Below are 51,466 nucleotides of genomic sequence, written 5' to 3'. Positions count from 1 at the left end.
TTGCCAGACCGCAAGGTGTTTTAACAAATCAAAAGGGGTTTTTATAGCGGATTTATAGCTGAAAGCTCTACAGAACCCCCTGCCTAGCAGGGGGTTTTCTATATACAATAATAGATGAAACGTTAGTTGCGTTTCATCTTTGGTTATCACTTACGTGATTATTTACGTAACAGCGTGATTCCAAGCTGAGCCAACCACTTTGATTGCGTTCATTGTGATGTTCTCTTGGATCTGAATGGAAAAAACCCGTTATTTTAAACAGGATTTATCAGCAATTAAATATTATAAAGAAAAACCCGCCGAAGCGGGTTATTGAATGTTGTATATTACAGCTTGTGTATTCTGACGTTAGCAATTCTTGTTACATTAATACCGTTAGGCAAGCCTTCAACATGACTTAAAGCGTTATTCTCCAAGGTAGTTAAGAATCCATTCGCCGAGTTTAACGTACTTACATCAATATCTAGTGGAATCTGTGTACTAACTAAAACTGCATTGCTATCATCAACACCATCATAACTAACAATGTAAAGACCCATAAAATTGCTCCTCTAGCCATGAGTTCTTGTACACGCTACCTTGAGTATTTTCTTTTTGCCATTTGATTAATTAATAGCCTTTTATAAGATTTGTATTCAAACAAACCACAAACCCACCGGAAACCCTCTCGCTTGACAAGCTGGTGCCCAAAAATCATCTGGTGCATAAAGTCGATAAAGCCATTGATTTAGAATTCATCCACGAATTAGTATCCCCAGTGAACGCCGTCTGGTACAAAAAATTCAGGTCAATGCTGCTTATTGCTGGTTTCTGTACCTTGGAGTGACAGAGAAAGTACCTGATGCTTCCACCTTGAACCAGAATCACGCCGCCGTTTCAATCACACTGAGATTTAAGTGATTTCAGCCAGCTTGTGAACAACATTATTGTCTTCATTTTGATGTTCTGGCGTGACCTGACAGGAAAAACTGAGCTGATGAAAGCGGTAATATGCAGCAAAACTGTTCAAATACTGTTAAAGGCAAGCTAATAGTAAAAAGAATTAAAAGGCGAAGGCATTTACATATTTCGAATTATTGTTTTCAACGAGGCAGAGCGATAAATCCCTCTTCCAGTCCATGAACCTCCATACCTTCCGGCATAGCCTCCCCAACAGTTACCTGACGAGGCACGGCCTGACGTTTTAAATCCGGACGCCAATTTATTATTAATTGTCCATTGCTATCATGAGATAGTGCTGCTTCTGGTACAACTATTCCCTGTTCATTGCGATAAATAATAATATTAACTCTGGCACTCATACCGGGTCTGATGGGATAACTCTGGCTCATGGATGAAGTCACTTTAATCACAACATCATAATAAATCGCCGATCCTGGTTTATCCGTACTCACGCTTTGCATGGCAATGGTTTCAATTTCTCCATCCAGAGGGTGATCAGAAAATCCCTCCCCACTGATTTTTACTGTCAGCCCTTCTTTGAGTTTGGCGAGATCAGCTTCTTCAACCTGCGCCAATACCTGATATTGGGCTGTATCCATAATTTCCAGTAAGGGCATTCCTTCGGTAACGCGAACTCCTGTCTGAATCGTCAAGAGTTTTCCACTTTCTCCCTGTTTGGCACTAAGCGCAACCCCCGAAAATGGTGCCTTGATTTCTTTATGTAAGTATTGTTCCTGTAATGCCTGATAGCGGCTCGTTGCATTCTGAAGCTCCATCTTGGCGACATTTAAATTATTAAGACTTCCTTTTTGTCTAATGGACTTAAGATCGTCCTGTGCTGAAGCGAGTTCCATTAGTTGTCGGCGATGCTGCTGCTGGAGGGCTTCCACTTCTATTCGTGGAATGATGCCCCGTGAAAAAAGAGCCTGTGTTTTTGCGAGAGTATTTTTTAATTCCATAACCATATGGTTCGCATTTTCGACGTTTCTTCTGGCCCGGATGACTTCCTGACTATTTTCCCAGTCATGCAATTGGTCAACGACAGATGAGGACTTGATCATCTCAACTTGCGCCTGCCGAAGCTCAATATCAAGCTTTCGGGTATCAAGTGTGACTAATGTCTGGCCAGCTTTCACCCGCTGTCCTTCTTTGACCAAGACTTGTTTGATAATTGCATTAAATGGAGCGGGTATGGTTTCAAGACGCCCTGATTGCAGCTTGCCTACCAGTCCTAGTTGTTTTTCTATAAGGCCGTGTTTTACTTCAATCCACTGCACTGATCCCTGAGCTGGCGCTGGTTCTGAAAACAAATGCTCTGAGGACAAAAAGACAAAAAAACAAGCCACCACTACAAGTATGCCAGCTATGGCCCATCGATAACGTTTAATCATTGAGCGTTATCTCCCAGCTTTCCAGTGTGGTTCCAAGAGCTTGATCCAGTTCAGCCTGAGAATTGAGGTACTGGATAAGTGTATTCAGACGTGCATTTTCAGCATTTCTTAGATCGGTTTCAAAACTCAGGACCTGAAAGTTGCTGGATCGTCCGGCCTGTAATTTTTCCTGTTCAATTTCGAGTTTCTTTTGAGAAAGTGAACTGGCTTTTATCGCTAATTGATATTCCTGCCAGCGTGATTCTGTATCACGGATGACTTTGGTTACTGCTTGTTCCAGATTTATTTTTGCCTCCTCCAAGTGTAATTCCTGCTTCTGAACGTTTACTCTGGCCTGAACTTCCGTTTGTTTCTGTGCCATATCACCTATTGGAATATCCAGTTGTATCCCCACAAAATTTTCCCAATTTCGGGTTTCAGAAGATGATGAACGATTCTGGGACACGCCTCCGACCAGAGATAAATCCCAGAGTCGGTTATTTCGGGCCTGCAATAATTGAATATCTGCAGCTCTTGCAGCCAGTAACTGGATAAGATAGCCCGGTTGCTGAGCCTGTGCCTTTTTAATTGATTGTTCAATATTCAGGCTTACGTGAGTTCCTTTTAGCGTATCTGTAGCATAGATGGGAGTTTTGAGGTTTAGAGCAAGTAACTTAAGTAATGCCAGCTTCGTAGCATGCACATTGTTTTCAGCCTCTTTTGCCGAAAGCTCCTGCATGGCTAGATCAGCCTGCATTTGTATTATATCTGTCTGGGCCATTCTGCCTGCATTAATCAACTCTTTGTTGATCTCCACTAATTTCTGCATACGCTTAAGGGAAGCGACAGATAACGATTGTTGCTCCTGAGCACGGAGTAACGCATGGTAGGTCAGAATAATTTGCGTGATTGAATCGGAAATAGTCGCTTTTAAATTCAGCCGATTGGTTTGTTCACGGAGTTTAGCCAGTAAGATCGGGGCATTATTAACATCGAATCCTGCTCCTCGTAAAAGAGGCTGTATCACAGTAATACTTGCACCGTCATTGTGAAAGTTGTTTACCCCCAATTTAGTGTTATCACGAACCCAGGAAAGCGTGAAACGCGTTCCCAGAGGAGTAAGTAGTGTGGCATTAGGAGAAAGGTTAGTTTTCCTAAAATTTGCATCCTGATTTTTACCAGTAATGTAACGCCCACTCAGCTGTAGCTTTGGTGTGAACCGATCTTCTGCCACCCGTAAATCAAATTTCTGAGCGATACGATCCAGATAAACACTGCGGATCGCATAGTTATTCCTTAAGCCAAGCCATATTGCATCGCTCAACGACAGGCCTATAACCTCTCTTGAGGTCTCCCCCCGCAGACTATAATCAAGTTCTGATAAAGTTAATCGTTCCTGTTCAGATGCAGGGCTTCCTGTTCGAGGAAAAAGGAAAAACAAGGTCAAAGAGCCATAAAGAAAATATTTTTTAATCATCACGTAATGCCTGTACGGGTTCCATCTGTGAGGCTTTATGTGCGGGATAAAAGCCAGAGATAAGTCCCGCCACAATTGAACTACCTATCCCTAAAGGAATAGATAAAGGGGCTAAAGAAAATGACCAGCCAGAATAAAGTACGAAAAGAAAGGAGACGATGACACCTGCCAGTGCACCAAGGATTGCGCCGGCAAAAGTCAATGCTGCCGCTTCATACAAAAAAAGGCGCCGGATATCATGGGGTCTTGCGCCTAAAGCCATACGTAACCCAATCTCTTTTCGTCGGGCTGAAACGTTCATAAGCATCACATTTGAAATTGCAATACCGCCGGTGAGTAGCGAAATGCCTGCCAACCCGATCAGCATGAAAGAAAAGGTTTTGCTTTGATCTGCCATTCCTTCCAGTAATTTCTTAAGTATCTGGACATCAATTTCAACCTCTGGAAACTTACGCTTGAGCAACGCCAATAAATCCTTTGCATCGGTTTCTGTGGTCGCGGTTGTTATAGTACGAGCGATAATGCCGTTCAGATCAGTATTGGCTGATATTTTACGCATGGCGTTTATAGGAACAATCACCACCGAATCCAAAGAAAAAGGAAAGATGGGATTTCGCCCTTTTGTATTAAAAATGCCAATCACAGTGTATAAATAATTGCCAAGCTGAATCTGCTTGCCAAGGATACGGGATGGCTCCCCTTGAGTCAGAGTAACAGCCACTTCATTGCCAATGACCAGATGAGAAGAGTGCTGGTCATAATCAGAGATGAACCGGCCATAGCGAAGTTGCAATTGCATGACTTCCTCAAGCTCCGCAGAGGAGCCTATCACGGTAAATGTTTCTGTTTTCCCGCTATAGCGCCCGAGAGAAGGAAAATAGATCCACGGTGCTGCTGAAGATAAACCAGGAATAGCCGTTGTCAGGTCGGTCATTTTAATTGACGCACTACCAACCCCATGATTATAGGAGTTCAGATTTGCTGTAATGACATTGATATCAAGCCCACTGAACATTTTCAATGCAGCCAGTGTGGCGTTATGCCCAGTATTAATAAATGCCACAACAGACGCGCAACCAATAGCAATACCCGATAAAGCAAGCAAGGTACTTCTCCCTGTTGCCATTAAGTTACGCCAGGCTTCTCTCCATATCATTAATACCGACATGCCATAGTTGCCGGACCGGCTATTATCATGCATGAATTGCCATACCTCTGGTTTCATGCAATTGACCGTCAATGATACGTAATTCACGCTGCATATGGTTCGCAACCACAGGGTCATGCGTTATTACGACCAGCGTCATCGCTTTGTCTGTGTGAAGAGAAGCAAGTAACAATAAAATTTCTTCTGCTGTTTGTTGATCCAAGTTACCGGTAGGTTCATCAGCCAGCAGTAACGAGGGTTCTCCCACCAGTGCTCTGGCGAGCGCCACTCGCTGTCGCTGTCCGCCGGATAAGTCTGCCGGATAATGAACGGCACGATGTGAAAGACCAACCAAATGCAGTTTTTCTCTGGCTATTTTATAGGCCTGTGAGGCTGAGACACCACGGTAAAGAAGCGGCAGAGCGACGTTCTCTGTGGCTGTCATTCCGGCTAATAAGTGAAAGCTTTGAAAAACAAAGCCAATTTCTTTATTGCGCATCCTGGCACGAAGGTCAGAGTTTGCTGTTGACATGTCAATGCCACAAAGAAAATACTCCCCGGAGGTTGGTTTATCCAACAGACCAAGAATATTCAGTAATGTGCTTTTACCTGACCCCGATGTTCCGACAATAGCGCAACTCTGACCGACAAAAATTTGTGCAGTGATATTTTTCAGGACCGGTGTTTGGTCTTCTCTACCATGTTGATAAACACGGGTTAACCGTTGCATATTGATAACAGGTGATATCGGTACTGTAGACTGAATATAATTTATAAGATCCATTATTTTTTATAATTTCTCCACTTTTTTAATATCTATATTTATATTTATCAGAAGAAATAGCCTTTTTATTAAAATAACTAATTTTTGATAACATAATAAATAAAATAATATCATCACGATGACCTATCATAAATTATGATAATATAAGTTAGGTTTCCAATCCAGAATGAAATATATAGGTGGTTTATAAATCTTAAAATTGTAACATCACTTATGATGATTTAGATTTAGTATGCATTAACAAATATTATTTGATAAATCATGCAATTAATCTGCAAATTCTAAAATTATTAAAGGAGAATTGTTATGTTCAGGAAATTATTAACCGTTGGGGCATTAGCAGCAGCATTAATCGGAGGAATTGGGACTGCATCGGCATTTAGCGGATATGAATACTGTATAAATTCGCAAGGATACGATAGTGGAAAGGGGGTAGAAGTTAGATCTGTTGTTCATGCTGAGAACCGTTTTGCTAATGTATTTACAGAAGGTGGGTTTAAATGGTATTTTAAAACCTCTAAATCTTGTAATAATGGACAATATGTTGCTCTCTATGAAGGTAGAAGGATTTAATTTTCTACCGAAAAACCTCTTATTATAGGTTTTTTAGGACACTGACAAACCTCATTAAAAATAACGGGGTTTTTACGTAATTATATCCTCTATTTTTTCTTATCAACCTGTTGTAACAGTCTTTTCATAATGCTACAACAGGTTAATAAGTAATAAATTCAAACCGCAAGCTGCAACATTGTTAAAGGAATGTTTTATGTTTAAGAAATTATTAATAGGCGGAGCATTAGCAGCAGGTATTACCTTAACTGGTGGCATTGGAACTGCATCGGCAAGCATAGATATTCCCTGGATCAATTGTTACTCCTCTCCTGAAAAATACGATAATGGCATATATACTAAATATCTTGTTAAAGAGGGTATTGTTTTTCTTGATGTACGTCATGAAAATGGAATCAAATGGTATTTAAAAGGATTTAAAAAATTATATGTCTGTGGAATGAATGTTTATGTTGGTAAATATGAAGGTGTAAAGCAATAGAAAAATCTCCTTATCACAGCCCCCCTAATAAGCCTCATTGAAATAATGGGGTTTTGATTTCATTATGGATAATAATATCCCGTTATTTTATTTGTTAACTACCAATATAAAATAAAAAACATATATAGTTTCTAAAATTTCAGCAATGATCAGACAGAAAACAACGAACCGGCGTTGACTGGCCGGTGCAGTCCTTATAGTGAATTACCGTTCCATTGCCCCTGAAACCCCACGCTCTGCTACTCAGAACGAAACCAGCTCTGCCGGATTAAGTGTGCTTATCACTCCGAGAACGCCCTTAACCAACGGAATGGCTACCGGAGAGAGATAGGAACCCAGCGGGATATTCATGTGGTCAATGCTGGTAAGCATGGTAAAGTCGTTGTTGCGTCCGGTAAAATCGTCGCTGATAGCTTTGCCAATGCGTACCGTCTGCGCCACTCCATGACCGCTCCAGCCATGTACCATATACACGGGTACGCTATTGCCGCTCTTGCGGGCGTCGGTGGCACCGTTCAGGGTCAGATCGCTGATCCCACCCCAGGAATATTCCAGTTCGGGCTTTTCCAGCTGCGGGAACACGGTTCTGATACGCTCAAGCAGATAGTTGTTCACATCACGCTGTGACCAGGAGTTGCCAGTACCCTGTCCACCAAACAATAGGCGGTTGTTGCGCACCGCACGATAGTAGTCGATCTGTAACTGTGTATCGTAAACCGGCAGATCTGACGGGATCAGCTCTTTGACATCCACTGGCAACGGCGGCGTTACCGCCACGTAGGTGAAAAAAGGCATCGTGGTGGAAGGGCCGGAGATAAACTTACCGGTGGAGCCATGCACACCCAGCACCACGGCTTTACTCGCCCTGATAACCCCACGCTCAGTTTCTACGACTGTGCCACCAGCATCCTGCCTGATGCCCTTCACTTTCGTGCTGTCGTAGATTTGCCCACCCAGTCTGGCAAAACCATAAATTAGGCCACGTAATAGTGCCAGAGGCTGGACCTGTCCGCCGATACTGTCGATATTTGCTCCATGGTAGATGCCAGAACGCACATACTCTTCCTGCAGTTCGTGCGGCCCGATAACCTTCACCGCCGTATCTCCCAGCTGGCGCCGGGCATCGACATTAGCCACCAATGGCCCCATGTGACCTGCGTGTACCGCAGCAGTGATATGACCATACTTGCGATCACATTCGAAACTGTAACGATCACAGAGTTCATCCACGAGATTCATCGCTTCAACCGATGCAAAACGCCATAAGCGTTTAGCCTCATCGGATGAAAGTTTTTCCAGCATAGTTTCAGCTTCCCAGCGTGCGATCCCGGGGGTCATTTGTCCCCCGTTGCGACCAGAAGCGCCCGAACCAATGTTATCCTTTTCAACCAGAATCACATCCACGCCCGCTTCAGCAAGATGCAATGCCGTGGAAGCACCCAATAACCCACCACCAATAACCACAACCTCACAGCTCTGGTCCCTGGGCAGGCTTCCAAAAGCTGACCAGTCAGCTAGAGAGGCTTCATAATAGTTGGCTGGCATGGCGTCAGCAGCAGCGTCTTTATGCCAGTTCCAGATGCGCGGATCCAACCCCAGCCGGCTGGTTCTATGCTGCGCATCTTCCAACAGTGTTAGCCGGAGCTTATCAACATTGATGGAAGGAGCATCGACTCCGGTTAAGGTCCGAGCGAGCAGGGAGAAGGTGGGAAATACGGATGAAAGCACTCCTGCCCCCGCGAGCATCGCGGTGGTAGAGATAAAGTTTCTTCTGTTAATTGTCATTTCAGCATTCCTGTTATGATCCTGAAATCACCCGTTGGCCTGATCCGGGGCGTTTCCCAGTGAGTGAATCCGGCTCTCTGAGCTGTATTTATTGCTGCCAGTGCTCCCTTTCAGACCGGCGAGAATCAGCAGAATAACAATGCCGATAAACGGTATGAGATGCAGCAGTAACCACCAAGCGCTGCAATTGATGTCGTGCAGGCGACGGGCATTCACTGCTAGTGCGGGCAAAAACGTGAGCAGCAGATAGACGGCACTGAACCAGCCCATATAAATTTCAGGATTGGCAACGGCAAAATAGCTTTCAAGGAAAGAGATAATAAATACAGCCAAGCTCTGGAACAGAACGAAATACCAGAACTCTTTACGCCGGGCTCGCCCCCTGAAGCATGCATAGTTCTTTAATACATTTAAATACCAGTGCATTTTTGTCCTCTCTTATGAAGCAGCAGGTTCCACCCTGCCGCCCCGCTCATTTTTTGGTTAATCCCGCCTGTTGCCGCCTATTAAGCGACAGAAAAACCATCTGTGGGAAAATGCTGAGTGAATCAGGCATTGGATTACTCAGCATCAGCCTTAAGCCAGTGCACAATCATTACGCCCCTTCTTTACGCTTTAGTCAGATCGAGCAGCACAGATTCCAGAATGTTAAGCGCTTCGTCAAAAACGTTATTTTGTATGGTCAGCGGCGGAAGGAAGCGGATCACGTTGCCGTGTACACCGCACGTTAACAAGATCAGGCCACGCTCCAGTGCTTTCTGACGTACCGCGTTGGTAAAGCTGGCATCGGGTTCCTGACTATCCGCTCGGTTAAACTCCACCGCAATCATCAGCCCGAGCCCACGCACATCAGCGATCTGCGGAACACGTGGTCGCAGTTCATGCAGGCACTGTTTTAGTTGTTCACCCAGCTGCGTCGCCCGCGCATTCAGCCCCTCTTCTTCGATCACATCCAACACCGCATGGGCGGCCGCAATCGCCACCGGGTTACCACCATAGGTTCCTCCCAGACCACCAGGCACTACAGCGTCCATCAATTCTGCACGTCCCGTCACAGCAGCCAGCGGCAAACCACCCGCCAGACCTTTCGCCATCGTGGTCAGATCGGCAACAACCTCATGATGCTCCATAGCAAACAGTTTGCCCGTACGTGCGAAACCAGTCTGGATCTCATCGGCGATAAGTACAATGCCGTGGCAATCGGCAATCTCACGCAGGGCTTTGAGCAGCCCGGGAGGAGCAGGATAGAAACCGCCTTCGCCCTGTACCGGTTCGATGATGATGGCCGCGACACGCGTGGGCTCAATGTCGGATTTAAAGAGATTCTCCAGCGCATTCAGCGTCTGTTCCACGCTAACGCCATGCAGCTCGACCGGAAACGGAACATGGTAAATGTCGCTAACCAATGGGCCGAACCCCATTTTGTACGGTGCAACTTTGCCGGTTAATGACATACCGAGGAAGGTACGACCATGGAAAGCACCACTGAAAGCTATCACGCCACTGCGCCCGGTAGCGGCACGCGCGATCTTCACGGCATTTTCCACCGCCTCGGCTCCGGTAGTGACAAAGACGGTCTTCTTTGCAAAATCACCCGGCACCAGGTGGTTCAGACGTTCAGCCAGCACCACATAATTTTCGTAGGGCACTACCTGATGACAGGTGTGGGTAAACTGTTCCAGTTGTTCTCTGGCTGCCGCGATGACGCGCGGATGGCGGTGGCCGGTATTCACCACGGCGATACCGGCGGCAAAATCGATATAACGTTGCCCCTGAGCGTCCCAAATTTCAGCGTTTTCCGCACGCTCCGCATAGACTTGTGTGGTCACGCCCACGCCTTTAGCGATAGCTGCGTTGCGTCTTTTGGCTAACATAGATTCAGTCATAAATGAAAATTCCTCAGCAATCTGATAAGTGGGCTTCAGCAGGCAAACGCCCGATGTGATTCGGTGTGTGATAACGGTAGGATCACCAGACGCAGTGAAGGTACTTCACCATCGGCTGACTGATTAACGTCCTGACTCTTCCATAGTGAACCGGAGCGCACTCCCGGCACTGTCGAGGTCAGGATATCGTCCAAGATGTTTCTGACCCGTTCTACATGTATGTTGTTGTACATATGCCGCTTCCTTTTCTGGGATGAATGCAGCCGCGTTACTCGCGGGCGGGTCTTTACAAGAACGGCGCATCGGTATCCATGCGCAATTTGCATTCAAGCAAATGGTCGGTGATTCGGGCAATCATCCCCTGCGCCAGCCGATAACAGGCTAAGTCATCAGCTTTATGTAGAGCGTTCAGGAGTGAACGCCAGGCGGTGACAACCTCGCGGTGTACCACTGTTTCCCGGTACAGAAACGCCACCAGAGGTGTCCATTCGGCCTGAATCTCCAGCTCCTGATTGGCAAGTCTGGCCGAGTGCGCCTGAGATGCCAGAGTTAACAGGCAGCGCATATCTGCCTGTATACGGGTATCCGGTTGTGTCGTGGCCGCAAAGCTGTCGATCAACTGCCCAAGCTTCTGCTGTTCACCCGGCGTTGAACGTTGAGCCGCAAGCCTCGCACTGTGGCCGATCACGGCACAGTGAAATTCGCTGAGATCCGCGAGTTCACCTGAAGCCATCAACCGCAACGGATGATATTTTCGCATTGTCTCAACAGGAACCTGACACACGAAACTACCACCATGACGTCCGCGCCGGGTATCGAGCAACTGTCTGGTGCGCAGCGTATTCAGGGCATCGCGTACAGTTACCGGCGACACCCCCAACAAACGTGACAGCTCGTTTTCATTAGGCAACTGCTCATCGGCTTGTAATACCCCGGATATGATCGCGTTACTTAAACGTTCCACAACCTGTTCGGCCCGGGTGGCCTGATCGAGCGGTGCGTAGACGACGGAATATGCCATCATTCTTTAATTCCTGATTGAAAAAAGACGGGTTCCGGCATGTCTGCAAACGACACTAAAAAATACCGTGGCGATGCAGCGCTTTCGTATCCTCCGGTACTGGGGTGATAGCATCCCAAAGCTCAGCCACTTTGCTGTTCTCAATGCGCCATAGCTCGAAGTAGCTGTGACGCGCCCCAGCGATACTCCCCTCCGAATGGGTCAGAACAAACTGTCCATCGGCTACTGTACGGTGAATTTTAGTGTAATACAGGCCTTGCCCTTCATCCCTGAGTTGCTTAAGAAACGAAATGAGCGCAGCCGTACCATCGGGAATATCGGGGCTGTGCTGGCGAAACAATTCACCATTGGTGTAATTGCCGAACTCTTCGTAGTGACCCTCGATCAAGGTACGTGTGAAAAAATTGACCACCAGTTCGCGATTCTTCTCCCGGTCATGACCATGGCCTGCTTCCGTCGGGCCGTCTAACTGAGTACGGCCACTGGCATTGGGTGCAGCCTGTGGCACCAGACCGTCCCAGTGTTCCACAATTAAGCCGTCGGCAACCCGGTACAGATCGAAACCGACCAACGGCTGGTCGTCTAACCCCGTAAAACGACCGTGGATGGCGACCAGATCACCATCCTGGAGTACACGATACGTTTCGTGATGCAGTTCAGGATGTGTCCAAACCAGCTCACGCAATCCGGCAAGACCATCTTTAACCAACGGGGAGTGTTCGATGAAATGCGGCGAAAAACAACGCTCAAGCGCCCCTACATCACGGTCAGTAAACAGCTCGTGGTGAGCGCGCGACACTAAGTCGCGTGGAGATCTATTCTGAATCATTACGGATGCCCTGTATTAGTCGTTGGAACTCATCACGTGTTTGATACGCGTATATTCATCGAAGCCATAAGCCGACAGATCTTTACCATATCCGGAGTCCTTGAAGCCGCCATGCGGCGCTTCTGCCGTAAGAGGAATATGGGTGTTAATCCAGACAGTACCGAAATCGAGCTCACGTGACAGGCGCAACGCACGACCATGGTCGCGGGTCCAGACACTGGAGGCCAGTCCGTATTTCACGTCGTTAGCTTTTTCTATGGCATCCTGTTCATCGCGGAACTTCTGCACCGTAATAACCGGGCCGAAAATCTCGGTCTGGATTGCTTCGTCGTGCTGTTCCAGACCGGTAATTACTGTAGGTTCAAAATAATAACCCGAACGTTCAGCCTGACGGCCTCCTGTTTCGATACGGGCATGAGCAGGCAGGCGCGCAATGAACCCTTTGACCTGCTCCAACTGACAGGCATTATTTAGTGGCCCATACAGCGCCTCTTTATCTTCCGGATAGCCAAAGCGGGTGGCTTTAGCTGCTGCTACCAGTTTGGCGACGAAGGTATCGTAAACAGATTCATGCACCAGCACACGCGAGGCTGCTGTACAATCCTGACCAGCGTTGAAGTACCCCGCGATAGCAATGGTCTCCGCCGCTTTGTCCATATCTGCATCGGCGAAAACAACCACCGGCGCTTTACCACCTAGTTCCAAATGTGCTCTGGTGAGATTAGCTGCCGCCGAAGAGGCAACCTGCAAACCTGCGCGTACGGAACCCGTGATGGAAACCATCGCTGGCATTTTGTGTGAAACGACCAGAGCGCCGGCGCTGGCATTACCCAGCACCACGTTGAATGTACCGACAGGGAAGAACGGAGCGGCCAGTTCAGCCAGCAACAGAGTACTTTCCGGCGTGGTATCGCTCGGTTTGAGTACCACAGTATTGCCCGCTGCCAGAGCAGGCGCTATCTTCCATACTGCCATCATCAGCGGATAGTTCCACGGCGTCACTTGCCCCACCACGCCCACTGGTTCGCGCCGGATGCTGGTCGTCATATCAGGAATATATTCAGCAGTAGCCTTGCCTTCCAGAAAACGGGCGGCACCGGCGAAGAAACGAATATGATCCACTGATGCTGCAACTTCTTCAGAGGCAATCAGATGCTTGAGCTGCCCCGTATTGCGGCTTTGTACTTCGATCAGACGGTCAGCGTTTTTTTCCACCGCATCGGCTAATGCCAGCAACGCTTGCTGACGTGCTGACGGTGTGCTGCGACCCCAGATTTTGAACGCCTCTTTAGCCGATACATAAGCTTCATCAACATCCGCCGCAGTCGCGTTAGGAGAACACGCATAGGCTTCACCAGTGACCGGGCTTACCAAGTCAAAATATTCGGAACCTTTAGATTCAACATACTGACCATTAATGAAATGCCTGAACATCGGTATCGCCATGGTTACCTCCTAATGGATTGAATAGCATAAAATATAACCTATGATTTAATATATTCAATGGTTGCATTAATGTCAATTTTGTAAAAAAAAGGTAAAAATAAACGAATAATTAGATACATAGATGTAACTTTCAGCACTTCTGTTCAGGAAAAATATGCCGATATGTGAGCAGGATCGAGGATTTCAGATTTTACGAATCGGGTAATATGGGCAAACCTACGGGTTCAGTCTGGCTATCAGTCTGGCTATAGTGGTATAACAATTACGGACACCTCATAAGCCTGCTAATCTTATTCACATGAAAATGAGATATCAAAATGAAAAGCAATCAGACAAGACGTCAATATTCGGCTGGATTTAAGCTCGACATTGGGGAAAATGGGGCCGCCAATATAAAGCAGAAATGAAGAACCCCGCCGCAAGCGGCGAGGAATTCGACCCTGAGAGATTAAAATAACGTTAAATTGACTTATTCAATATTTTATCAGCCTCGATCAATTGTTGTTTTCTCGGTGTTATTGCAGCAGAAGAGTGGTTTCTTGCCAAGAACGTATATACCGTCGGCAGTACGAATAACGTGAAAAATGTTCCCACCAGCATCCCAGATACAATCACCAGCCCAATACCAAAACGGCTATTTGCACCCGCACCACTAGCAAACAACAGTGGAATCAAGCCAATCACCATTGCTGCTGTCGTCATCAATACCGGGCGAAGACGAATTTTTGCCGCCTTCAAGATCGCTGAACGCTTATCTATCCCTTCAACTTCCTGTAACTTATTGGCAAATTCCACCATTAAGATACCATGCTTGCTAATAAGTCCTATTAGCGTTACCAGTCCAATCTGAGTATAAATATTAAGTGTGATATATCCCATAGCTAATGGTATCAGAGCACCACAAATAGAAAGTGGTACAGTGATCAAGATAATCAAGGGATCAACAAGGCTTTCATATTGAGCAGCCAATACCAAATAAATGATGATCAACGCAGCCAAAAAAGCAAAAACCAGAGCATGACCCTCTTGTTTATATTGACGGGAATCAGATTGCCAATCATAGCTGAATCCTGCTGGCAAATTATCCAGTATTCCCTCAAGGAGAGTTACAGCTTGCCCTAAAGTCACCCCTGGCGCAGGAATGGCCTGAAAAATTGCTGCATTCTGCTGATTGAACTGAGTCAGTTTATTGGGTTCAATTTTCGTCGAGATTGAGACCACTGTAGAAAGCGGGATCATCTTTTGATTTTCGGTCCGCACAAAATGATGTGCCAATGCTTCTGGCGTTAATCGCTGACTGCGTATACTTTGTGGAATGACATCATATGAACGACCATTCATCCCAAATCTGTTGATATAGTTTTCGCCTACCAGCAACGCCAGTGATTCACCAATATCTTGCATTCTAATCCCCAAGCTATTGGCTTTAGCACGATCAACCCGCACTTGTACTACTGGATTGTTATAATCCAGATCACTGTCTACAACAGCAAATATTCCGCTCTCACGTGCTTGCTGTTTAATTTCTTCCATTGTTTGGTATAGGATGGGGTAATCCTGCAAACTACGCAGTACCATCTGAATGGGCAGTCCCCCAGTGGAGCCAGGTAATGGTGGAAGCTGGAATATAAAAATACTACTCCCTTCTACTTCTCCCACTGCCGCTTGTAATTGTGCTTGAATATCCGAGGCCGTGCGCTTGCGTTCACTCCATTCTGTCAAGTTCACCCCACTAAAACTTGAAGAAAGCCCGTCAGTTCCATTAATAATCCATGTACCAACCATCTCTGGAACTTCATTAAATACTCGGTCAAGTTTGTGGGCAAATCGCTCTATATAATCCAAATTAGCATGTTGTGGTGACTTGATTGCTGCCAATACACCGGCCTGATCTTCTACTGGAGCTAATTCCTGACGCGCTTGCTTATAGAGTAAAGGCAAACTTATAACGACTAATAAAGCAAATACGCCTGTTACCCATCGATAACGCAAAGAAATATTGAGCAAACGAGAATAATAGTGAGCTAATTTCTCAAAAAATGCCTCAGCCGCCAGTGCCATTCTTCCTTCTTGCTGTTTCGGCTGTAATAAAAAAGAACTCATTACTGGCGATAAAGTCAGAGCCACTATACCTGATACGATAACAGCCCCTGCCAACGTTAAAGCAAATTCCTTAAACAGGGCACCTGTCAGCCCTGACATCAAACCAATCGGTGCATAAACTGCAGCAAGAGTAATCGTCATTGCAATCACAGGACCTGCTACTTCTCGCGCGCCAATTAAGGCTGCCGCAATAGGTGACTTTCCTTCTTCAATATGACGATGTACGTTTTCAACTACTACGATAGCATCATCGACCACAAGGCCAATTGCCAGCACCATTGCCAATAGAGTCAGTAAATTAATACTGAAACCAAATAACAGCATTAATCCCGCAGCGCCTAGCATCGACAAAGGGATAGCAACAATTGGAATCAATACACTGCGCAACGATCCCAGACAGAGATAGATCACTATCATAACAATAATCAATGCTTCTAACAGAGTATTGGCAACTTCATCAATCGAAGCTTTAATAAAGCGAGAAGTCTCAAATGCCAACTCAACCTTAACTCCCGGAGGAAGTGTTTTTTGGATATCAGGTAATAGGCGCTTGATACCATCGACAATGACAAGTGGGTTACCTGTTGGAGTTGAAAATAATCCCAAATGCACAGCGGTCTTACCATTCAACATCGCGCTGGTTTCAGTTGCTGCAGAGCCCAGTTCCACTGTGCCAACATCTTTAAGACGAACTAACCCATTACCATCATTGCGGATAATCAGATCACGAAACTCCTCAACATTGGTGAGATCGGTATTAACATGCACATTTGAAACAACATATTCTCCTTTCACTTTCCCTGGGGCGGCTTGATAATTATTTTGCCTGACCGCTGCTGCAACATCCGCTGCTGTCAATCCACGTCCAGCAAGGCGATCTGCATCCAGCCATAAGCGCATAGAAAGCTGTTGTCCTCCCATTACTTGTACTTTCGAGACATCTTCAATGGAGGAAAACATTGGCTCAACTACTCTTGAAAGATAATCTGTCACAGCGGGTACTAGCAAAGTATCACTGGAAAATGCAACATAAGCGACAGCCGTTGATTCCCCAGATGACAGTTCAATCACAGGATCATAAGCCTGTTTTGGCAACTTGTACCTGACTTGGTTTACCTTTGCCATCACCTGTGCCAAGGCTTGGGTGGAATCACGATTAAGCTCCATACGTATAGTAACGATACTTCTACCTTGCACCGAAGAAGAAGATAAATAATCCACCCCTTCTACAGAAGAAACTGCCTGTGAAATAGGTTGAGTGACAAATCCTTGCATCAAGTCGGATGATGCACCTGGATATTCCGTCCTGACGGTGATTGTTGAACTTTCTAATTGTGGATATTGCCGAATGGAAAGTTTACTCAGGGCAAACATACCCAACAACAGGATCAATGTACTGACTACCAGAGCAAGCACTGGCCGGCGAACAAAAAGATCGGTAAATGTCATTTTTCCGTCTCCATTAAGAACCTGTTGCAGGTGATTTCGCTGTATTCAATGTATCATCAGCAACCGCGACCACTTGTGTGCCATCATTTAATTTCAGTTGGCCTGATGTCACAACTAACTCTCCCTGAGACACCCCTTTCTTGATTTCCACCATGCTGTTCCAACGTTGCCCCACTTCAACGGAAACACGTTTTACCGTCATAGGCTGTTGTTCAGTTGTTTTTCCATGCTTTTCTATGTCTTGTCCTGTACCTTGTGCCACAAATACAGTATCCCCATAGGCGGTATAGGTCACAGCCGTTTCTGGTATAGTCAAAACTGGAATATTATCTTGACGCACAACTTGGATACTAGCGTACATTCCTGCTTTCAGTTTCCCATCAAGATTATTCAGGAGTGCCTGCACTTGTACAGTACGGGATTTACCAATCAGGGGATCAATAGCACTTATCTTGGCGGGGAAATTCTGATTCGGATAAGCATCAACTTGTACATTTACTGTCTGCCCAACATGCAACTCAGGACTTGTCTGTTCATCCAACGAAAAGTTCAGTTTAAGATTTTTTGCATCCACCAAATTGGCAATAGCGTTACCCGCATGTAGAAACTGTCCTACATGCACCTGTCGAATTCCCATTACGCCTGAAAATGGTGCCCGAATTGCTTTCTGAGCAATGAGTGCTTCGGTCTGACGAATAGCAGCCAACGCCATATCACGCTCTGCCAGCGCATTATCCAGTTCGGCAGCGGCAGCAACCTTGTTGGTAAATAATTTGCTGGTGCGTTGATATAACCTGTCAGCATTTTTCCACTGAGCCTGCAAACGAACAAGTTCAGCCTGTTCAACTGCATCGTTAATTTGCACCAGTAACTGACCTTTCTCCACATATTGACCAGACTGAAACTCAATACTAATTATTCTACCACTGGTTTCCGACGCCAAATGTATTTGTCTGTCAGCCTCAAGCTCCCCAACACCATATAATATTCTAGGGAGATGCGTTTCTTTTACTTCCGCCAAAGCCACCTTCACAGGTGGATAGGCCATATATCCTGATTCATTCTTAGCTGAACTATTTAGTTTATAAACGAAAATTCCAACCACTAACAATAAAGCGATTCCCAGGCCAACCACGATTTTTTTTCCTATCATTTATATCAACCTTTTCATTGTGTGAAATATTTGCTTATACTTTGCGTTTTTCTCAAGTGATTCGTAATTTCTGTATTTCCGTTGCCAACAATCCCCAACAACCGTGGTATATTCAAGTACAAATTAGAATGAAATTATTTGCTTTTATTAGGAAAACGCCCAAAAGTATGGCTTATAAAAATGGTGAGTAGTAATGAGTCAATTGCTGATGCGATATTAAAAAATAATAGAACAAAACCCTATAGCCTAGAAATTTTCAACTTACCTACATCAAACCATCGCATAAACCACCCTCACATTTTTTATATAGAAACACTATTTTTCCAACATAGTGGAGTAAAAGTATGGCATTTTTCCGACTGACGTACACAACAAATATACATTATAAAACCTTAAGTTAACTTGAGGTCAATAGAGATGAATAAAAATAAAAAAATTGGCGGATTCACGTAATCAAAGTAACCAACACCGTTTTCCTTCAATTGAGTTACGTTATATTGCAATTATCAAGGCTGCACAAGGCATTGACATCTCATTGAAATAATTATCTATACTAAATTAATTACTTTATCAATGTTTTTCAGATGATATAATAACTGCAATAGTAGAATTTCCATTTAATAAAAATAAGAAAGCCGCAGGATATATTCATCCACACAGCTTAATACGTCAGTACATTTCTGAACATAGCAAAGAATAAAAAAAGCAGGTGTATCACTATTATGAAACTTTATTTAACATTACTTCATTAAGCTTATCAAGTAACACTATAGTATCTTGCCAATGCAAACAAGAATCAGTAATGGATTGCCCATAAACCAAGGGATGACTCAGAGATTGATTACCCTCTTCAATAAAACTTTCAGCCATTATACCTCTTATAATTTCCATACCTTTTTTTATTTGTTGACATATAGACTCTGCAACTACTAATTGTTGTTTATGATTTTTTTGACTATTGCCATGACTCAAATCTACCACAACACTCCTTCTAATTCCTTGATTTTTAAGTTTTTCGTTAAGTTGCAAAATATCAACCTCATGATAATTAGGCTCTTTTCCTCCTCGAAGAATGACATGGCCATATTGATTACCTAAAGTAGATATCAATGATAATTTCCCATCATTATCAATAGAACAAGTTATATGTGAATGATTAGCCGCTTTAATTGCATCAATAGCCACTTGCACATTACCATCAGTACTATTCTTAAAACCAACAGCATAAGGCAATGCAGATACAAGCTCCCGATGTGGCTGTGATTCTGTTGTCCTTGCTCCTATCGCTGCCCAACTGATCAAATCAGAGTAATAGATGTATAGATATGGGTTGAGAATTTCTGTTGTTGTTGCTATTCCCATTTGATTAATCTTATAAAGAAGCTTTCGCGAACGATATAGACCATCTTTATAGTGAGCAGAGCCATCCAAATCAGGATCAGAAATAAACCCCTTCCACCCTAATGTCGTTCTAGGCTTTTCCAAATATGTTCTCATTACAATAAACAATGAATCTTGATACTGTTGTATTATAGATTTTAACCGTGATGCATAGTCCAGACATGCTTCTTCATCGTGAACAGAACATGGACCAATAATGACTAATAACCGTTTATCTTTCCCTTTTAAAATATTTTTAATAATTTTTCTACTACTATCAACATGTAGTAAAATCTGAGGACTGAGCTTTATTTCAGAAAAAAGTTGATTTGGAATAGGTAAGGTTGCTAAATTTTGATTCATAACTAACCTCTAACAATACCTTTACAATTATCATGATTATTTGTTTGAAAAATATCGTAATTTTGTGTAATAAATACAAAACAGAATTATATCATTTCAATACTTTATTAATTATCTTTATATCTCAAAATCTTTTAGCAAATCTTTAATAAAGCTCCTCTAAAATAAATTCCAATTAAATATTATTAAGCAAAGTTAATTTTTAAAATTATTTAATAACATAGTCCAATGCCACGAGAAAAAAAATTTAATTACGGCTGTAGTCTTAAACTCTCCCACCCGTTCTGAGTATGCTCAAAACGTAGCCTTTTATGTAAACGGTTAGAACTTGCAGACCAAAACTCGATAGCGTGAGGTTCAAGCAGGTAAATAGTATATCTACTAGGGCAAGGTAATGCCCCAGTACCATCAAGATCTTGTGCGGATATAAGGAGTTGTTCATTCGATATTAAAGGCTCACTTTGATAGGAAACTGTTGACATTGGATGCAAAGGTATTGCACGTTTATTCCATTCCTCAATCGCTCGTTCCCGAGTAAGCGCTTTAACCTTCCCACTTACGGAAAGCTGGCGACCAAGTTCACGCCAATAAAAATGTCCACAAGCAAAAGGATTATCTTTAATATCTTTTATTTTTCGACTACAGCTATGTGTAGCAAACACAATGCCTTCATTTGTGAATTCTAAAATAGCCATTACACGGGATGACATGTTTCCAGAAAGATTTGTGGTCACCAAAACCATCGCACAAGGTTCACGGACATCCTCATTAATTGCTTCTTGTAACCATTTTCTCCCTAACCCAATAGGATCATTAGTAAGGGAATCATATTCAGGAAAGACATAATCCAACTTGCCAGTCATACTTTCAAAAATGCTGCTCATGCTTTTGCCCTAAATAAAATATTGACCTGTTGCAATCTGAAATGCATAGCCGCCAGCCTCAAGGCAAAATTCTGCTTTCTCCATTTTAGCTATTGATTTCATATAGGATGGCCTTCCCATTTCAACACCTTGCATAATTTCTATGGTTTTCCCAAACTCAACTAAACCATATCGACAAAGATGCAGCGCCAGAGGGCCTGCAGCCGAACCCGTTGCTGCATCTTCCGCAACACCGTAAGCAGGAGAAAACATACGTAATCGCCAACCATCAGCGCCATTTGGACAGAAACATAAAGCGGCCATGTTATTAAACTGAGAAAGTTTTTTTAGATCCGGGCTAATTTTTGCGAGTATATCGACGTTTTCAACACCAACAAATACATGTCTCGGCCCTACATCATACATATCTATTGGTAATGTACTTTTTTCCACGCCAAGCGCCTCAAGCAATTTTTGTCTATATTCATAGGGAGAAATAGCGGGTTTTGGCTGTTCCATTTGTACATAAGCTGTATAAGGTTGTTCTTTTACTAAATCAACTGAAAATCGATAAACTCCTTTTTGTGTTTCGATATTCATTTCAGACAATCCTGTTTCTTGTGCTAAAGCTAACGCAGTGCCAAGTAAAGGATGTCCTGCAAAACCTAATTCATTGACTGGAGTAAAAATTTTGACATTTGCATCACCATCTTTCAAAGGAGAACGAATAAACGTTGTTTCAGAAAGATTTAATTCAGCAGCCAATTTTTGCATATGATAGTCATCCATATCGTCACAGTTAAAAAAAACAGCGACTGGATTTCCGGTAAATAGCTCATTCCCAAAAGAGTTTACAATAGTATACTTATGCATATTCCACCTATGTTATTATATCGACTCAACAGTAAAATAATTAATTAATACTTGATAAATTTAATTAACCATATTTAATTTATTTAATACATCGAATATAATTCTGTGATCTGGCATTCTTCCTATAATCTCTCCTGATATATTATTTGGCATTACTGAAACATCAGGTTTATCTCCATTCCAAATCATCAAAGCTCCCCAACACCTTCCTTTGTTTGAAGTAAACCAAAATTTTTTAGTCAAATTAGACACACTTTCCCATTCTTCTAAAACTTGCTTTGTCAAACTTGCAGATAGAATATCTACATCAGGATCATTGTCATCAAGATCCCACCAAACTAATTCAATTTTCATTCGTTATCACCGAAAATATAGCATCTCTTAATATCCTATGACCTTCTTTAGTCAGAATTGATTCAGGATGGAATTGCATTGAACAAAAATTCGGCCCTTTTAATCCATGAACTTGTTTTGACTGGGCATCCCGATAAACCACAACATCACCTACAGGACTTTTTATATAATCTGATTCCGAAATAGCCGAAAAAGTATTATAAAAACCAACAGACTCTGTTTTTCCAAAGATGGATATTTGTTTTTGTATCCCTTGATTTGGTGGATAAAGACGTTCTATAGATAAACCAAATAAAGAGCATAAAATTTGGTGTCCAAAACAAATAGAAATAAAAGGTTGCTTCCGTGCTATTGCATTCATTGTTATATTCCGGCTTGTTATAACTCTTAAATCAGTTAACTTGCATGGATCACCAGGACCAGGGCCTACAATAAGTAACTTTGAATTGCTAATTTCGCCTATTAAAGAATATGATTTAACTTCAACTTTAAAATCTAATTCACGTAGTTGATATGCCATCATTGATGTAAAAGTATCTTCATTATCTAAGATGACAATCTCTGGTTTATTTATATAATTTAGTGAATATTCAGGGGAATGAAAAATATCTCCGAACCAAAAAGTTGAAAGTCGCTCATTCCTCCTATTAAGTAACTGGGCAATTTTTTCTTTTTTAAGCAAAGTGTCAAAAGCAGTGATACCCATAGCATTTTGAATAGCGGCAGCTTTAGCAATAGTCTCCTGTACTTCTGAAAGCGGATTAGAATCACGAACCAACGTCGCACCAACTCCCACCTGCATTTTCCCATCTTTTGATATTTCAGCAGTACGAATAAGGATTGCAGAGTCTAACCGTGGGTTACTATTAAGATCATCAATTAAAGCAATAAAACCACTATAGTAAGAACGCCCATAATTTTCATAGCGTGCAATTACTCTAGTTGCATTTTCTAAAGGACTACCAACTACAGTTGGTGCAAACATTGAGCGCTTTAAAATTTCAGATATAGACAATTCTGTAGAACCTTTCAGATTATAACAGACATGTGCCAATTTTGACATACGAATAAGTGATGGCCCGCATACTTTAACATCAGAAGAACAAATATCAGTCATCATTTTCAGTTCTTCATCAAGAACCATCGATAACTCTCCCTCTTCTTTAGTATCGCGTAAAAACTCCAGAAGTCCGTCTTGAGTTTGACCAGAAGCAGGAAATCTATATGTACCACTTATAGGTGTCATTGTGACTGATTTAACATTAAGACTAATGTGCATTTCTGGTGAAGCACCAACTAAGGTCACGTCATTCATACGAATAAAAAAAGTCCAATAAGCGCCTTTTTCTTGTTCCAATAAGTTACGAAAAATCGTCATTCCAACATGATCACTATAATCTGTAATAGAGCCATTAAAGGTACGTTTAATAACGAAATTGGCACCCTCTCCTGTACCTATTTCATTCGCAATTATTTCTTTGACAATTTTTTCGTAATTTTCATCATTTGGATTGAAATAAGAATTGCTAAGATTTATCGGTACATCAGGTAAAATATCGATAGCTTCTTCAAGTAAAAGTGTTTCATAATCATTGATACAAAGGACACGAAAAGGTGTACTGTCTTCAATAATAGTGAAACCACGTTCTTTAATCTGGCGATAAGGTGTAACAAGAAGAACACCCCAATTACCAATATCCCGTTGTTCTTTTTGAACTTGATCTAACTCTTTTAAATTTTCAAGAATTTGTTCTGTGCCAATGAGTACTTCAAGCGTTGCCTTTTTAAATCTTTCTGGTCTATACACTAAAGCATAGGTATCGAAATGACCTTCAACGACTTTTTGCAAGATTGTTTGTGTCTCAAAAGAAAGAGATGTAGTCATTTGCAAACCTCTTCAGTTGGCAATACACTAGCGCAACATTCAGCAGCATATATTAATGTTTGTAAATGAGCTTGTTTTGAGAAATCTGCAATAGCATCCTGTACAAGAAATACTTCAATATCTCTTGAGTAAGCATCAACAGCGCTTGCCTGTATTCCAATATGGGCAAAAACGCCACAAATAATTATTTGGTCGCGTTTTTTTTCAATGAAAACTTCATCAAGAGGTGTGGCATGAAAAGCACTATATCTCCATTTGGTTAAAACTGTATCTTCTTCCCGTGGTGCTATTTCTTTTGCAATAGCAGTATGTTCATTTTTACTGTTCATACCTTTCCCCCATATATCATAAAGGAGACCACGTTCTTTCCCAGACATATCACCACGTTGAGCGGTATAAACAATAGGTATATTGTTTTTCCTAGCGTAAGAGATAAGTTTCTGACAATTTTTTATCAACTCTTGTTTCAAGTGCAAAGAAAAAAAGTCCAAGAAATATGTTTGCATATCATGTACAAGCAATATGCTATGGCTATTATTATGTTTCCATTTTACGTTATTTATCACATTAAATTCAGGTGATTGGAGTGTGTAACTCTCAACTTTAGGAATACCCATACTTTTGCTCCATTGCAAAATAATATATCCAAAATAGCCATTATTATAATTAATATGGCTTTACCCTTCGTCTTTCAAGTTGCCTCTTTGTTGGCTGCGCTCACTCACCCCGGTCACATAAGTTATCTATGCTCCCGGGGATTAGCTCCCTTGCCGCCGCGGCGCATCTTGAAATCCATCGGGTATATCTATAGTTTATGATTAAATTACTTCAAAGAACTCAAATAAACTAATCAGGTAGGAATGCCACTTCTATTAATTTTAGGAAGATCAATACCTAATGCTTTAAACTGTTGACATGGATTCATAAATTCACGTTGGATTTTTATTTTTCCATTTTCAAATCCGAAGTAATGGATAAAATGATTTTCATACATACCTTCAGGATACCCTTCAAAACGAATTATTCCTTTCCCATCACATTCAACCCAAAAAATATTTGGGTCTTGGGTATCAAATATAACGATATTGTACCAATACCAATCAGGGAAGCATTTCAAAGACCAAACAGCATGCTCAGCCAAACGAACCTTACTTTTGATCATAATTGCCTCTCCTGTATCTGTAGTCCAAAGCCCACCACACCCATCTTCAGTAAATAGTTCGTGTCGTTTCAGCCTATCTTGACCTTTCGTATTCATATACTTTTCGACAATCAATCGATTATGTTGCCGTACTTCATTATCTTGAATCATGGTACTGTCTCCTCAATCGAAAATACTAATAATAAAATGACAATAAGAAAGAATGATAATAAAATTAATTTAATATCAACGTTTATTAGTTTAAATTCAATCCAGTAATGTAATGCCTTATTCTAAAAGTGTTTATAAATATATTATGAAGTTCTTTGATATGATAGCGACTATGCCTAATAGGCTCTAAGCGCACCATATTGAAATGCTCAACACCAGATGATTTCTTTCATACACAATCAATGATTCGCCATAAATAATGTTAATTTACAATTAACATTATTAAAAAATATTACTTATTTCACCCACCTTATTTTTAATCTTCGTTAAATCTAACACCTACCTTAAACATTAAACTTTTCATTCATTACCCTACGTAAAAACATGGAATATAAAATGTAACACAAAAGAAAAAACAGAAATAACACACAATTTAGATATTGGATTAAATCATCACGAATTAATATATTTACTTAGTAAGAATTTTTAATTTTAAGAATATCGACATAACCAACCATTATATTAACGTATAAAAACAATAAAAGTATAAAATAAAGACCTTGCTAAGATCTAAATACTAGTATGTAAGTTAATAAAATGTAAATGGACAATTTGAATTTAATACAAAAATGTGTTTAATATCACAATTAGCAAAAAACAAAAAATTTATCGTTGAAGTGCACTTGAATAGCAGGAAGAGTAATAATTATCCCTTTATTAAAAATTATTATACTAACCTGCCTTCAGGTAGCTCAGAATCATTACATTATTACATTTCAAAAACTCAATATTTTCGATAACTGGCAATAAATTGCAATACAGTTACATTCGTCAGTTAATACTGAATCTTATAATAATGCATGTATTAATTGTTAACCTAAAACGTTAATAGGATAAAATTTCATTTTAATTTATGATGAATACTCCAAAAAATAAATGTAACTATACTCAATGGATTTCAAGTTGGCACAATTTATCTTGTATAGAGCACCTATTTTATCTAATCAAGTTTAATTTATGTATTTAAAGGCCATTCACCAAACATAGATTCCGTTTGGCGCGAACAATTCAGACTACTTTAAACAATCCTGATTTTTATGTGTTGTCTATAGCTCTCAACTACCTCGCCATATTAACTCATATTCATAAATTTCTACTTGTTCCTTAAAGTAGAAACGTAGCTTTTTCATCTGCAATCAAATTTTTGCTATTGAAACCAGGGAAATCATTGCTACGTTCACGCTCAAAAACCGCAAGATATTCCTTGAGTCCACCGAAATAAAAGAGAACTCGAGGGGTAGTACTGTGTAGATTTGACCCGAATATCCAGGATTTCACCTGAGCAAAGACAGTATAATTTGCCAATTGTTCACAATGTACTGACCAATCTGAGAGTGCTTGAGGAGTAGCCTCAATAACAGTCTCTGAATGACTTTCAGCCCACGAAATAATATCGCCGATGAAGTTTACTTGAGCTTCAATACCCGCAGCGAGGTTGGAAAATATCCCCTGAGGGCCAAGAAGAGTAAAGAGGTTTGGAAAGCCGGGTGTAAAAACACCAAGATATGCGGCAGGGTTTTCACCCCAGGTTTCAAGGAGAGTATGCTCATTACGCCCAACCACCTTGAAGTTCCGATAAGCACCTTCAACTGCATCAAATCCTGTAGCAAAGATAAGAATATCAATTTCATGTTCAATGCCATCAGCAGTGAGAAGGCCTTTTTCCGTTGCTTGTACTATTTGTGTATCTAACAAGCTAACTAATTTAACATTGGGCTGATTATACACCTCATAATACCCATCAACCGATACAGGCCGCTTGGCATATGGCTCTGTCGGTGTAAGACGACGTGCCGTATCAGGATCTTTGACAATATCTTTGATTTTTTCGGCTATAAACTCACAGGCGGCGCGGTTGGAGTCTGAATTGATAACAAGATCATTAAAGGTGCCGAACATAAAACCGAATCCCCCGCCTTCGTTCCAAGCGCGTTCAAAGACAGCCTTCTGTTCTTCCAGGGACACATCAAACGCACCTATAGTGGGATCATCGAAGCCACATGCCAGACGAGTTTCTCTCCATTCTTTCCATCGTTCTTCAAAATTCGAGAAATAACTCTCTACTTCATTTGTCGTCAAACGACTCTGACCCGCTGGTACAATATATTGAGCCGCCCGCTGAAACACAGTCAGATGGGATGCAACCTTACTTGCTGCAACAATGAGCTGTGCTCCCGTCGATCCTGTCCCCAACACTCCGACACGTAGCCCATTGATTTTCAGATTATCTGGCCAACGTGCAGTATGTATGATTTGTCCTTTAAACTTATCGAGGCCTTTGATTTTTGGAAAAACAGGCTCAGATAATACTCCGACAGCACTTACCAGATACCGGCTTGTAATAATATCTCCATCTGTAGTTTTAACCCGCCAGATGTTTTTGGCCTCATCGTAGATAGCTTCGCTAACACCAGTTTCAAAACGGAACAACTGCGAAATATTGTTACGGCTTGCAACATTCTCCAAATAATCTCGCATCTGTTCGCCAGTTTGGTATCGAGCATACATATCCCACTGCGGCGAAACCTCTCGATCAAAGGAATAGCGATAGACAAATCCATCGGTATCCGCCTGAACGCCAGGATAACGATTCCAATACCAAGTACCGCCGACATTCTTACCTTTTTCAAGCCCAAGTACCTTTAGCCCTAACTCGTTATGAATTTTGTGGGCTGCAAAAAGACCAGAAAGACCTGCACCGATGACAATAGCATCGAATTGGGGAAGAGAAGATTGTTCACTCATTTCAGAACTCCTGTGCTATAGATTCATTTATGGGGTTATTATTAGTGAGATAGCAAAGTCAATCCGAACGCGTCCTTATCGTTTCGGCTTTATAGTTGGTCGCCGTGATGACAAGTTCTCGAATTCGCTCTTGTTGATTAAGAGCTTGACTAGCAAGTTCGCGCGAATTCATTTCCCGATTTGCCATTACAATCTTGGATACAGCGGGTATACGTACATGCTCATATTTTGCTATTGCGGATTCGGAGTCAGTGGATTCACATATAGCAGAGGCGAGGGTTTCAGCATCAATGATAGATTGAGTTGCCCCATTTGCACCTATTGGAAACATCGGGTGAGCGGCATCACCGATTAGAACACACTGGTTATGGCTCCATTTATTTAATGGTTTTCGATCCACCATCGCGGTGCGCATAAGTGTTTTACTTGTGGTTATTAATGTTTGAAGATTTAACCAATCAAAATGCCATTCTTTAAGAAGTTTGAGCAGGAAGTCTGTAGCTTGAAAGCGATTGATTGTTGTATCAAATTGCTTATCAAGTGATACAGGAACAAGAATAACCCAATTAATAAGGCTCTCTCCACGCAGATCATGAGATTTGGAAACAGGATATGCGATGAGACGAACCCCTTCTCCACTATTAGCGATAATCATTGTTCGACCATCCAGAAGTTTTGGCATAGGGGTAATGCCCCGCCATAACATCATGCCACCGGAATTCAGTTGCATAGAATCTGGAAATAAAGTTTGGCGCACTGCGGAATTGATACCATCGGCACCCACGATCAGATCTTTTGCCCACTTCGTCTGATATAAAAAATCAGTAGAAAACTTCACATCAAAGTTAAAGGTTGCTTTTGTCTTAGCTGTAGCAAAGATTAGATTAAGCAGTTCTGAGCGAGATATAGATATCTGTGGAGTATCAAAACCAGCATCTATGCCCCGTGTTTCTTCGAAAAGAATTGTTCCTAAATGGTCGACATAGCGGTGTGCTCTGGTTTGGATCCCACAATAATCCAACTTTTCAGCAAGCCCCAAACGATACAGGACTGATACTGCTTCAGGTTGAATATTCAAGCCAAACCCATCTTCAGAGAGCTTCATCCGCTGTTCATAAATGTCGCACTCTATGCCAGACAAAGAAAGCAGAGCAGCAAGAGTTACCCCTCCAATTCCAGCACCAACAATGACTACTTTGCCTGAACAATCAGTTATCGCCGCCATAGTAAATAACCTCACTTGAATCCATTGGCTAATGCCAAACAGTCAATTTTTCTGGGTTACGCATAACCCAAATATCTTTGATTCGTCCTTCTTTTATATAAGTGGAGATCACTGTAACAGTGTGACCTGCCACCTTACCGACAAGCCCTGGCTCACCATTAACAAGCTCCTCCTCGATCTGAAGATTATGTTGACGTTCAAATGCTGAAAGGAAAAATTTGATAATTGCATCCCGGCCATACAATGGTTCGGTAGCTGCGCTGGCAAGACCGCCGCCATCAGTGCTGGCACAAGCTCTTTCGTCTAAGATTGCGACCAGTTCCTTGATGTTGCCTGTGAGCCATGCAGATCGAAAAGCACTATTAACACGCCGATGCTCCTCTGAAGAGTGTGCAAAATGACATTCTTGATTGACCCGCTTTCGCCCAGATGAAGCAAGCTGACGGCATGCTTGTGGTGTTCTGTTTACAATCTCACTGATTTCCTCAAACGAATATTGGAAGACATCATGAAGAATAAAGCTGACACGTTCAGCAGGGGTCATCTTATCCAGGACTATCATCAATGCCATAGAAACCGAATGTGCAAAGATAAGATTATCGGCTGGATCGGCTGCTTCAGGTGATTCAACCGTAGATACCCAATATTCGTCTTGTGAGACAGGTTCAGGCAACCATTCTCCAATATAGATTTCACGTTTTGACTTGGCCGATTTAAGCTTATCGAAACAGATCCGTGTGAGTGTTGTTCGTTGCCAAGCTATGGGGGACACAATCTGCTCTCGTTCTGTTTGAGTAAGTTTGTGCCACCGTAGATAAGTTTCTTGCACAGCATCTTCAGCATCCGGGATAGTTCCCAAAAATCTATACGCCAGCGATTCAAGTTTGGAGCGGTTAGAATATACTTGAGCTGGGTCTTCTCCCCCCAGCTTACTCACCTGTTTTTTCTTGTTCATTCTATTTTTCTTAACTCAATTCTGAGGAAAACAACTTAGGTATTGTTTTCCTCCGACTTCATAATGCCAGCAAGTGATACTGACGCTGAATTCCCTTAGAAGAAGGAAAGAGATTTTGTATAGAGCATAGAATCTAATGGGCAATTAAATATTTCTATAGTGTATACAATAAAACATCTATATACGTATATATGCGAAGTAGTAACAATTTCTAAGCCCCCCTCTAAAAATGTTCTAAGCTTTAATGACGAGAAACCAGGTGAAAATGTCAGGCGCAAAGCCTGAAAATAAATATTTTTTTTCGAATGACCTGACATATTGAACTGCTGAATCGTCTATGTATTAGACTCAACAAGGTACAAGCTAGCGAGTCTCTGCCTGCAAAAAGCTGGCATAACCTACTATCCATTGAGGAGAATGTGTAATGTCTGAAGTTACATTCATTAATGTCATCGAAGTCGATCCAAGTAATCAAGCTGAAGTCATCAAGCTATTACAAGAGGGAACTGATTCGGTCATTAGTAAACGACCTGGTTTCATTTCCGTTACCTTGCTCGCCAGCAAAGATGGTAGCCGAGTCGTCAATATTGCGAAATGGAAAAGCATTGCTGACATTAAGGCAACTCAAGCTGACCCAGCATCAATAGAATTCGTAAAACGCACCGCAGAGCTAGCTAAGGCTAGCCCAGGAATTTATGATATTATTGGACATTACTCCAGTTGAGTTCTTCACTATAATGGCCTGAACTTAATGATATTAGGTTCCAATGCCTTGAATATTCATTAATTGGTAGAATTAATATGACTACTTATTAAGTCATGGATGAATAAAAAGCATGAAAACTCTTTGGGTCTGGTTTTAACCAGATCCTAGAGTTTTATAATATTGTTATGTGAATCCAACCCTTAAATTTAAACGACGAAATCATTAATCACATCAAAAAAAAATTCGATTCTGGTTTATTTGTATGGCAGGAACGCTGGAAAGCCAATCACATCACTGAAATCTGCTTTTTGCATAAAAGAAGGCAGGCTGGGGCGGATTTTTATTTCGTACTGTTTCTCTGGTGATGCTGCGTGCTGGAATACTTTAGGTTGGCATGAGTTAAAATTGCAATTGTGATTGTGTGACATGTCACATTATTATCATGAGACCCGCCAACGCACATTGGAAGGTTTTGTTACATTTTTGAAATTCGTGTTCTTCATCCGCCAATTATTCTGCTTTTTGTCTCACCAACTTTGTTAAGTCTGTTTGACGGCGTTTAGTCGCTTACATGGCTAAACGCCTAGTTACAAGGCCTTATACCGCCTAGAGATCAACGTCTTCCATAGAAAAATTTAATGATTTTTCGAGGTTTTCCCTAAGCTTTCTCGTTGGTGCAAACCGTAAGGATAAATCCCTCTTCAAACAATGAAAGAAACGATCTTCTTGTTCAGTTTCACTCAGTGCTCTTGAGGCATTCACTAACATTTCAGCTCTTGGAATTCGAACTTTTTCATATTGACGCAGGGCTGAAATTGGATCTGACTGCTGCTTCATGACATGCCCTAAAACAGCGGCGTCCTCGATGGCCATACCTGCCCCCTGACCCAGGCTTGTCAGCATAGGATGAGCAGCATCGCCTAAAAGTGTGATCCTTCCTTTTCCCCAAAGAGGCGAAAAAGGCCGGTCTTGTGCAGGAACCGAGATTATATTTTCGGATGGTGTTTGTAAGATAATATCGGAAACAATCGCTGGCCACCCCTTGTAATATGACAAGATATCTTGATTATTTCCTTGCCATTGACGGGCCTGCTCAATTTGCATATTTGCCGTTCCCCACCAATATACACCACCTCCGCCTATATCGATCAAACCGATTCGTTTTCCTGGCCCCCAATAGTGAGCAACATAACCGGGTGTGATCTGCGGATGTTGATAGCGGGTGATAGCCAGCCAACAGATATAATCGGCGGTACGCGTTGGCTTATTCCCTTGAATATAGTCACGGACAAGAGAGTAAATCCCATCAGCACCAATAAGCAAGTCTCCATGTGTTTCTCTGCTATCAGCAAAACGGACAGAAACACCATCGTCACTCTCGGTAATCCCGGTGACCTTAGCGCCGACATGGATAATATTCTTATCAAGTTTCTGTAACAGCGCTTCCTGCAAGGCCTTACGTGATATACAAATACTATCAAATCCATTAGAGGATGAGATTTCAGGTATTGGTAATCGACGTATCAGACGATCATTGATGTTCCTGATTTCAAAGCATTTAACCGGAGAACCAAAATGCTCCAATTTCAGATTAACACCAATAGAAGATAAGGCAGCGACAGCATTGGACATTACAGACAAACCTGAGCCGGCTGTACGTAAAGTGGGGGCTTGTTCATAAACTTCAACACAACAGCCAATCTGCCGTAAAACGACAGCCGCTGTTAACCCACCAATACCAGCTCCAACTATGATCACTTTTAATGGACGACTCATACTTCCTCCGGAACCAATAAGGCTTGTTTTGTATAGGAGGATGCCTCCATTTCTCGAAGTATTACTTTGGCAACTTCCTCCACATAAGGCTCTTCCATGATTTCCAAATGATCACCCAACACATCAATAACACTGATACGACCCGTTGTCTTATACCCCCAACCATTTTTAGGATCGCGGTACTCACTTCGTACTGCATCATGCATAGAGCGCAGTACTTCAGGTAATGGCCGTGTTGCATGTAATAACGTCATATTGATATCTGCCTTATAAGCCGCATAATCCGCAGCCGCTTTCCAATTGGTCTTATACACATCAAATAATCTTTGGACGACGGCCCTGGAACTGCCTTGTGGAATGACTCCCGTGGCCATTGCATGCTCTGTGATGTATTCGAATCGCTCCTGCAAAGAAGTTATATGCTCCGGTACAATTTGCTCAGGAAGAGTCGCCCCTTCATTCAGCCACAATAATTCCCAGAAAAACCATCGCAGTAGTGCTTCCTCATTCGCTTTTCCCTGCGATTCCGTGTTAAGAGCAACTGTATCTAAGACAAAAAGATCAGCAACTTCCTCCCCGGCTTCTTTCAACTGCCGTGCCATCTCAAATGCGACAAATCCGCCATAAGACCAGCCGCCGATTGAATATGGGCCACGTGGCTGGATCTGACGTATCGCTTCCAGATAATTTGTCGCTTGTTCTTGCACAGTACTTAATGGCGTAGATCCCGCATCGACTCCGTGAGCCTGCAATGCGTAGAAAGGTTGATCTTCGGGGAAATGATTCACTAACCGTAAATAGGACAAGACATTTCCCCCCATCGGGTGGATAAAAAATAAGGGGCGTTTATGACCTGTTGTACGCATGGGGACAACAGGACTGAATTTGGGTTGAGCGCCTTTTTCTCTGATATGTGCTGCTAATTGAGCAACGGTCGGGTTACTAACAAAAAGCGACAAAGGAATACTGATACCGAAATATTTTTCTACCAAAACAACCATCCTCATGGCTGTCAATGAGGTAGCACCGATATCAAACAAGTTTTGATGAACAGATAAGTTAGGTATTTTCAACAAATCCGCGGCCAAGTCACACAATACCTGCTCGTAGTTGTCCCGCGGAGCAAGATCTTCTGTACTATGATGCTCATACATGATCCGCATGCTGCGTAACGCCGCATCATCACGTTTTCCACTCGGGGTCTTAGGCAACGACTCCAACCACTCTATTCGGGAAGGGAGCATATGTTTAGGCAGCATTTCAGACAAATGTTGCTGTACGCGTGCAATAAATGCGTCATTCTTTTCACCGATCAGGAATGCTACCAGAAAACCATCATTTTCACCGGGTTTCTGAACGACGACAGCAACATCTTTCAGTAATTCGTCAGCACCGGGTGTACTTGATACCGCTAATTCTATTTCCGCCAGTTCAATGCGATAACCACGAACTTTAACCTGAGTATCCTTGCGGCCTAAACAGAGAATATTGCCATCTTTAAGCTTCACGCCAAGATCACCGGTACGATACAGTGGCTCATTATCATTTTTGAGGATAATAAAGCGCTCTGCGGTCAATTCTGGCTGCCGATAATAACCTAATGCGACAGGTAAACCACGGGCATAAATTTCACCTTGTTCACCGGAAGCCACTTCTTCTAATTGACTGTTAAGGAGCACTATATCTGAGTTATTGATACTTTTACCAATGGGAGGAAGTGCAGGGAAAGATGTTGGATCGCTCTGCATGGTAAATGCAGTGATGACATGCGTTTCTGTGGGACCATACTGATTCTCAAGGATACCGTTATTGATTTGCCCAATAAGCAGACGAATATCTTCGGTGACCCGGAGTTGTTCACCGGATGAAATAACAACTTTCAGGTTTTTCGGGTAGGTTTCCAGTGCGACTGCTGTTTCAGCCAATTGTTGCAGTGCAACGTAAGGCAGGTAAATTCTTTCTGTCTGGTACTTATTGATAATATGCAGTAATTGCAAAGGATCACGCCGTTCATCTTCACTAATAAGGTGTAACTCACCACCAGAGGTCAGTGTAGAGAAGATTTCCTGAAATGAAACATCAAAACTCAGCGGTGCATACTGTAAGGTAGAACGAATATTCTTACCGGTATGCGTTTCATTCTGCCAGATAACTAAATTTGACAGGCTACGATGCGGCATTGCCACACCTTTGGGTTTACCCGTTGAACCCGATGTAAACAGTAAATAAGCCAGCTGTTCAGGGGCTATTTCTCTATCTGGTACATGCGTATTGCCGTTTATCAACGTGTCTACCCGCATGGTCGGGACTGTTACCACATTGAGTAATGTATCGGATTTATCATCAACAATAGCCAGTGCTGGCTGAGCTTGCTCCACCATGGCTTCAATACGCTGGGCCGGATAACTCAGATCCAATGGCAAACACACTCCTCCTGCTCTCATCACACCAATCAGTGATGCAATGAGTGTCGGAGAACGTTCAAGCGCAATAGCCACCGATGTATTTTGAACAACTCCCTCAGAAACCAGCGCAGAAGCAATTTTGCCAGACTCTGACCAGAGTTTTTCATAGCTCCACTGCAAATCATGATAACGAACGGCTATTGCATCAGGTTGCTCCTGTACATTTTTCACAATCATGGTCAGCGCTGATATGAATTTTTGGGATGGTATTTCCCTGTGTCTTTGTGTGAATGGCTGGCTCAGGGTTGCTGATTGATCACCATGACTGACCATTTGGTTCAATATGGTTATATAGGTGTCTATATAAGTCTCAGCCTGCACTTGCGAGAAAACATTGCCGTCAAAATCACATCGCAGATAATTTTGACCGGTGATGAAGTCAGTCATGACATTGAGTAATACGTCAAAATTAGTTTCTTCCCACGGTTCAAATGCGATGAGAGACAAATCAGGATTGCTAAATACGTCAGCCAATACGTGGAAGTGAATGTAATTGAATGCGGAACTTATTTTTGCTCCTTCTCCTGCCACCTGCTGGATAGCATTAAGTGGGTATTTACGGTATGGCGCATGGCGCTGTTCTGCACTGAATACCGAATGAATACACGCTTTCCATGTTTTGCCTGACATAGAGAAACGCACAGGAAGTGTATTCAGAAACAAGCCCAGCATCTGTTCTGAATTTTGTGCATCAGGTCTGCCGTGGGTAACCAATCCCGTTGCGATTTCATTCTGATTCGTCACCATAGCGACAGTTAAACAATGTGCAGCAAAGAAAACCGATTTGATTGAAACATGTTCTTGTTGCACCAGTGTTTTCAGCTTCGTTTCAATTTCTTCTGGAATGGTTGCTGTTTTTGTGAAGATCCGATTTTTGGGCAAGCTTTCGTACAATCGGTAGGCAGGGAATTGCGTTCGGGGAAGCCCATCAAACATTTCTTTCCAGAACATTTTGTGTTCGTGATTTTGTAATGCATGAAGCTCATCTTGGATATACAGAGCGGGTAATGGAAGTACATCAGTTTCAGTGGGATACACGCCCTCATTCAGATAGCGGGAGAAGAGTTCACGCACCAGATTTGCTACACTACCACCGTCCAGAATGGCGTGATGAAAACTAAATATCATCTCTATAGCGTCTGCGGTCTTGAACAAACAGAAGTGATACAAAGGGGCACAATCAAAATGGTAGTCCTGACGACTTCTTTTTTTCATGTGCTCTTTAATAAGTTGTTCAGACACAATCAATGTCAGTGAACTAAGATCTTTAATCTCCACAGCATCATCAAGATCGATACTGTGATTAATGATTTGCAAAGGCTCGCTGAAATCAGCTAGGTTAAAGTGCGAACGAAGAACAGGATGACGCTGGATAGTCGCTGCTGCACTTTTACAAAAAATTTCAGGCTCCCATTTGCCTTTCAAGGTATAGCGGAAAACATCTTTATAAGTGGCTGAGCTTTTACTCTGCTGGCTGTGATAGATCAGGCCAAGCTGAAGCTGGGTGGCAGGGAAGGCATCCGCATATTGAGAAAGTGCAGCCCGTTCTTTTTCTTTGATCAGTACAAACGGAGATAACTCAACGGCTTTGTGAACCTTACGCTCAGTATCAATTTGCCGGCTTAATTCAGCTATCGTCAGATGCTGTGATAATTCAGAAAGAGTGACATTCATTCCCGCCTTTTCAGCTTCGGAACGTACTTTCAACATTAAGATTGAATCTCCGCCTAATGTGTAAAAATTATCCTGCATACTGAGTTGTTCAATCTTTAATACCCGCTTCCAAATTTCGGCTAATTGATATTCTGTTTCCGTCTGAGCATCATCACGACTACTCGAAACCTCTGGTTTTATCAATATGTTAAGTGCGTTACGATCGACTTTACCGTTTGGAGTAAGGGGAATGGAAGGAACCTGTGCAAATTTTTGGGGTACCATGAAATCGGGTAAAAATTCCAGTAAGGTTTGACGCAGTTTTTCAGCAGTAAGACTCTGGTTGTTTGTGACATACTGATTATTGATAACGTAGTATGCACAAAGATAAGTGCCATCATTACCGTTCTTTTGGGGTAAAACCTCCGCCTGGCTAATTCCCTGAATGCGTTCAAGCGTGTTTTGTATCTCCCCCAGCTCAATGCGGTTACCTCTAATCTTCACCTGATTATCAATTCTTCCCAAATATTCGATGCTGCCGTCGGGTAACCATCTGGCTAAATCGCCTGTACGGTACCAGCGCTCGCTTCCATCCAGAATGAATTTTTCAGCAGTTAATTCAGGTTTATTGTGATAACCGCGAGCCAGTCCAACTCCACCAATTTGCAACTCCCCCGCAATACCTATTGCCTGTCGGGTATCATGCTGAGACATAATTCTCAGTGAAGTATTGTTAATCGGAAAACCAATGGGAACCCGGTTGATAGCATCGTTATTTTCAGGCAAAAACTCGAAATATGATACATCTACAGTGGCTTCTGTCGGACCATAAAGGTTGATCAATGCGGGCGCCTTTAAACCAAAAACAGAAAAGATTTGACGGAACTGATTAACCCGTGTCGGAGGCAGTGCTTCACCACTGGTGAATACACGGCGCAAGCTGGCCAATTGCTTCACTAACTCAGGTTCAGCTTCCAGAATATCAAGGAAAGGCTGGAGCATAGAGGGAACAAAGTGCAATGTCGTCACATTATGTATACGGATTGCTTTTATTATCTCCAGCGGATCTTTGTGCGCTCCCGGAGGTAATAAGTGCACAGAGGCTCCAGAGATCGACCACCAGAATAATTCCCAGACAGACACATCAAATGAAATAGGGGTCTTTTGTAATATCACATCGGTGTTGTCCAGCGGATAACGTTCCTGCATCCACTCAATCCGGTTTACTGCTGAATAATGATTGATCATCACGCCCTTAGGCTGCCCGGTGGAGCCTGATGTATAAATCATATATGCCAGAGAATCTGCTGTAGATAAATTGGGCTGTTTTACCTGCTTTTGAGCTGAAATGTTATTTCCGTCAATGACAATATAAGATTGAGCGATTAAAGACTGATTCAATTTGTCGGAGATAATGACCGTGACACCACTATCCTTCAACATATAATCGATCCGCTCCTGCGGATAATTGGAGTCTATGGGTAAATAGGCAGCACCTGCTTTTAATACAGCAAAGATAGCGGTTAACATATCCGTGCTGCGATCCATTAAAATCGCAACGATGTCCCCTTTTCTCACTCCCTCCTTCAGTAAAACAGCCACCATATTGTCTATACGGGCTTGGAACTGAATATAAGTAAGAGCGGGTTGCCCGCCAGAGTTTGCAATAGCGACTGCTTTCCCGTGTAATGAAACCTGAGTATCAAATAACGTTGATAAGGTATCTTGCTTCGAAAATTCAGTATTGGGTCCCTGCTCAAAAAGAGCCAGTTGAGCCATTTCTTCTGCCGAAGAGAGCTTCACTTGTGAGACGGTTTGTGTGGGTGAAGTAATAACTTGTTCGATAATACGCGCTAAGGCAGCCGTAAATGTTTCGAATGGATAATCTTCATCGAAAACATCTACCGCACCGGTGATATCAATAGCAACATCATTATTGCCCCCATAAGTATGTACATGGATCGCAATAGCATCATCTTCATGAGCGGTAGTCGCCGCATAGATATCTTCGCTTTTATAGGTATCACGGAAAGCATCAGTTATAGATGAGTAGTTATAAGATACCGTGACATCAAACCATTGACGCCTTTTTGTTCCCATAGACTTAAGTAAACGCCCAAGCGGAATATGCTCAAACGTTTTTAGTTTTTTAGTTTCTGTTTTAATACGAGCTGCCAGTTCAATAAGGGTATCCTCTGCATTGACCGCAACAGCCAGTGGTAGCGTATTAGCCCATTGACCCACAATATTAAGTTGATTAATACGGCGGTTGAGCAAAGGAACACCTATTGTTAGCTGGGTGTTATTATGTATCCGTGACAATAAGACAGTTAGTGCAGACATAACAACTTGGTGGGGATTGATCCCTTGAGACAAGGCTTTTACAACTTCAGTCTTAGATAAGATATATCGGTGCTGCATACAGCGAGAGACATTAGCCTTCTTTCCCCGGTTAAAAAAAACGGGTTCATGACGTTGTGTAAGTACAGCCAACTCGGTTATTTGCTGTTTTATTTCTGGTTGTGACAGAATTGTTTCTTGCTCAAAGATTGCTGAGATATATTCTTCTGAATTGTGAGGCAATATTCCCAGATTCACCTCATTATCCTGATAGTACTTGGAAATTTTTTCTGCTAACTGATTTATTCCCCAACCATCACAAACAATATGATGGGCGCGCAGAAAAATAGCCGCGCAGCCATCTTTCAGATTTCGTAACAGAGCAACCTCAAGAAGTGATTTATCATCCAGATTAAAAACTCGCCTTGACCATTTTTTGAAGAGTACAGTAACGTCCTCACCTTCAGCATCAATGACTTCTATTTGATTAGCGGGAATATTTTGTATCTGTTGACCCAGTACATCGGCTTGTGCAACGATGCGTAATCGACATGTCACATCATGACTAAGGACGTTATTAACTGAATGAAAAAATTTCTCAAAGTTAATATCTTTTTTTAATATCCTCGCTATGGATATAGTGAATTGACTACTTTCTGGATTACGTTGAGCTTCATAGTAGATTTCTTTTTGATACTGAGTAAGAGGTAAAACCTGTAATCTGTTCATAGCTACTTGCATCATAATTAGAAAGCTTGATTTTATTAATTACATACTCCTTGACACAATATCCATTAATTTATATTGCATTACATTTTTCCTTCAGTACGTAACAAAACAGAACCGGATTATCGCTAACTGAACAGAGTGCCCCACGCTTAATGCGACAGAACCTTTTGACCGAACATACGATGCTTATCGGGATTTGCTTATGCTGACCTTTCCCTCATCCCTAACGCCTTTACCGCCTGCTGCTGGCAGTTTTAGATTGATCCTTACAGGTCGCTCCTACGGATTTCCCGTGGCTACATTGTTCCCGGCGCTTTGCATATTAAAATTACTCTCAATGGACAGCCGGATAGGAAACTGCTGGTGAGACAGCAGGTTTCTTCGCACTGATTACTACTTATTGGCTGAAACGATCGCAGGAACAGCCTCGTGTCGCACCACAAACTAGCCCTAAAGCGCTAGGAGGATGTTAATCAACTCGGTTTAAATGCTACTAAATCAATCAAAGCAGATATACCAGAATGACCTGTTCCTTCTTGGAGTTCACTATCATATTCATCCAATTTGAATATGCTGAAATCTCCAAACATTTCTTCCAGTAACGTCCGTGTGTAAAAATATTCAGGCTCCCTAGGTCCACCAGTCCTATATCCTATCTGCTCTGGTCTGTAACCCTGCATCAGTATCACCCCGCCTGGGCGTAGTGTCGTTTTCATTCCTTCGAAGATTTGCCTACGCATAGCAGGTGGTGCGAACTGAATAAAAATGGCAACAACAATATCAAATTGTTCCGGAACCCAGCGCCAGTTTTCTATGTCAGAGAGTTTGAAATTAACCGACACATTCTTAAGCGTAGCCAGCTTTTTCGCTTTTTTCAGGCCTTCAGCGGACACATCGAAAGCCGTCACATTCAGCCCCTGCGAAGCGAGCCAGATGCTGTTTCGGCCTTCGCCATCCGCGACAGATAACACCGACTTCCCCGGTGATAGCAGATGTTCACAGGAGGTAAGGAAGATGTTCGGTTCGGTACCGAAGATGTAATCAGAGCATGAGTACCTTTCGTTCCACATCAGTAATTTCACCTTATATTCAAAAAGTTACCAATAATTGAGCATATTAAACACGATACCCAGTGGATTTGTTTTTTTGTCATACCACTATATTTACCATAATGTCCTGTTGAAAAGTTTATACACATCTAGGTAATGGTGATTCCAATCGAGATATCAATGTTGACATTGGCTTTTTGCGTGTCATATCACAGGACACGGTGCAAATTACGGAGCTAAAATCTGTAGGCGTCAGAGATCGAATTTTTACTGACATGATGTCGGGAGCTACGGACGAACGCGAAGGGTTACAACGGCTGCTTGCCCGTGCGGAAAAAGGCGACATCATCATTTGTACCAAAATGGACCGACTTGGCCGCAACACCGCAGATATGATCCACATTGTTGATGCTTGCTATAAAAAGGGAATAGCCATTCGGTTTCTGGAGAATGGACTAAGTACTGAAGGCACGATGGGGAAAATGGTAGGCCGCTGTAGCTGAGGCTGAGCGGGAGCGCATTCTGGAACGAACTAATGATGGACGGACTGCCGCAATGGCGGCAGACGTCAGATTTGGTAGGAAGCCTCATGCCGCTACTTCATCTGCCCTGGGGCTGATTCGCCAAGGGCAATCTTTTAAAATGGTATCAGAAAAAACAGCTATATCCCGCGCAACCTACTTCAGGCTAAAAAAGTGTGTACAGGAAAATGAAACTAAAGGTTAGATAAAACAAACTCAGCGCGTTCTTCGGCTGTTGAAAGAGGTAACTCAATCAAACGATAACCGTGGTGGCGGTAAGTTGTGGCCATTGTATGGTATGTCAATTCAGCTTCCCGAAATGCTTGTTTACGTTCAGAATCCTGTTTAAAGATTTCTCTCCATGGCGGAGCGATAAATACCGTATTGGTATAACGAAACAATCCGATAGCTTTTACCAGATGGTCAGTATCAAATATACGGACTTCCGCTTGATGAAACGCACCCGCACAGCGATAGTGAGCTGTGGGATATTACGGCGCTCCCGGTCGGCCCTGGCGGATGGGATGGGAAAATATTTGGGGCAGGGAAAAATGGCAAGCCACTGCCAGGAGCCCAAAGTAACTTCTTTGTCAGAACAACCCCGACTGTTTCCCTGCCGACGAATCTGACGGTTAGTGAACAGCCGGGTATGCCCGGAATGGTTAAAGTTTCATGGAAGAATTCTGAATCCCCCATTTCCGGAACGATCAAAGGCTATACGTTATTCTATATGCCTGCTGACCAGATCCCTCCCTCTTGAGAGGGGTGCGAGGGCACTTCTGTTGCTCCGACCTCTTACGAAACGACCTCGGTGGTCATCCCCGTATTGACATCGAGTAACTATGCTTTGCTGGCTTTACCCGCTGTGGGTGATGGGGTTGTGGGTACGCAAGAGAATGGTACGCCTTACTCCGGAACATATAGTGGTGATCAGGTTACGCTTATTGGCCCACCTGTCGTGCGATATCAAATTCCGAAGGGGGATGAAACCCTGCATATAGATCTCAATAATCATGGCTATGGGATCATGGCCAATGTCAGCTTCGATGATCAGAATGATTACGAATGGGTTTGGTGCAAAGACAAGCCGGACGGTAATTACTCATCGGGAGGCGACTGGAGCTTCACCAGTGGGAAAAAATCCCCGATCCTCATCTTTGGTTCGCCCGAAAAACCCGCCAGATCAGCAGATTCCGGCTGGTATAAACTGAAGGTGGAAAATGCGTTTGGTGGAATGGAAACGAAGCCGGTTTTCGTCAGAATCGACCCGCCGCCCATGTAGGATAATCTTCATGTCGGCAGCCGCGCGCTGATCAGTCAGATCACCATGAAGTCACTGGAGAAGTCGGCGAGTCTGGCTTCTCCTTTTTTGGCGAAGCGAATGAACTGTTCGCGTACCGAATATCCATGTATGTTCGGTACGCGAACAGCTTGGGCAGGTCGCTCACAGGCGCGGCTGAACCGAGTGCGCGCCTCCAGTTTGTCGAGGCGTTGGTGCATAGATGATTTCAGTTTCATGCTGATACCTCACTTTCACGTTAATAAAATATTAGCCGGCTTGTGAGGTGTCCGTAATTACTATACCGTTACACTTTTGCACAGACTTTCTCTGTTAATGCGACAGAACCCCAAAAACTTCCTCCGGTTGCGCTACGTGAAAAGTAGCGCAATTGCCCCTCACAATCTTGTCCAGATTTCACGTAGCGCAACAGACGGTTCTGTCGCATTAAATGAATCAGCCTGAGCGATAATGAGGTATGTTTGTTTTTTATACTGCCAAACGATAAAATTGTTCAGCCACGGATAACCGTTCACCTCCTGCGGCGATTTCCCGGCATTGAGTCGGGTGAGCGTGGCGGGTCTGCCGTGCTGGAATATCGCTTTACGGAAAAAACGCAGGGCGGCTGCCGCATCACGGCGGGTTGTCAGCAAAAAGTCAATCGTCTGGCTGTCAGTATCAACCGCCCGGTAAAGGTATTTCCACTGACCTTTCACTTTGGTATCAGTTTCATCCATCCGCCATCGGGAGCCAACGGGCTTTTTGCGTGGTCGGAAAACCTTGCTGAGTAAGGGGCACCAGACGTAACACCCAGCGATGTGGCGTGGTCGACGAAGAACCCCCGTTCTGCCCTCGTTGCTTCCAGATTGCGCAAGCTCAGCGCATAAGAGAGATACCAACGGACACATTGGGCCCTGATATCAACAGGGTAATGGCGGCGTTTAAACGCGTTTCGGATCAGGGACATCGTTCTGGACTCGCTCAAAAACAGGGGAGCTTACCTGATGTCTCGCTAATGCGACAGAACCCCAGTACCCTCTCCGCGTTTTCCCCCAATTGCCCGGTAGATGTGTCGATTAACCCGGGTGATGGCTAAGAATTTAAATCCCGACTATTCTCGCTTAACTTCTGATGCCAGAGAGGCATAAATTTTGGCAAAAATCATCGACGCAGCAGTAAAGTTCTTCTAAAGTAACCATAGCCTGAAGACCGCCACTATTTTGTTTTTTTGACAAAAAATGTGATTGTGCCTTAGGCGCTTTAGTTCCCTTCTTATACGAAGTTCAGGTATATTAGCTTGAATGTAGCCACAGAATACGGATCGTACATCATCAGGAAGATTTAATTTCTCTCTCTCTTTAATTTACTCCGGGGAATGGTGACAGATCTTACTCTTTCCGGCCCATATCTGCCTTGAGCAAAAATAGGCGAAGCCGTAAGAGATTAAACTGTTAATTCATTGTACTATCATGAATAATTGGTGAGTCATTATGCGTTCAACTCAATTTTCGGACTCTTCATCTGCCAAGGAAAAACAGGCCAATTTACCTAAATTTGACCCTGCAACGTTTGATAAGTACGCAGCACTCTATGAAAGAATGACTTCTTGGCCTTATCGTAAGGAATTAGAGCTTCCAACGTTAGAAAAATTACTTGGGGATCTCTCCGGTTTAAATGTGCTGGATTTCGGGTGTGGGCCTGGCGTAATTTCACGCTGGTTGAATGAGCGGGGAGCAAAACGCATTGTCGGCCATGATATTTCCGAAGGCATGCTTAATTATGCCCGCCGACGTGAGGAAAAAGAGTCGCTCGGCATTCACTATATTTCAAAGATTAATGAAGATTACAACGTATATTTCGATATAGTCCTTGCTGTTTATGTGATACCTTATGCGGCTAACTACAAGGACTTAATGGCGATGAGCCAAACCATGGCCAGGGTGTTAAAACCGGGTGGTCGGCTGCTCACACTACCTATCCACCCTGATTTCAATTCAGATCCCGAATATTATCGCCCCTTTGGCTTTCGTCTGATTGAAGAGCAGCCGCGCACGGACGGGAGCTCCCTTCGGCTTCACATCTGCCAGCCACCTTACGATATCAATATACAGGCCTACTATTGGTCGCGTCCGACACTGGAAAATGTGCTACAACAGATCGGTTTTCAGACTGTAAACTGGAAACCGTTGAATGTGTCGGCCAACCCCCTGATCCCGAATCTTTCATCCTATGTTCAATGCCCGCATGCAGCCATTCTTGAATGTATCAGGGGGAATGCATGTTAATCAGTTTTGGCCAACCGTCCTTCTCCCCTTTAGTTTCCAGCATTGAGCATATCGACCGGCATGAGTGGGATGCGTTGGTCTCCGATAATGACTTTTTTCACAGCCACGGCTGGTTAGGTGGGCTGGATTACGCCTTGGGCAAGGGGGACGTTTTTACTCTGTACGGCAATACTGGATTGCTAGGCGGTTGCGCCCTCTGGGATGGCGAAGATCAGTCCGGGTTGTTCTATTTGCCAGACTACTTCCCCGGATTGGAAGGTCCTTGGCAACAACCATTCTTGTGGGGCGGTGCCCGCCGTTCCACGCACAATGAAATCCCCTGCGTACAGGGGGAGCACCGTGGTGAAACATTGTCGACCATTGCTGAAATGCTTGCCCAGTTGGCCGGGAACCGGGGATATTACGCAACTATTATGCCTTTTATGCCGCTGCAGCAGGCACTGGAGGTTGTTCGTTACTATCCCCATGCTCGGGTATTGATGCATTCAGGGGAAGCGACCATATCTGTACCGGCCGGTGGGCTTGGTTCGCAATTACAACAATTACGCTCCCACCAAAGGGTAAGAACCAACGCGGAACTGGCCACCTTTTCCCGCTTAGGGAACCGGGTAGAATGGTGCCAACTGGACGATTATCTACTGGAGGCGGCGGTAAAACTTATTGCCAACAACCGGGGAAAATACGGTAGCCATCAAGGTATTGACTGGATGCAGCGCATATTTGATGGACAAAAAAAATCCTCGGTCATCGACGCTGCCATTGCTGCCGTAGCCAAGCGCGACAAGCAAATTCTAGGGGTAACCATCTTCTACCGTTTTGGTGAAACTCTTCATGCCCGTTATTACGGTTCAAATTATCAGATAGACGATAACGACTTTCGTTATTTCGTGCTGACCTATTACTACTCGTTAGATTATGCGGCGAAAAACGGTATCCGTGAATGTCGGCTGTCCATTTCCGCACTTAGAGCCAAAACGCGGCGGGGTGCAAAAATAGAGCCGCTAGCAGCGCTGTTGCTGTTCGAAAATACCGCCCCCTTATCAATAAGCGAATGTAAAGACTATAACCACCTTTTTTACCAGCATTACCAACAACAGTTCGGCACACATCTGACCCACGACTGGGCGCTGCTTAATTGAAGGAGAACCTTATGCTGCATCTGATGTATTTACTGAAACCGACACAAAAAGCCCATTTGGATATGGCTGCATTTTGGCACTGGGTGGAAAAACGTGACGAATGGTTCTACCACACACTCAAAATGACTGGAGAACGCCGTTGGTATGTCCGCACTATTGGCGATAATGTCCATTTCCTGGAACATTACGTTGCATTCGCCGACGAAGCAGTTTGGGGGCAGTACCGCAGGGCGGTGTCGAAACTCTGCAAGGATCCTGAATGGGAAAAAATCCGCACCGAGCAATATCTGTGGTGGGAAATCCTTGATTCAAGTTTGTTGAACGATGCACCTTTTATCGTCAACCCCAGGAGATAACAGGTTCTGTCGCATTAAGCGGTGAATGGATAATATGTCGCTTTTTTAATAAGTTATTCGTCTATATCCCTTATCCGAAATGTGTTCAAACGCCTGCATTATCCTGTTAATATCATTGCTCAGTGTGTTCGCGGGTAGTGTGCCGTAGGCATACAAACTTGTATCATAAGGAATGCGTGCAAGATTGTGGCATAAGCTCAGGAAGAGATGGTGGTAGGCCCACCGGAGTCTGCTGTCGGAAGCCGGCTTCAAACCGCCTCAAGCGGCTGCCGTAAAGAGCGGTGGTCGTGAGCGTTGAGGTTAAAAGTCGAACATAAGTTCGGTAGGTAAGGTACAAAGAGACGAGTTAAATCGAACCCATATGGACGCGTCGTAAACACAAAATTGACATCAAAACCGAGAGCGTACCAGCACCTCGGGATAAATCTGCGGGTGAACGTTTGTTGGGGATCCCCACGGTAGTAGATCGTGTGGCGCAAATGGTCGTCAGGCTGCATTTTGAGCCTTCGGTTGAGCCGCATTTTCTGCCAGACTCTTATGGTTATCGACCGAATAAATCGGCGATTGACGCTATCAGAGTCACAAGGCAACGATGCTGGCGACAAGACTGGGTACTGGAATTCGATATCAAAGGGCTGTTTGACAATATTCCTCATGACTTGCTTATGAAAGCGGTGAAGAAACATACGAAAAATCCGTGGATTTGCTTGTACATTGAACGCTGGTTAATCGCACCGATGGTGAAATCCAATGGTGAGGTATTATCGCGGGAACAAGGCACGCCACAAGGGGTGTTCTTAGCCCTGTACTGGCCAATTTATTCCTGCATTACGTTTTCGACAAGTGGATGCAGAAGCATTATCCACAACGGAAATGGTGCCGCTATGCGGATGATGGACTGGTACACTGCCAAAGTGAATATCAGGCCAGAGAAATGCGGGCGATACTCGAACAGCGTTTTCGGGAATGTGGTCTGGAACTGCATCCCGATAAAACCCGGATTGCCTACTGTAAGGATGAAGATCGGAAAGGGAAGTACGAACATACTTGCTTCGATTTCCTCGGTTATACCTTCAGACCAAGGTGGGTTAAAAATACCAAACGAAATACAATGTTTGTGAGTTTTACCCCCGCAGTGAGCAAGACAACTCAGAAGGCAATGAGATTCAAACTCCGTAAATTGAAGATCCGGTTAGTGCGCTGGGCAAAACGAAAGTTTAAGGCACTGCGACGATACAAAACCCGAGCCGCGGAGTTTCTCGAAAGGATTGCAAAGAAACATCCGTGGTTATTTGCCCATTGGCGGGCAGGAATGACAGGCTCGTTTGTCTGATGGGAGCGGTATGAGCAGAGGTTCACGTACCGTTCTGCGAGAGGCTGTGGGGGCAGTTCCCACGGTCTACTCTCCTCTGGCCTACGCGCTGAGCTTGCGCAATCTGGAAGAAATAATGGCAGAACGGGGGATCTTCGCCGACCATGCCACGATACATCGCTGGGTGTTACGTCTGGTGCCCCTGTTCGGCAAGGCTTTTCGACCACGCAAAAAGCCCGTTGGCCCCCGGTGGCGGATGGATGAAACCGATATCAAAGTGAAAGGTCAGTGGAAATACCTTTACCGGGCGGTCGATACCAACGGTCAGACGATTGACTTTTTGCTGACCGCTCACCGTGATGCGGCAGCCGCCCTGCGTTTTTTCCGTAAAGCAATACGCCAGCACGGCAGACCCGCCGTTGTCACCCTCGATAAAAGCGGAGCCAATACCGGGGTTTGGGGAGCAACGGAACGGTAAACGCCGTTAAATGGTCATTTTAAGTAGCCAAAAATACACTAGCCAAATTACTTTTACTCATTTTGGCTACTTAAATTGACCGCTTAACAGGGTCTTCCGTTCCACTGCGCCCAAACTTAAAAGCCAGCGTTTAAGTGCTGGCTTTTAGTTAGTACAGTTCAATTTATTCGTTGCATGAGAGATTAGAAACTGGACGCATATCCAACCAGTTGAAGTGAAATGTCGATTCCACAAAATCGTAAACAAGGTCCACTTTTTAGTGGCTTATATTTACTAATAATTCATCGGCGTAAATAGCGGTGTTAATTTTGAAACATCAACTGTCTTTTCAGCTTTATCAAGGCTATAAGACTCTTGCAATTTCAACCACAATCGAGGGCTACTACCAAGAACCTTGGACAACTTCACAGCCATCTCTGGCGTGACAGATGCTTTACATGTCACGAGACGCTGCGCTGTAGAGGGCGCAACATCTAACGCCCTAGCAAGATCACGAATACCTAATTCCAACTCTTCTAAAGCATCGGCAATAACTTCACCTGGATGGGGTGGGTTAAACATCTTCATTAGTGATAATCCTCATAGTTAACAATATATGCGTCACCATCAATAAACTCGAATGTCACACGCAAATTCCCTGACACAGTAACCAACCATTGACCCTCTCTATCTCCAGTTAACGGGTGTAGTCTGTATCCGGGTAGATTAATATCTCCTATAACTTCCGCATCATTGATCACAGCAAGTCTCTGCTTGAGCTTTTTTGCATGTTGAGAATTAATACCAAATGTCTTCCCCGTCTCAAAAAACAGACGTAATCCCTTATGCTTGAAACTCTTGATCATTCCTTAATGCTCCCTGTTGCGCTACAGGAAACAATATATCCCTGTTCCCTGAAACGCAACACCTTTTTACTAATCACTAATCAATTACAGCATTCTTTATATGACAAAACCTGCCAACATACCCCTTTGCCGTTTTCTTCGAGAATTCTAATACACCACATCAGTATTAATTGATTTTGTTCAATTTTCATCATAAGAATTTCCATCCCTAATTTACATAAGGGATTTAAAGCAATTAACGAAAGTAGATGGCATAGGCGGTTAGCGGTTATTGTGGACGGACAATAGAGTTGTTATCCTTGGGGTGATCGCTTCACCCCTTAACCTTGGTGACTATTATGACCAATTGCATGACAGAAAAATCAAACCTAGCTGTGACGAGGCTTGTAATAACTTCTAGAGAGCATAAAATCTATGGTCACCCCCATTTTTGCAACACTAATTTTGATGCATGTTGGGCTTGCGTAAATCTATCCGGCGTCAATATGGTTCTGTCGCATTAAGCGGAAATATTCAGGTAACATGTTATTTTTTGTTGAGAACTCCCTGATGTCCCTTATCCGAAAAACGTTCAAACGTCTACACTATCCTACTGATATTATCGCTCAGTGCATCCGTTGGTACTTAGCTTATGCCCTGAGCTTATGAAACCTGGAAGAGATGATGGCCGAGCGTGGAATTGCCGTCGACCACTCCACGCTCTCCCGCTGGGTTCATCGGTTGGTTCCCCTGATTATCAAACGTTATCGGCGCAGTAAACCGGCGGTTGGACACCGATGGCGAATGGATGAAACGTATATCAAAATCAAAGGACAATGGCGTTACCTTTATCGGGCGGTGGACACCGATGGCAATACGGTTGATTTTCTGTTGACGGCCTGCCGGGATAAGGCGGCTGCACTGCGTTTCTTCAAAAAAGCGATGCGGCAACATGGGCAGCCCGAAGTTATCACGATAGATAAAAGTGGCGCTAACAAAGCCGCCGTGGACGAGTTAAATCAGGGAAAACCCAAGGAAGAAATCATTGTTATCCGGCAGAATAAATACCTCAATAATCGGATTGAACAAGATCATCGCAATATCAAACGGCGGATCCGTCCCCTGCTGGGATTCAACAATTTCAGGCGGGCACAGACCATGTTGTCTGGAATTGAATTGTGCAGTATGTTGCGTAAAGGACAATATCCTCAGAAACCAGCTTGTCCAATTTCACCCGTGGCCTTTTTCTATCAACTCACTGCATAAAAAACACTCAACACATTTTCGCTCATGCTCTCTCTGTTAATGCGACAGAACCTTTAAAACAATCAAACGTCTTAGGAAAGATGTCCTAATTTTCGTTGAAAAAAACGAATCGAGGGTTGATTGGTCTGAAAAAAAATCAAAGAGCACCTTAAGAAAAATGGTGAATTTTTGCCCTCATTACAAGAAAGATTCTATTCTTTACACTATAAACTTCATACTTCGCGTAAAGCGTTTATAAAAAATATCCAGAAAGACGAGTGGATAATTACAAACTTCATTGGTGTTGAAGCTCCAATCATCTGGCCTAGTCGTTATCAAAATTACACATCAAAAAAACATGAATATTATGAAATAATATATGGATCAAATAATCTATTTGATTGTAAAAATATTTCATTGTCATAATTAAAAAATAAATATGATAAATATCAGTGTTGTTATTATAACATTTATCTATTAAATATATAGTTGTTTATATATTTAACCTTTATCTTATTTATTGATGTTAATTATTAAGTACATAAATGTGACCACGATATTTAGAGTTAACGATATGAATAAAACTAAAAGAGAAGATTCAATTAGAAAAAACATTAATTATTCTATAAATAAAAATTTTGGAAGTGAAAATTATATAAATAATAGAGAAAATAATAAGTTTGAAGATTGGAGTAAGAAAAGAATAGAAGATGAAATAAAAAAGAAACGTGGATTCGCCTAATAAGTGCAATTTCTAAGAAAGGCGGTCAGTTGCTATAGTAGGCATCTTTCTCGCCAAAGGAAAATGCGCTATGACCTATAAACAACTGACCGAAACAGAAAGATAT

The 51,466-nt window shown here is 43.0% G+C and carries 41 protein-coding genes and 6 pseudogenes; 15 read left to right on the top strand and 32 right to left on the bottom strand.

Annotated elements, in window-relative coordinates; translation table 11 throughout:
* Nucleotides 1–326: 326 nt before the first annotated feature.
* Nucleotides 327–539, bottom strand: coding sequence for a hypothetical protein (locus PSI23_RS14255; protein ID WP_273555708.1), 213 nt, complete (start codon nucleotides 537–539; stop codon nucleotides 327–329).
* An 83-nt stretch (nucleotides 540–622) separates the two neighbouring features.
* On the opposite strand from PSI23_RS14255, the pseudogene PSI23_RS14250 reads away from it, so the two are divergent.
* A pseudogene (locus tag PSI23_RS14250) lies at nucleotides 623–893 on the top strand (transposase); the annotation flags it as partial.
* A 189-nt stretch (nucleotides 894–1,082) separates the two neighbouring features.
* On the opposite strand, the gene PSI23_RS14245 reads toward PSI23_RS14250, so the two are convergent.
* Genes PSI23_RS14245 through PSI23_RS14230 form a run of 4 tightly spaced genes read right to left on the bottom strand, consistent with a single transcriptional unit; the run spans nucleotide 1,083 to nucleotide 5,720 of the window.
* Nucleotides 1,083–2,333 (bottom strand): HlyD family secretion protein, encoded by a 1,251-nt coding sequence (locus tag PSI23_RS14245; protein ID WP_273555707.1) that lies wholly within the window; start codon nucleotides 2,331–2,333, stop codon nucleotides 1,083–1,085.
* The gene (locus tag PSI23_RS14240) at nucleotides 2,326–3,789 is read right to left on the bottom strand and encodes a TolC family protein (RefSeq protein ID WP_273555706.1); all 1,464 of its coding nucleotides are present in this window, start codon (nucleotides 3,787–3,789) and stop codon (nucleotides 2,326–2,328) included. Before PSI23_RS14240 ends, PSI23_RS14245 begins: the two co-directional genes overlap by 8 nt.
* Nucleotides 3,782–5,014, bottom strand: a complete 1,233-nt coding sequence (locus PSI23_RS14235) for an ABC transporter permease (protein WP_273555705.1) — start codon at nucleotides 5,012–5,014, stop codon at nucleotides 3,782–3,784. Before PSI23_RS14235 ends, PSI23_RS14240 begins: the two co-directional genes overlap by 8 nt.
* Nucleotides 4,983–5,720, bottom strand: a complete 738-nt coding sequence (locus tag PSI23_RS14230) for an ABC transporter ATP-binding protein (RefSeq protein ID WP_273555704.1) — start codon at nucleotides 5,718–5,720, stop codon at nucleotides 4,983–4,985. The genes PSI23_RS14235 and PSI23_RS14230 overlap by 32 nt, the downstream gene beginning before the upstream one ends.
* Nucleotides 5,721–6,026: 306 nt before the next feature.
* Here PSI23_RS14230 and PSI23_RS14225 point away from each other — a divergent pair, with 306 nt between their 5' ends.
* Together PSI23_RS14225 and PSI23_RS14220 are read left to right on the top strand one after the other, a co-directional pair.
* Nucleotides 6,027–6,293 carry an LCI fold-containing protein gene (locus tag PSI23_RS14225; protein WP_273555703.1) on the top strand — a complete coding sequence of 89 codons (267 nt, stop codon included), beginning with the start codon at nucleotides 6,027–6,029 and terminating at the stop codon, nucleotides 6,291–6,293.
* A 196-nt stretch (nucleotides 6,294–6,489) separates the two neighbouring features.
* The gene (locus PSI23_RS14220; RefSeq protein WP_273555702.1) at nucleotides 6,490–6,774 is read left to right on the top strand and encodes an LCI family antimicrobial peptide; all 285 of its coding nucleotides are present in this window, start codon (nucleotides 6,490–6,492) and stop codon (nucleotides 6,772–6,774) included.
* Between the two features lie 243 nt (nucleotides 6,775–7,017).
* On the opposite strand, the gene PSI23_RS14215 is transcribed toward PSI23_RS14220, so the two are convergent.
* The 19 genes from PSI23_RS14215 to sigJ all read right to left on the bottom strand — a co-directional run bounded on the left by PSI23_RS14215 (nucleotide 7,018) and on the right by sigJ (nucleotide 30,461).
* Entirely contained in the window at nucleotides 7,018–8,559 is a 1,542-nt protein-coding gene (locus tag PSI23_RS14215) for an NAD(P)/FAD-dependent oxidoreductase (protein WP_273555701.1), read from the bottom strand.
* Between the two features lie 27 nt (nucleotides 8,560–8,586).
* Nucleotides 8,587–8,985 carry a DUF805 domain-containing protein gene (locus PSI23_RS14210; protein ID WP_273555700.1) on the bottom strand — a complete coding sequence of 133 codons (399 nt, stop codon included), beginning with the start codon at nucleotides 8,983–8,985 and terminating at the stop codon, nucleotides 8,587–8,589.
* Nucleotides 8,986–9,167: 182 nt separating this feature from the next.
* Nucleotides 9,168–10,445, bottom strand: coding sequence for a 4-aminobutyrate--2-oxoglutarate transaminase (locus tag PSI23_RS14205; RefSeq protein WP_273555699.1), 1,278 nt, complete (start codon nucleotides 10,443–10,445; stop codon nucleotides 9,168–9,170).
* Nucleotides 10,446–10,480: 35 nt separating this feature from the next.
* Nucleotides 10,481–10,678 carry a hypothetical protein gene (locus tag PSI23_RS14200; RefSeq protein WP_273555698.1) on the bottom strand — a complete coding sequence of 66 codons (198 nt, stop codon included), beginning with the start codon at nucleotides 10,676–10,678 and terminating at the stop codon, nucleotides 10,481–10,483.
* A 53-nt stretch (nucleotides 10,679–10,731) separates the two neighbouring features.
* Nucleotides 10,732–11,469 (bottom strand): FadR/GntR family transcriptional regulator, encoded by a 738-nt coding sequence (locus tag PSI23_RS14195; RefSeq protein WP_273555697.1) that lies wholly within the window; start codon nucleotides 11,467–11,469, stop codon nucleotides 10,732–10,734.
* A gap of 52 nt (nucleotides 11,470–11,521) precedes the next feature.
* Entirely contained in the window at nucleotides 11,522–12,295 is a 774-nt protein-coding gene (locus PSI23_RS14190; protein ID WP_273555696.1) for a nuclear transport factor 2 family protein, read from the bottom strand.
* Nucleotides 12,296–12,310: 15 nt separating this feature from the next.
* Nucleotides 12,311–13,741 carry a gamma-aminobutyraldehyde dehydrogenase gene (locus PSI23_RS14185; protein ID WP_306309596.1) on the bottom strand — a complete coding sequence of 477 codons (1,431 nt, stop codon included), beginning with the start codon at nucleotides 13,739–13,741 and terminating at the stop codon, nucleotides 12,311–12,313.
* 459 nt (nucleotides 13,742–14,200) lie between these two features.
* Nucleotides 14,201–17,293 carry a MexW/MexI family multidrug efflux RND transporter permease subunit gene (locus PSI23_RS14180; protein ID WP_273555695.1) on the bottom strand — a complete coding sequence of 1,031 codons (3,093 nt, stop codon included), beginning with the start codon at nucleotides 17,291–17,293 and terminating at the stop codon, nucleotides 14,201–14,203.
* Nucleotides 17,294–17,306: 13 nt separating this feature from the next.
* Nucleotides 17,307–18,443, bottom strand: coding sequence for an efflux RND transporter periplasmic adaptor subunit (locus PSI23_RS14175; protein WP_444876158.1), 1,137 nt, complete (start codon nucleotides 18,441–18,443; stop codon nucleotides 17,307–17,309).
* Between the two features lie 723 nt (nucleotides 18,444–19,166).
* Nucleotides 19,167–20,189, bottom strand: coding sequence for a 3-deoxy-7-phosphoheptulonate synthase (locus PSI23_RS14170; protein WP_273555693.1), 1,023 nt, complete (start codon nucleotides 20,187–20,189; stop codon nucleotides 19,167–19,169).
* A 251-nt stretch (nucleotides 20,190–20,440) separates the two neighbouring features.
* Nucleotides 20,441–21,073, bottom strand: a complete 633-nt coding sequence (locus PSI23_RS14165; protein ID WP_273555692.1) for a pyridoxal 5'-phosphate synthase — start codon at nucleotides 21,071–21,073, stop codon at nucleotides 20,441–20,443.
* A 9-nt stretch (nucleotides 21,074–21,082) separates the two neighbouring features.
* On the bottom strand, nucleotides 21,083–21,925 hold the full coding sequence (locus tag PSI23_RS14160) for a PhzF family phenazine biosynthesis protein (RefSeq protein ID WP_273555691.1): 843 nt from the start codon (nucleotides 21,923–21,925) through the stop codon (nucleotides 21,083–21,085).
* A gap of 60 nt (nucleotides 21,926–21,985) precedes the next feature.
* On the bottom strand, nucleotides 21,986–22,279 hold the full coding sequence (locus PSI23_RS14155) for a hypothetical protein (RefSeq protein ID WP_273555690.1): 294 nt from the start codon (nucleotides 22,277–22,279) through the stop codon (nucleotides 21,986–21,988).
* Nucleotides 22,269–24,164, bottom strand: coding sequence for an anthranilate synthase family protein (locus PSI23_RS14150; protein ID WP_273555689.1), 1,896 nt, complete (start codon nucleotides 24,162–24,164; stop codon nucleotides 22,269–22,271). The genes PSI23_RS14155 and PSI23_RS14150 overlap by 11 nt, the downstream gene beginning before the upstream one ends.
* Nucleotides 24,161–24,781 carry an isochorismatase family protein gene (locus PSI23_RS14145; RefSeq protein WP_273555688.1) on the bottom strand — a complete coding sequence of 207 codons (621 nt, stop codon included), beginning with the start codon at nucleotides 24,779–24,781 and terminating at the stop codon, nucleotides 24,161–24,163. Before PSI23_RS14145 ends, PSI23_RS14150 begins: the two co-directional genes overlap by 4 nt.
* A gap of 233 nt (nucleotides 24,782–25,014) precedes the next feature.
* The gene (locus PSI23_RS14140) at nucleotides 25,015–25,476 is read right to left on the bottom strand and encodes a PhzA/PhzB family protein (RefSeq protein ID WP_273555687.1); all 462 of its coding nucleotides are present in this window, start codon (nucleotides 25,474–25,476) and stop codon (nucleotides 25,015–25,017) included.
* A 1,164-nt stretch (nucleotides 25,477–26,640) separates the two neighbouring features.
* Nucleotides 26,641–28,281, bottom strand: a complete 1,641-nt coding sequence (locus PSI23_RS14135; RefSeq protein WP_273555686.1) for a flavin-containing monooxygenase — start codon at nucleotides 28,279–28,281, stop codon at nucleotides 26,641–26,643.
* 58 nt (nucleotides 28,282–28,339) lie between these two features.
* The gene (locus PSI23_RS14130; RefSeq protein ID WP_273555685.1) at nucleotides 28,340–29,506 is read right to left on the bottom strand and encodes an FAD-dependent monooxygenase; all 1,167 of its coding nucleotides are present in this window, start codon (nucleotides 29,504–29,506) and stop codon (nucleotides 28,340–28,342) included.
* A 28-nt stretch (nucleotides 29,507–29,534) separates the two neighbouring features.
* Nucleotides 29,535–30,461, bottom strand: a complete 927-nt coding sequence (gene sigJ / locus PSI23_RS14125) for an RNA polymerase sigma factor SigJ (RefSeq protein ID WP_273555684.1) — start codon at nucleotides 30,459–30,461, stop codon at nucleotides 29,535–29,537.
* Between the two features lie 424 nt (nucleotides 30,462–30,885).
* On the opposite strand from sigJ, the gene PSI23_RS14120 reads away from it, so the two are divergent.
* Complete coding sequence (locus tag PSI23_RS14120; RefSeq protein ID WP_273555683.1) at nucleotides 30,886–31,185, top strand: antibiotic biosynthesis monooxygenase family protein; 300 nt, start codon at nucleotides 30,886–30,888, stop codon at nucleotides 31,183–31,185.
* 588 nt (nucleotides 31,186–31,773) lie between these two features.
* Here the strand turns inward: PSI23_RS14120 and PSI23_RS14115 are convergent.
* The 3 genes from PSI23_RS14115 to PSI23_RS14105 all read right to left on the bottom strand — a co-directional run bounded on the left by PSI23_RS14115 (nucleotide 31,774) and on the right by PSI23_RS14105 (nucleotide 41,200).
* Nucleotides 31,774–32,943, bottom strand: a complete 1,170-nt coding sequence (locus PSI23_RS14115; RefSeq protein WP_273555682.1) for an FAD-dependent monooxygenase — start codon at nucleotides 32,941–32,943, stop codon at nucleotides 31,774–31,776.
* Entirely contained in the window at nucleotides 32,940–40,130 is a 7,191-nt protein-coding gene (locus PSI23_RS14110; RefSeq protein WP_273555681.1) for a non-ribosomal peptide synthetase, read from the bottom strand. Before PSI23_RS14110 ends, PSI23_RS14115 begins: the two co-directional genes overlap by 4 nt.
* Nucleotides 40,131–40,603: 473 nt before the next feature.
* Nucleotides 40,604–41,200, bottom strand: a complete 597-nt coding sequence (locus tag PSI23_RS14105; protein ID WP_273555680.1) for an SAM-dependent methyltransferase — start codon at nucleotides 41,198–41,200, stop codon at nucleotides 40,604–40,606.
* Between the two features lie 200 nt (nucleotides 41,201–41,400).
* On the opposite strand from PSI23_RS14105, the gene PSI23_RS22965 reads away from it, so the two are divergent.
* Entirely contained in the window at nucleotides 41,401–41,682 is a 282-nt protein-coding gene (locus PSI23_RS22965) for a recombinase family protein (protein ID WP_273555679.1), read from the top strand.
* Between the two features lie 212 nt (nucleotides 41,683–41,894).
* Here PSI23_RS22965 and PSI23_RS14095 read toward each other — a convergent pair whose 3' ends face one another.
* Entirely contained in the window at nucleotides 41,895–42,119 is a 225-nt protein-coding gene (locus PSI23_RS14095; RefSeq protein WP_273555709.1) for an AAA family ATPase, read from the bottom strand.
* A 392-nt stretch (nucleotides 42,120–42,511) separates the two neighbouring features.
* On the opposite strand from PSI23_RS14095, the gene PSI23_RS14090 reads away from it, so the two are divergent.
* Complete coding sequence (locus tag PSI23_RS14090; RefSeq protein WP_273555678.1) at nucleotides 42,512–42,982, top strand: hypothetical protein; 471 nt, start codon at nucleotides 42,512–42,514, stop codon at nucleotides 42,980–42,982.
* Between the two features lie 35 nt (nucleotides 42,983–43,017).
* Here PSI23_RS14090 and PSI23_RS14085 read toward each other — a convergent pair whose 3' ends face one another.
* A complete protein-coding gene (locus PSI23_RS14085; protein ID WP_273555677.1) occupies nucleotides 43,018–43,218 on the bottom strand; it encodes a hypothetical protein in 201 nt (66 codons plus the stop codon).
* 264 nt (nucleotides 43,219–43,482) lie between these two features.
* Nucleotides 43,483–43,946: pseudogene (locus PSI23_RS14080) on the bottom strand (IS6 family transposase); the annotation flags it as partial.
* A gap of 523 nt (nucleotides 43,947–44,469) precedes the next feature.
* On the opposite strand from PSI23_RS14080, the gene PSI23_RS14075 reads away from it, so the two are divergent.
* The 6 genes and pseudogenes from PSI23_RS14075 to PSI23_RS14045 form a co-directional block, all read left to right on the top strand.
* Nucleotides 44,470–45,264, top strand: a complete 795-nt coding sequence (locus tag PSI23_RS14075) for a class I SAM-dependent methyltransferase (protein WP_273555676.1) — start codon at nucleotides 44,470–44,472, stop codon at nucleotides 45,262–45,264.
* Nucleotides 45,258–46,403: a peptidogalycan biosysnthesis protein gene (locus PSI23_RS14070; RefSeq protein WP_273555675.1), complete on the top strand. Its 1,146-nt coding sequence runs from the start codon at nucleotides 45,258–45,260 to the stop codon at nucleotides 46,401–46,403. Before PSI23_RS14075 ends, PSI23_RS14070 begins: the two co-directional genes overlap by 7 nt.
* Nucleotides 46,404–46,414: 11 nt before the next feature.
* Nucleotides 46,415–46,759, top strand: a complete 345-nt coding sequence (locus tag PSI23_RS14065) for a hypothetical protein (RefSeq protein ID WP_273555674.1) — start codon at nucleotides 46,415–46,417, stop codon at nucleotides 46,757–46,759.
* Nucleotides 46,760–46,822: 63 nt separating this feature from the next.
* Nucleotides 46,823–46,894 (top strand): annotated as a pseudogene (locus tag PSI23_RS14060) (IS6 family transposase); the annotation flags it as partial.
* Nucleotides 46,895–47,238: 344 nt separating this feature from the next.
* Nucleotides 47,239–48,092, top strand: a pseudogene (locus PSI23_RS23225) (reverse transcriptase domain-containing protein).
* A gap of 76 nt (nucleotides 48,093–48,168) precedes the next feature.
* Nucleotides 48,169–48,522, top strand: a pseudogene (locus PSI23_RS14045) (IS6 family transposase); the annotation flags it as partial.
* Nucleotides 48,523–48,822: 300 nt separating this feature from the next.
* Here PSI23_RS14045 and PSI23_RS14040 read toward each other — a convergent pair.
* Both PSI23_RS14040 and PSI23_RS14035 read right to left on the bottom strand, forming a co-directional pair.
* Complete coding sequence (locus tag PSI23_RS14040) at nucleotides 48,823–49,116, bottom strand: HigA family addiction module antitoxin (protein WP_273555672.1); 294 nt, start codon at nucleotides 49,114–49,116, stop codon at nucleotides 48,823–48,825.
* On the bottom strand, nucleotides 49,116–49,394 hold the full coding sequence (locus PSI23_RS14035; protein ID WP_273555671.1) for a type II toxin-antitoxin system RelE/ParE family toxin: 279 nt from the start codon (nucleotides 49,392–49,394) through the stop codon (nucleotides 49,116–49,118). Before PSI23_RS14035 ends, PSI23_RS14040 begins: the two co-directional genes overlap by 1 nt.
* A 549-nt stretch (nucleotides 49,395–49,943) precedes the next feature.
* On the opposite strand from PSI23_RS14035, the pseudogene PSI23_RS14030 reads away from it, so the two are divergent.
* The 3 genes and pseudogenes from PSI23_RS14030 to PSI23_RS14025 all read left to right on the top strand — a co-directional run bounded on the left by PSI23_RS14030 (nucleotide 49,944) and on the right by PSI23_RS14025 (nucleotide 51,360).
* A pseudogene (locus PSI23_RS14030) lies at nucleotides 49,944–50,639 on the top strand (IS6 family transposase).
* Nucleotides 50,640–50,774: 135 nt separating this feature from the next.
* On the top strand, nucleotides 50,775–51,044 hold the full coding sequence (locus PSI23_RS23220; protein WP_373567334.1) for a helix-turn-helix domain-containing protein: 270 nt from the start codon (nucleotides 50,775–50,777) through the stop codon (nucleotides 51,042–51,044).
* Between the two features lie 148 nt (nucleotides 51,045–51,192).
* Nucleotides 51,193–51,360, top strand: a complete 168-nt coding sequence (locus PSI23_RS14025) for a hypothetical protein (protein WP_273555670.1) — start codon at nucleotides 51,193–51,195, stop codon at nucleotides 51,358–51,360.
* Nucleotides 51,361–51,466: the final 106 nt, after the last annotated feature.

Source organism: Xenorhabdus yunnanensis (assembly GCF_028598805.1).
GTDB classification, from domain to species: domain Bacteria; phylum Pseudomonadota; class Gammaproteobacteria; order Enterobacterales; family Enterobacteriaceae; genus Xenorhabdus; species Xenorhabdus yunnanensis.
This window is presented reverse-complemented; position numbering and strand designations above follow the sequence as displayed.

Excerpts from the sequence above, each read along its gene's own strand:
- PSI23_RS14135 (WP_273555686.1), bottom strand. The coding sequence starts at position 28,281 with ATGAGTGAACAATCTTCTCTTCCCCAATTCGATGCTATTGTCATCGGT.
- PSI23_RS14145 (WP_273555688.1), bottom strand. The coding sequence starts at position 24,781 with ATGGGTATTCCTAAAGTTGAGAGTTACACACTCCAATCACCTGAATTT.
- PSI23_RS14040 (WP_273555672.1), bottom strand. The coding sequence starts at position 49,116 with ATGAAGATGTTTAACCCACCCCATCCAGGTGAAGTTATTGCCGATGCT.
- PSI23_RS14225 (WP_273555703.1), top strand. The coding sequence starts at position 6,027 with ATGTTCAGGAAATTATTAACCGTTGGGGCATTAGCAGCAGCATTAATC.
- PSI23_RS14110 (WP_273555681.1), bottom strand. The coding sequence starts at position 40,130 with ATGAACAGATTACAGGTTTTACCTCTTACTCAGTATCAAAAAGAAATC.
- PSI23_RS14150 (WP_273555689.1), bottom strand. The coding sequence starts at position 24,164 with ATGACTACATCTCTTTCTTTTGAGACACAAACAATCTTGCAAAAAGTC.
- PSI23_RS14195 (WP_273555697.1), bottom strand. The coding sequence starts at position 11,469 with ATGATGGCATATTCCGTCGTCTACGCACCGCTCGATCAGGCCACCCGG.
- PSI23_RS14185 (WP_306309596.1), bottom strand. The coding sequence starts at position 13,741 with ATGGCGATACCGATGTTCAGGCATTTCATTAATGGTCAGTATGTTGAA.
- PSI23_RS14240 (WP_273555706.1), bottom strand. The coding sequence starts at position 3,789 with ATGATTAAAAAATATTTTCTTTATGGCTCTTTGACCTTGTTTTTCCTT.
- PSI23_RS14130 (WP_273555685.1), bottom strand. The coding sequence starts at position 29,506 with ATGGCGGCGATAACTGATTGTTCAGGCAAAGTAGTCATTGTTGGTGCT.
- PSI23_RS14065 (WP_273555674.1), top strand. The coding sequence starts at position 46,415 with ATGCTGCATCTGATGTATTTACTGAAACCGACACAAAAAGCCCATTTG.
- PSI23_RS14220 (WP_273555702.1), top strand. The coding sequence starts at position 6,490 with ATGTTTAAGAAATTATTAATAGGCGGAGCATTAGCAGCAGGTATTACC.
- PSI23_RS14245 (WP_273555707.1), bottom strand. The coding sequence starts at position 2,333 with ATGATTAAACGTTATCGATGGGCCATAGCTGGCATACTTGTAGTGGTG.
- PSI23_RS14255 (WP_273555708.1), bottom strand. The coding sequence starts at position 539 with ATGGGTCTTTACATTGTTAGTTATGATGGTGTTGATGATAGCAATGCA.
- PSI23_RS14070 (WP_273555675.1), top strand. The coding sequence starts at position 45,258 with ATGTTAATCAGTTTTGGCCAACCGTCCTTCTCCCCTTTAGTTTCCAGC.
- PSI23_RS14170 (WP_273555693.1), bottom strand. The coding sequence starts at position 20,189 with ATGAATCAAAATTTAGCAACCTTACCTATTCCAAATCAACTTTTTTCT.
- PSI23_RS14160 (WP_273555691.1), bottom strand. The coding sequence starts at position 21,925 with ATGCATAAGTATACTATTGTAAACTCTTTTGGGAATGAGCTATTTACC.
- PSI23_RS14200 (WP_273555698.1), bottom strand. The coding sequence starts at position 10,678 with ATGTACAACAACATACATGTAGAACGGGTCAGAAACATCTTGGACGAT.
- PSI23_RS14165 (WP_273555692.1), bottom strand. The coding sequence starts at position 21,073 with ATGAGCAGCATTTTTGAAAGTATGACTGGCAAGTTGGATTATGTCTTT.
- PSI23_RS14115 (WP_273555682.1), bottom strand. The coding sequence starts at position 32,943 with ATGAGTCGTCCATTAAAAGTGATCATAGTTGGAGCTGGTATTGGTGGG.
- PSI23_RS14230 (WP_273555704.1), bottom strand. The coding sequence starts at position 5,720 with ATGGATCTTATAAATTATATTCAGTCTACAGTACCGATATCACCTGTT.
- PSI23_RS14105 (WP_273555680.1), bottom strand. The coding sequence starts at position 41,200 with ATGTGGAACGAAAGGTACTCATGCTCTGATTACATCTTCGGTACCGAA.
- PSI23_RS14155 (WP_273555690.1), bottom strand. The coding sequence starts at position 22,279 with ATGAAAATTGAATTAGTTTGGTGGGATCTTGATGACAATGATCCTGAT.
- PSI23_RS14140 (WP_273555687.1), bottom strand. The coding sequence starts at position 25,476 with ATGATTCAAGATAATGAAGTACGGCAACATAATCGATTGATTGTCGAA.
- PSI23_RS14190 (WP_273555696.1), bottom strand. The coding sequence starts at position 12,295 with ATGATTCAGAATAGATCTCCACGCGACTTAGTGTCGCGCGCTCACCAC.
- PSI23_RS14035 (WP_273555671.1), bottom strand. The coding sequence starts at position 49,394 with ATGATCAAGAGTTTCAAGCATAAGGGATTACGTCTGTTTTTTGAGACG.
- PSI23_RS14025 (WP_273555670.1), top strand. The coding sequence starts at position 51,193 with ATGAATAAAACTAAAAGAGAAGATTCAATTAGAAAAAACATTAATTAT.
- PSI23_RS14075 (WP_273555676.1), top strand. The coding sequence starts at position 44,470 with ATGCGTTCAACTCAATTTTCGGACTCTTCATCTGCCAAGGAAAAACAG.
- sigJ (WP_273555684.1), bottom strand. The coding sequence starts at position 30,461 with ATGAACAAGAAAAAACAGGTGAGTAAGCTGGGGGGAGAAGACCCAGCT.
- PSI23_RS14205 (WP_273555699.1), bottom strand. The coding sequence starts at position 10,445 with ATGACTGAATCTATGTTAGCCAAAAGACGCAACGCAGCTATCGCTAAA.
- PSI23_RS14085 (WP_273555677.1), bottom strand. The coding sequence starts at position 43,218 with ATGAAACTGAAATCATCTATGCACCAACGCCTCGACAAACTGGAGGCG.
- PSI23_RS14120 (WP_273555683.1), top strand. The coding sequence starts at position 30,886 with ATGTCTGAAGTTACATTCATTAATGTCATCGAAGTCGATCCAAGTAAT.
- PSI23_RS14180 (WP_273555695.1), bottom strand. The coding sequence starts at position 17,293 with ATGACATTTACCGATCTTTTTGTTCGCCGGCCAGTGCTTGCTCTGGTA.
- PSI23_RS14235 (WP_273555705.1), bottom strand. The coding sequence starts at position 5,014 with ATGAAACCAGAGGTATGGCAATTCATGCATGATAATAGCCGGTCCGGC.
- PSI23_RS14215 (WP_273555701.1), bottom strand. The coding sequence starts at position 8,559 with ATGACAATTAACAGAAGAAACTTTATCTCTACCACCGCGATGCTCGCG.
- PSI23_RS14210 (WP_273555700.1), bottom strand. The coding sequence starts at position 8,985 with ATGCACTGGTATTTAAATGTATTAAAGAACTATGCATGCTTCAGGGGG.